Raw genomic sequence first — 57,671 nt, forward strand, 5'->3', positions numbered from 1 at the left:
GATAAAATTTCCCCTACTAATAAACCCTTCATTGAGGACTTTAAGAAATTAAGTAGTAAAAATCAATCTTTATAAGTCGTTACCCTTTAATTATTTGAGAAATTCAATCTTCAGCAATAGGGCGCGAGTGCGGCCAAGCAAGGTCGTGTCATATAACGGGTGGGATTCCCGTCGAGTAAGAACTAGCCATTCGCTCGTAGCGAGTCTTGGAGGACTAAAGGTAACTTTAGTTTTTAAGCGTAGACAGCGAGGGTGGCGGGCCGAAAGCCAAGCGGTTGAAGGGATTGAGCTCCATAATGATTGCAACTTGAGAGGGCTGATGCTTTTCGCGCTGCAGAAAGCTACATTTTATCTTTCGTTAAAGGCAAGAAGGGTAAAACCTCTCTGGAGTCATAGACCTTGGCACGTCATACATTGATATGATACGGCAACTTGGGAGACCCTACCGGTCTTTTCTTATTTAGAAGAGTATGGTGTACAAGTGATAAAAAGCAAGGAAACCAAATGCCGTGTAGGGAGTCGGATAGCAGCGTAGTACCAATGAAATTGGGTAATGCCGATGGAGGAAAGGCTGCTACCTAGTTATCACCCTTACTAGAGACACATTTACTGCACACAGAGGTAGGTATCTTAAATGGAAACAAAACTACTAAGGATAGCAGAATTAGCAAAGTCTGATCCTAAAATGAAATTTACATCTCTTGCACATCTATTAAAGAAGCAAGCACTAGCTCAATGTCATCATGAATTACCCAATAGGAAAGCAACAGGGGTTAATGGGACAACTAAAGAGCAGTACGGTGAAAATCTAGAAGAAAATATAGAGGAGTTAGTAAGTAGGCTTAAAAGCAAAAGCTATCGACCTGTTCCAGTAAGGAGAATGTATATTCCGAAGCTCAATTCAAACAAGAAAAGACCATTAGGAATTCCGGAACACGAAGACAAGATTGTTCAAAAAGGCATTACAAAGATACTAAACACCATCTATGAAAATGATTTTCTAGACTGTTCCTTTGGGTTTCGTCCAAACCGCAGTTGCCATGATGCCTTGAAAATACTGAACCTCTATATTGAAAAGAGGGCAGTAAATTACGTAGTAGATGTCGATATTCGCGGATTCTTCGACAATGTTGACCACAAATGGATGATGGAGTTCCTAAAACTGCGAATTGCCGACCCTAGCCTATTAAGAATAATAGGCAGGTTTCTTAAAGGTGGATATATGGAGGAAGGCAAGAAATACAAAACAGACAACGGCACGCCGCAAGGCGGCGTAATATCTCCGGTATTAGCCAACGTGTATCTCCATTATGTCCTAGACTTATGGTTTGAGAAAAGGGTCAAGAAACACTGTAAAGGGCAGGCATATCTAGTAAGATATGCAGATGATTTTGTGTGCTGTTTTCAATATCAGAGCGAAGCTCAGAAATTCTTCCAATCATTAAAAGTTAGATTAAAGAAATTTAACTTGGAAATTGCCGAGGATAAAACCAAAATTATTCCCTTCGGGCGGCTTGCGGAGAAATATGCAAAACAAAAGGGAAATAGGAAACCAGCAACCTTTGATTTCCTAGGCTTTACACACTATTGTGGGAAAAGTAAACAAGGGAAATTTCGGATGAAACGGAAAACGAGCAGAAAGAAAGTCCAAGCTAAATTAAAAGAATCTAAGGAATGGCTAAAGAAGAATAGAAATAAGAAAATCCATATAATAATGGACAGATTTCGACGCTCGCTTATTGGTTATTACAACTATTATTGCATCACTGATAATACCACAAATGTTGGCAACTTTAAGTGCAAAATCGAGGAACTACTGTTTAAATGGCTCAACAGAAGAAGTCAAAGGAAATCCTTTAAATGGGACAAATTCAGACTATTTCTTGACAAACATCCACTACCTTCACCAAGAATTAAAGTGAATATATATGAATTAAGAAAAGAGATTAGCTATATTCTGTGAATGATGATTAGGAGGAGCCGTGTGCATGAGTAGTGCAAGCACGGTTCTGGGAGGGTTTGGAGCACAATTTACCGCAAGGTAGAAAGGCTCCATTCTACTCGACTCCATGAACAGGATTAGCGCTCATTTTTATTGGGACTGGATGAAGAATAGCTTATTGTAGGAACTTATAGATTATGAAATAATTGGTATTAAGGTGAATGTCTGTAATGGATTGCTCGTAAATAAAAATGGGGTGAAAAGTTGGGAGATAATGAAGAAGTCTGGAGACCTCTTTCTATTACTGAAATTCATAGTATCTTCAGCATAATTCCTATCCAATGGTGGATTGCTGGTGGGTGGGCTTTAGATATTTATTTACAAAAAGTCACAAGGGCTCATGAGGATATTGACATAGTTATCCTAAGACCAGATCACTTAATTTTACAAAGACATCTGGGTAGAGATTGGGAAATGTTTATAGCATTTAAAGGGCATTTAATACCCTGGAACAAGAATCAATTGCTAGACTCTCATTATGATAATATCTGGGTTAAGAAAAAAGATGAATCAACATGGGCTTTCCAAGTAATGTTATTGGATATAGAGGAGAAGAATTGGATCTACAAACGAAACAACACAATAAGAAAGTCACTTGAAGATATTGGGTTAGTATCTTTATCTGGAATACCATTTTTAAAACCAGAAATACAACTTCTTTATAAAGGTGGAAGTTCTGTCATTAGAGAAAAAGACTTTATTGATTTAGGGAATATATTACCTAAATTAAATGTTAGCAACCGTGATTGGTTAAAAAAATCCTTGAAAATACAGTACCCTCATGGACATAAATGGATTGAACTAATAGATTCTTATGCCAAAGTTTAAAATTAGGTAAGGTGAATATGCTTGAATAAAATTATTGATAAACTAAAAGAAATAGATACCGGAGAAATAGGTGTCATATTATTTTCCAGCAAAGAACAAAGGTATGAGACCTCTTTAAATAGTGAACTTACAGTCCCCCTTGCATCTGCAGCAAAAGTGGCAATAGCATATTGTGTAGCAAAATGGGTAGAGGAAAATACATATAATTGGGAAGACCTAATTAATGAGATTTCATTTAATCCAGAAGAAGATAGCAAGGAACTTTATCCTCATCTACAAAATAGAAAATCGCTTCCTTTAAGGGAGGCTGTAGAAGTAATGATTGCTTGTCACGATAGTTATGTTGCTAGAAGTATTGTTAATTATTGTGGTGGCTGGAAAAAGTTGAACCATTCAATCCAATCTTATTATCCAACAATAAGTATTACTGAAAACCCAAGAGATATTAAAAACAAGGGTCAGCTAAACCAAATCCTTGAAATAATGATACATATTTTTCAAGGCTACAAAACTCAACCTCTCCTTTGGACACCAATAATTAATGGTTTAGTTAGACAAAAAGGAGATATGACGCATATTCCAACACACCATCTAAATCATATGACAGGTGGATTAGACAACGTTGTGATTGATATTGGCATAATCGGTGACTTCAATGAAAATCCTTTTATTTTTGCAGTAGGTGCTACTAGTTTACCTAATAGATTTACCAATCAGGCTGCTGATAATAAAATTATGGAAGCTATGAATTTGCTTTATGAGGAATATTTAAAGCAATAAAGTGCTGTACTTAATTATAGAGAGAAAGCTTTTTACATGTTCAAGAATCAGACAGGATTATGGATTGAAAATAAGGTGAAAAGGTGTTGGTTGAACTGGAATCTTTTCAAATGGTTAGTTCAATATTAAAGAACAGTAGACTTGTTCGGGTATATCTTCCCAAGAGTTATTCAAAATTAGAAAGCAAGCGATATCCAGTTTTATATATGCACGATGGTCAAAATGTGTTTCAAGATAGGGATGCAATTGGCGGTATTTCGTTAGGGCTAGAAGAATATGTAGAAAAGAATGATATAGATGTAATTATAGTAGCTATTGACCAAGTCGTTGAAGAACGTAAAAATGAGTATTGTCCATGGGTAAGTGGAGAGTTTGTAAGAGAATTAACGGGTAATAGTGATTCTTATGGCGGAAAAGGAGAGCAATATATCGAGTTTATAGTCCAAGAATTGAAACCTACCATTGATAGTAATTACCGCACTATTAGAGATAATAGCCTGATGGCAGGAATATCACTTGGTGGATTAATCACGATTTACGCTGCCTGTAAATATCCTCATTTATTCCGTACTATAATTTGTTTATCTTCTTCCTTTTGGTCTAATCAGGAGGAAATAGAAAAACTTATTGATGATAGTGATCTTACACTCATTGAGTCCATTTATTTAGACTGCGGAACAAATGAGGCTGGTGAAGGGACCAAATTAAGTGATGAATTTATTAAGTCTAATCAAATCATCTATAGGAAATTAAAAGATAAAATCCTAAATACAAGTTTTGTGGTTGTTCCAGATGCTGAACATTCTTATAGATTTTTCAAAAGAAGAAAGCGAGAATTGTTTCTCTCTTTACAAAAAAAGTGATAAATAAGGAGCTTTATATATATGAGTGTTAAACCAATGATAATTTCAATAGCAGCTGTTTCAGGCGGAGGAAAAACTACAATAACCAAAAAATTGAGTTTAGTCCTAGAAGATGCAAAAGAGTTGTTTTTTGATGATTATGACTTTGAAAACGCACCAGATGACATTGTTCAATGGGTGGATCAGGGAGCTGATTATAACCTTTGGAATTTAGACCCATTGATTTCAGATATTGAGAGGATGAAATCCTCTAGCGAAGTACCTACATACATATTACTAGACTATCCGTTTTCATATATGAACGAAAAGATGAAAAAATACATTGACCTATCAATCTATATAGATACTCCTTTAGACGTTGCGATGGCCAGAAGAATACTTAGAGATCACACAAAAAGCAACATTATCGATGTTCATAATGATGTAAAATTTTATTTGCAATATGGAAGAGTGGCTTATCTAGAAATGGAAAATAGTATTAAATCGAATTCAGATATAGTGATTGACGGAACTCTACCTTCAGATAAAATCGTTGAACTGATAATCAAAGAAATGAGAAATAGGGGTTTATAGTATCTTCAACAATCGGGCGCAATTGATCAATAAGAACAGTCGCTTCTTGTGCTAACGAAGCAGGAATGTGTAATAAAGGGGGATATTAAATGGAACTAAAAATTGAGTATTATGTTCTGGCTTTGCTTGTAATTTCGTTTGGGTTTTTCTCTATTGTTGCTGGTTTCTTGGATGGGACAAGTGAGGCATATAGAGACTTTTTACTAACTATTGCAGTAGTTCACTTTGTCATGTCAAAATTGATAACAATAAAACAGAATAAAGGGCAACAAGAAAAATAATTTTTTTATTAACGGGTGCTTATCTGCAACAAGATAAGCATCTTTTTATGGGAATATATCTTGAGTAAATGTCTGATATTTGAAATAATTGGTATTAAGCAATAGGGTAGCATTCCTGTGAAGCAGATTTTAAATGAAGATAAATATATGGGGGGGTGGCTATGTGGATAGGAATAGTTTTAGCTTTTATAGGCGGAGCTTTAACGTTATGGTTGGAGGGATTTGGGGGATTATTTATTACAAATATTAAGCTGGGGTTTTTAACAGGAATCTTTCTTAATTTCTATCTGAACTATGTGGACGAAAACTTACTATAGCTATTCAGCTAACTGGGGGGGCGATTGCAGCATAGCAGATCGCCCCTAACTTAAGATTAGGGCAGGATTGTGGAATAAGGATATGCGTACAAATTGAATATTCAAAGGGGCGAGTGCAATAGATAAACGAAGGGAAGCTACACCGAAATATTTTATACTGATGTCTGTAATTTTAGGTCTACTCGTTATTATTCAAAGTGTACCAGTTATTTACGCCCCTCATACATTTGTGAGAGTTGTAAACTTAATTGTTATCATCTTTCTATCTGCAATTGTGGGGGCTTTTATTAGAGAAGTGTTTGTTTTAAAAAAGAAATAAAATCAACGGGACAAAAGATATAGACCAATAATTAGGGTTACTGGGTTTTCTGTTATATAGGGCGATTGCAGCATAGTGGATTGCTCCTTACTTAAGAATTGGGCAGGATAATGGAACAAGATTTTAGTATAGAAATGTGGGTGAATGAATGGACAAAGTTGAAGAGAAATTAAAAGAAACTGATAAGAAAAGACGAATTTTCACATTATTGATAGTGGTTTTTATTATTGGGGCAATAACCATCCCTTTTATTAAATTACCCGTTAATGCTGCTGGTTTGTTAGTTCCGTTTAAGGTTGAGTCTGCAACGTACGTTCCAATAGATGTAGAAAAACAATATTCTAAAATTAGTGGTTTTAATAGAGTGAAAACTATATATGAAAATCAAGAAGAGTCAATTACAGTGTGGGCTACAAGCGAAATTGGCTGGAATAATGTATCAAATTGGGATGAACAAATAACACTTTATGACGGTACAACTGCATATTACAATGTTATTGATGATAACGTTCATATGATTAGCTGGAGAAAAGATGAGGTGGAATATGCGATTGATTATAAAGGAGCCAAAGAAATATCGAAAGAAAAATTGATTAAAATGGTTCAATCTATAGAGTAATCAAAGCACGACTTCTTCAATTATCTAGGGCGATTGCAGCATAGGTGATCGCTCTTTCCGTACTTAAGAATAGGGCAGGATTGTTTAACAACATATAAAATTTAGATAAAGGAGTTGAGCAAGTGATTGGTTATTTTATAGTCTTATGGTTGATTTTTGGCTTTATATTTGTTTTTGCTTTTGCCAACAAAACATCAGCTACTAAAAGAACACTGTTCGGCAATTATTTATTTTTTACTTCATTAGTGGGATTTCTAATTTCATTTATACTTAATATCTTAATATATTTTGAATTTATCAAAGAGGGACTTTTCACAGGAAATAATACCGCTAATAGTTGTACAGCTTTTATTGTAGTTGCTTTGATTGCCAAATATCTTATAGTACGGAAAAATAATAATCCACAAGAAATATATTAATAAGTCAGAGGCAATTAAGCACTATGATATTGAGTTAATTAGGTGCTAGTACCACAAGTAAAATATACATTATAAGGTGATTTATTATTATGGAAGTCTTTTTTTGTCATACAAATCAACACTAAACACTAATTGAGCCAATTTTATGATATGACAACTGAAAAAACTATTAATGTTTCTTGATAAAACAAGATTTCATTTAAAATAGATGGGCCTTCTTTTATTCGGCAATCTGGAGCTTTAATGTAATAAGAGTAAATTAAATTACAAAAAAACCAGAATCATTTGATCTGGTTTTTTCTTTTGATCTGTTTAATTCACAAGTTAGCCTACTTGTAACTCTACAGAAGAAAAGCATCTAAGATAAGTACGAAGAAAATCATTTGATAGTTTAAAGGGAAGATTTTCCACTTTTTATTTCCACCATTCTGTTTTCCAGTAACCAAGCAAGGTATGGTTTATCCAAGTGGCTATATCATTAAAAATTCTTTGTAGTGTTAGTGCTATTGCTTCGTTGTGTTCAGACACCCTACTTAATAAATTTAAATACCTATCTCGTAATGAAGGGTGATATTGACTAGCCTCCTCAGGGTGTTTATCATATAAGGCTAGCATTAATATTACTATTAATGGAGCGAATAATGTGTTGTCGTTCCTTTTTTTCATTCCTCTGATTAATAGATTAAATCCAAAATCATCTGCAGCAAATTCATCTAAATACCTTTGATTGTAAGTAACATCAGTAGGTATAAATTTTGATACAAGGTTTCTGCCATTTGACTCTGTATGCTTTAAAAAATGATGGCCAATTTCATGACCTAATATAAAAGACATGCCTGCTACAAATAAATCTGTTGCTATATTTAATCTAGGAGATTTAATATCCACCTCTAGATCATCATGTACATCTTCTAAAATAGCTTTTTTTAGTAGCGCTTCTTTGTCCATTAATAACAATAACTTCTCACACATTTCTGGAAGTAGATTAAACCTTGCTCTTTCATCACTAAGTTGCATACCATATAAATGGTAAGAAACAAAATGAGAAAATAAATCTAGTTGAATATCAATATCAAAATGAGTTTTTATCAAGTAGCCTTCAAATTCATCATCCATGTTAATAGCTTCTGCATCTAATCCAGGATTGCCAAGTACACCAACATAAATCTTTTTTAGCTCATTGACTAGGTCATCTTCTGCATCAGTTATAAAATTTAGGATTAGACTATTAATAAAAAAATCATTACTGTACCACATTTCTCTCCCCAAGTATGAATTCGTTACATTTCCAAAGTCTTCTTGTTCTTTAAGTATTTTTTGGGCGATTTTAAAGTGATGAGAGTTTTCGTCCTTAGCTATTGATTCTAACAAGTGTTTATCCCAGTCTTCCGTTCCGCCTAATCTATCTAAAAATCTCTTTTTTACTGATTTTTTATATATCATTCTATTCACCTCTAATGATAATGATATGTATTATACTATTATATTAAACTAAATATATGAAAAAACCACGCATTACTAACTGACTGTAATGTATTTCACTTCTTTGTACTTCTATAGAATCATAGTTCTCCCGTAATGTAATCATTCTAGTTTCCCATAAACAAAAAAATGTTAAATTGTGGTTTCATTAAAAAGGGAAATAAAGGTATAATTATTGTGGACAAAAGTCGTAAAAGGGGGAAATATGATTGAATTTATTAGATTTTATACCACAGATACCTATAGATCAAAAATATTGGTTTGTCAGAACTAATTCTGGTGATTACTACGATGACTTTGTAAATGAAGGGTTCATAGGAATTGGATGGAATAAAATTACTAATGAATATTTTAAAGATAATAGACCTTTGGGTGTTGTTGTTAAAGAAAGGTACCCAGATACTATTAAATATAATCATGTAGCAAATCAAATTGATACTTTCTCAAGAGGAATAAAAAAAGGTGATATTGTTTTAATTCCTTCAACGAAATCAACTTTTATTCATTTTGGAATTGTGCAAGATAATGAGGCATATGAAGAGGAAGAAATTCCTGTTGAACTAGAAGATATAGATAACCACCCAGAATTAGAGTTTAATTTTGAAGGGGTTTGCCCATATAGGAAAAGGAGAAGAGTAAAGTGGATTGATGTAAAGAAAAGAGATAAGCTTGACCCTCAACTATATAGACTTATATATTCTCAACAAACAATAACTGACGCAAAACCATACTCAGTTTTTATAGAAAGAGCATTATATGACTTTTTTATCAAAGGTGACAAATGCCATATGGTTTTACATGTTGAAAAAAAGGGAGATATAAAAGGGAATCATCTTGTTCCGTTTATGGCAGATGTTTTAAATATTGCTAATTCAAATCTAGAAGAGAAAGAAGAAGGAGTAGATTTGAAGGTTCGCGTTCAATCTGAGGGAACGATAGAATTAATAGGGCTTATCCCAGTAATTATTATTGCATCAGTTACAATCGTAGGAATCTTAGGAGGCAGAGCCAAAGTTCTGGGTATGGAGATAGATACACCTGGTATTATTGGTAGAGTTCTCGAATGGAAAGAGAAAAATCAAGAAATAAAACCGAAAAATCAACAGGTTCAAGAAGCTCAACAGGTAAGTCAAATACCCGAACAACAACAAGCACGTTTAAAGTCTAACGCGGAGGAACTAGATATAAAATTACCGGAAAATTTAGAGAAATCTCTAAAAGAATATTTAGTTCAATTAACTCAAGATAATAATGACCAAAGTTCCTCAAAGAAAAAAGTCGTTAGTGAAAATATACAAAAAGATGAGGAATATTAAAAGGATTTTTTTAGGACAAATAATTTAAGTACCCATACTAATGTCCTGAATGGGTCATGGAGTTTTTATGGTACTGGGTTTTTACTGTGAATGAAAGGGACGCTTAGCAATTTGTTAGTGTAGGTGAGTGTATTGAGAAAACCAATTGATTTAAATTCACTAGTTAGTAGTTACAAAGATTTACCGGTGGAGATTTTTGAAGGTATCTTGAATTTTTTTGATTTTACTATGAGATATGAAGAAATTGATCAGATTTCTAATTTTATTTCTAATATTTATGTAGAAGATAGGTACTTTGGATATTTTTATGTAGGTTATAAAATACCTCAAATAGATAAGGAGTTTGATTTGCTTCGATTTGGTGAAAATTACATTTTAAATGTGGAAATAAAATCGATTTTAAAAGAAGAAGATGCTCGAGAACAGTTAGTCCAAAATAAATATTATTTATCTTCCTTAGGTAGGAAGTTAAAATTATTCACATATATTTCAGAAGATAATAGTTTTTATCAATTAGATGATGATGAAACTTTTAACCCAGTAGATTTTGCTGTTTTTGAAAAACTTTTAGTCAGTCAAAAAATAGAGCACCATCCAAATTTAGATACTTTATTTGACCCATCTGATTATTTAGTTTCCCCTTTCAATGATAGTGAGAGATTCAGAAAAGGGTCCTATTTTTTAACAAAACAACAGCAACAATTTAAGAATGAAATATTAAAGGGCTCCTCAAGGTTTATAATTCTAGAAGGGTTACCGGGTACAGGAAAAACATTATTACTATATGATTTAGCAAAAGAATTAAGCGAAACTCAAGAAATAGTTATAATTCATACGGGAGAATTAAATGTTGGCCATTTAATACTACATCAAGAATACAACTGGAGCATTATACCTATCAAAGAGGTTAAAGAGATAGAACAACTTAATCCTAAATTTATTTTTGTTGATGAAACTCAAAGAATGTATCCTTGGCAGCTAAAATATTTAATCGAATATATACAAAAAAATGATATATCCGGTATATTTTCTATTGATCCAAAACAGATACTTTCGCTTCGTGAACGTAACTACAATAATTTGGATAGACTCAAGTCTTTGGAGAACCGGGAGTTATTTAAGCTAAGTAAAAAAATTAGGACAAATAAAGAGCTTGGTGCTTTTATTAAAGGTTTGTTTAACTTGGAAAATATGAAGTATTGTAATAACACCGAAAATATCTCCATTCATTACTTTGGTGATATTAACCAAGCGAGAGGGTTTGCAGAAGGGTTGGAACGAGAGGGATGGCAGATTATTGACTATACAGGTCAGAATTTCAATGGTCAAGCTATCCAGAGGATGAAGTTAAACAGAGGATTGAATGCGCATAATGTTTTGGGACAAGAGTTTGATAAAGTACTTGTTTTAGTTGGTTCTACTTTTTATTACAATGATCAAAATAGTATTGCTGTAAGAAATGCAAACTATTATGATCCGGAGCGAATGTTCTATCAATCTGTTACTCGCGCGAGAAAACAAATCATGTTGCTGGTTGTAAATAATCCAGAGTTTATGAGTAAACTCATTAATGCAGTTAATAAAAAGCGTTCTTCTTAGGAATAGTTACTCAGAGCATTTTTCGACTTAAGGGTTTTAATGAGAAATCGTAAAGCAGTTATCAATATTTTCACATTAAAAAGACTCGTCATATGACGAGACTTTTTAATTCTAATTGTTTTATATGTTAAAAAGTGACTCATTCAGACTCGAATTTTTTGTTTATGCACTCGAATTCTAATCTTTGAGAAAATTAAACATCCTCTTCTGCATATCTATTTTCCACCTTAAAAAATAACTTAAGGGAAATAAAAGAAAACAACAATGCAATAATCTCTCTTGCATAAAAGCTGCCAAATGTAACTGTAGGAATAATATTCATAAGTGTGAGGTTAAATACAACGAAAAGGAAAGATATAATCAAGATGTACATATTAAAATGTGTTAACTTACCAATTGTCTTTTTCATGCGCTCACACTCCCTTTCTTAATTTATATTCGCTTTTCATTTGAAAGTTTCCTGCACAAAAATAATAACATTGTAAGTCAACGAGAAAAAGTGTGTTTAGAAAGTCTTTGTCAGATTAGTTAGGTTGAAGTAATTTTCCTTGATTCTTTGTTTATTTACGTTCCCTTTCAAAAAGTGTATTAATATATATGAAAGAATCAAGAAGTACACTATCTTACAAATTCAGGTTGTGTGTGGAAACTGTTTGTAAAACAAACTTTGAATAGAGAATGCAGTGAAAGGCTGTTATGGCTGTCTCATAGATTTTATAAATTAATCAAGTTTGAATTGGAAGGTTAAGAGTGGATAAGAAAGTTAATAATATCTTCACAATTCAGGTTAGATATATGTTGTTTGCACAGTACTTAATTTAACAATAATTTAACGCAATCCTATAAAAAGCCGTGAATTGTAGGTAAAGATGTTACAAAAAAAATATCAAAAATACGCTTTTATCGCGGTTTCATGAATAAATATTATAGATGTTACAGTTTAGTACATTATGGGCGGAATGATGTAATTCCGTTTTACTAAAAAGTAGCTACCTACAGAAATATTAATAAAGGACTACTTCCTAATTGAAGGGAGGTAGTCCTTTTTCTTTTTTCTATAAAAATTTGATAGTAATAGGTTCAATCATTTATAACCGAAAATGTTTGTTAGACTAAATGTTACAATTATTTTCCAGATCAAGAAGGTGAATGCAAAAATATGTAGAAATTAGTCATAATGATTAATTTGGTGTAAAAGCTTGGATGATTTTTAGATGAATTATTAATTGGGAACCAGGACTTTGCTTAACTTCTCAAAATAAATTATATATAGGAGTGGTTATATGATCAAAAAAATAAATATTTACGATTATGGAGTTTATAGAGATTTTATCTGGGATAATGCAATAGGAAATACAGATGATACCACCTTTGGGCATAGGAATATAATATATGGTAGGAACTATTCAGGTAAAACAACATTTTCAAGGTTATTTAGAAGCCTCGAAAATGGAGTACTTCATGAAGACTTTAATAATGGAAAGTTTTTGATTACTTTAGATGATGGTACAGAGATATCAGAACAAGAAATTGAAAAAAGCTCAAATAAAATTAGGGTCTTTAACTCTGATTTTAAGAAAGAAAATTTAAGTTTTTTGTACACTGATGAAGGTGAAATTCTCCCTTTTACAATACTAGGCGAACAAAATATTGAAATTGAAAAGAAAATTGATTTTGCACGAAGAAAAAATGATGACATAAAATTTGAACTATATGGAAAAAACAACGATGGCTTAGTTAATCGATTCATTACAGAAACGAAAAGAATTTCATCAATGGAGAAGGAAGTACAACAAAAAATAAGAGAAGCAGCAAGTAATATTAGAAACAATTCTTTATTTTTTGTTGCTACTGAGAAAAAGAAGCAATATGATAGTAGAGATTTTATTTTGGAAATACCGAAAGCTAAAGTATTAGATAATCTAACTGAAGAAAAACTTCGGAACATAATTAAAGAAGAAATTAAGCCGGTTTTAAATGAATTAAAGGATTTTGAATATAACGCCTCAAATCTGATAGTCGAAGCAAACGCACTATTAACACGAGAAATTAAACCTAGCAAAGTTATTGAAAGGTTAGCAAAAAATAGTTTACTACAACAATGGGTCAGAGAAGGAATTGCCTTCCATGAAAAGGAGCATAAAGAAGACTGTGCTTTTTGTGGGAATCCAATAGATAAACAATTATGGGAAGATTTTGATAGTCATTTCACTAGAGAAGTAGATGATTTTTCCTTAAAAATTGATAACTTAATCACAAAAATAGAAATTACAAAAGAGTGGATAATAAATTATCAATTACCGATAAAGAAATCAGAATTTTATTCCGTTTTTCAAGAAGAATTCATTTTTTGGGCTGAAGAATATGAATATCTTAAAAATGAAAGTATAATGCAACTAAATAAGACAATCGACATATTAAATGAGAGAAAACTTAGCTTATTTATCCCTATCAATACGACACTAAGAGTTACTGAATTAGAACAGCAAATTTCAACTAATATTTATAATATGAATAAATTAATTGAGAACCACAATGATTTTACAAACGGTTTTATGAATGAACAAGAGAAAGCAAGACGTCAGTTAAGACTCAACGAAATACAAAAGGTAATAAAGATTATTAACTATGAAAAAGCAAAAAAGAATATAGATGAAGAAAATAATAAGCTTCTGCGAATAGGTGCACAAAAAGATGCTCTAATTTTAGAGGCAAACGAAACAATGATAAAGATCGAAGAATTAGAAGCGATGATAAAAGATGAGCAAAATTCAGTCAAAGAGATTAATAACTATTTAAAAACGTTTCTTGGCCATCCAGAATTATATTTAAATTTAATAAATAGTAGCGGACCAGAAAAAAAATCGAAATTTGTGATAATGCGAAAAGAAGAAATGGCAAGAAATTTAAGCGAAGGTGAGCAAAGTTTAATTGCATTTTGTTATTTCTTGGCAACTCTTAAAGATATTTCAGATGTAAAAGATTATACTATTTTTATTGATGATCCTATTTGCAGTTTAGATAGCAACCATATTTTTTATGTTTACAGTTTAATTGATTCTGAAATAGCTAGTAAAAAATATAAGCAGGTTTTCATTTCAACGCACAATTTAGACTTTCTAAAATACCTACAGAAAATCACTAATCCCGAAAAAAATAAGCAAAGATTAAAACTCTATAAAAATAAGTACTGGTTAATAGAAAAATGTTTTAATGAAGAACACGAAGTTATAAGTACGGTCAAAAAAATGCCTAAGTATTTGGAAAAATACTCAACAGAATTTATTTACCTTTTTCATGAGATATATAGGGTAGCAAATGAAGAGCAGAACGATGAGAATTATCATGTATTTTACAATTTCCCTAACAATGCTCGAAAATTTATAGAAACGTATATGTTTTTCAAATACCCTGATATCCAGATGGGGAATGATAGAAGAATACTGTCTTTCTTTGGTGGAAAAGTGGAAGTTCGTTCATTTATTAACAGGATAAACAATGAATATTCACATGGTGAAGAACAGCCCGATAGATTGTTTAAACCGGTTAATATCCCAGAATTTAAAGAAAATGCAAAAATAATTTTAGAGGCCATTTCTATACGAGATAGTGAACAGTATGATGCATTCCTTAATAGTATAGGTGCTCTGTCACGAGTTACCGAACAAAGTATAGGAGGGGTATCTACAAACTAGCTTTGGTCGCTTTATGCTTTTATGTACAGGTTTGGAAAGCAGGAGGCATAATCTCTTGCCCTTTTATAAGAAGTACATATATATTTGCCTTCAAATAAAAAACAAGAAGGGATAGGGAATTAGTTTGAATGATACTTTTAGAAAACAAACAGTAAGTGATTTACCATACTCTGAACGTCAATTTTTGGTGATTAATAATAAAGTTGAGAAGTCGAATAGTTTCTCAAATCTATTTGATGAACTTGTTAATGGAATGGATGCACCCTATATACTAAAATATGTTATTCCTGTTCTGGGTTTGAATTTATTTAGGTTACCTGTAATTTTAGCATTTGGAGTGGGACTGGGTGTGAGAGAATTAAAAAAACTGAAAAATATAGAAAATTTGTTAGTTATTAATCCGGAAGAGGCAAAGACATTGGACTTTCCACCGGGTCATCCTAAAAAGGGTGTATTTTATATAGCGCATCCATCCAGTAGACCCCAAACGCTATTACACAACGGCTCAATATCATAGATTGGCATTTGAACACAAGTTTGGAGAGGCTATTTCTTTATTAATGTCTTTGGGTGCAAAGAGGTTACAGGTTGAACATAAAAAAGGATGGGATCAGAAATTTTCTTCAAACATATCTCTCGAAGTTCCTATAAAGAATGTTGATATTCAAGAAGAAACAAAGCAACAAAAGAAAAAAATAATAGGCTTCTATTTGAAGCAACACTAGACGGTGACAAAGAATCTTCATTACCTAATAACCTAATTTGGTATCATCACGAACCAACCTGGCAACAAATTTCAAATGGAAGATTAAATTATGGATTGAAAGAGTTTTCTTTGGTTGTTTCTTATGAAGATGAGTTTGGAGTGAATGCAGGATTAAAGAAAAAAATAAGTGACTGCAAATTTGAACTGGGTGGTTCTTTTGTATCGCATGAAGACACTGTTTGGAAAGTTAGAGGGGAGTTTTAGTTGAATGCTCAAAGAATTGTTTCGCAAATTAAAGCTTTATTATAGCTCTTTCTCCTCCACACCAGTCATCCCCTAGACATAGACAAAACTATGCAAGTAGTGGTCTTTACAGTAATTTATTTTCCTTTGATATTGGTATTATATTGAAGAAGATGGAGATGAGAACATGAATGAATTAAAAAAGTTGTCGTATGATGCAAGGGTGTATAAAGATTTAATAAAAGATTATACAAGTGACCCATATATTACACAAACAATAGACAACCTAATCAAATGTATTGATAAAAATGATTTACAAGGAGTTATATTATTTCTAGAAAGGTTAAAAAATTGGTATGACGTTAATATGATAAGAATACGTGCAAATGATTATGTTTTAAATTTAGATAGTCATATTTTAGCTTTTAACCAGATAAGAGAATACTACTCTTCTATAAGTGAAATTGAAGTCCAGGATGAAAAAAATAAGAAAGTAGATTATGCCTCCGTAAGTGAAAGTCAATCAGAGAAAAGCACTAATGGATATAAAATATTTATAAGCCATTCAAGTAAAGATGAACCTATCTGTACAGCGTTTGTACATTTATTAGAAGTATTGGGTGTTCCTGAAACAAATATATTATATTCCAGTTCAGAAAGATTTGGAATTCCTGCAGATATGAATATTTTTGACTATCTAAGAAGTAGTATAGTAGAAAACTTTATTGTTTATTATATGCTATCTGACAATTATTATGAAAGTGTATATTGTTTAAATGAAATGGGAGCTGTCTGGGTTAATCAAAATGACTTCTCAATTTATTTATTACCTAATATGTCGAAGTCTATAGTTGGAGTTATAGACTCTAATAAAAAAGGATATCGTCTAGATAATGCAATTAATTTAAATCAATTAAGAGAAAAGATTTCAAGAGATTTTAACAATAATATATCAAATAATAAATGGGACGAAGAAAAAGAGAAGTTTTTAAAAATTGTTTATGAATTTGCATGAAGCGCTAGGGCCGTCCTTTGTGTTAAGAACAAAAGCAGCGGGACGATTCTGTGCTTTCTTTAAACTCTAAGGAAGTAGGAGAACCGTCCCCTTGCTTCTTCGGTCTCATTTAGATCGAAGACCCCCTCTTTCCTAAATCATTAGGCAGGCTCACTGGGGAAGTAATCTAGCATACATGAAAACAAATGAAGAAAAAAAGGAGCGTCTAATATTGAATCTCCATATAATAAAAGACCGCGACTTCATCCCCCTCCCGCAATCAAAAATTTTACGGTAGCGAATACACTTAAACGTAGAAAAGACATAACTAGATGGAGCATTAGTTATGCCTATACTCGCGCTAGTTTTCAATTAATCTTTGTAAGATCCGTGTACCTGCTTCTAATTATTTGTCTAGTGCTGCTTTAATTGATTCATATGAAAAACTCAATGCCCAAGTCGCACCCACACCATATAAATTAGTTGGAGTTGTATATGTGCTTTTTATTTTTACAGCTACGATTTTTTTATTAAGTTCTACGGCTTTAGCAATTTCCCATGTTACCCAGTCACTGTTATGAGTGTTTTCCCCAACTAGACAAAGGAAAACTGAGCTATCACTAATCTTTCTTTTTATTACACTCTTTATGTACGTGGCATTTGTTGAATTGATTGAAATTCCTACTGATGTATCATCAAACTTAATATCGAAATGACCACTATCATTTTTTGACCATGCAACCAATAAATTTTTATAGATCGTATCTTCATTGGCAGAATGATAGCTTACAAATACTGTTTTAGACATGTCTTATCCCCCATTGTTTTTACTGTTTAAGTTTGCCCAATTAACGTTTTCTTTTGAAATAATACTTTCTACTCTTTCAACAAAATACTTAAAAGGATCTTCAATTCCGTTATAAACACCGGTTTTTGTTAAAAACATATACTTTTCATGTTTCAATGTTTCGCAAATACTCCTATATTCTATCCAATTTTCATGATATTTTGAGAGGCTTAACCAGCCTTCAATACCAGCGATAATAACTCCAAGTGTGCCCACAATGGTAGCCCATACTTTAGCCTCTGCTATAAAGCCAACGAACAGTGGAATAGAAGCAGAAATAATAATTACTAAACGTTTCATCCATTTGTAGTATCTCTGTGCCTGTCCGCTTTTTTTATCGTACCAGGAAATTTGGTCTTCTAACCTTTCTATCAAATACTCTTGTTCGGTCAACTAACCACCCCTATCAAATGATGTTCGGTTAAATGATTAAAAGAAAAGCCAAAGGTTCTTCGGGTATTATTTATTGTGGTGAAATATTCCACATAGCTTTCGTGCCTGAAATCCATTCGGTGTAAAAGAGCTCATATGGACTGTCTCCCGAAACTCCAAAAAATACTGTCCCAGAAGAATTTTTCCCAGGTTGCAATGTTGCATCAAAATTATCTAACGGATAAACTTCCATCAAGGTTCCATTAGCATCATATAACTCTAATTCATACGCATTAAAATAAATCTCTTCTTGTGTGGAGTTCTGTAGCGTAATTTCTAAGGCTAATACTTCTTCAGGGTTCTCATCCGCATATTCATTACGCTCTTCAGTTAAGGAAACCCCATTAATTGTAATGACATATCCGGCCACATCCACTTTATCACCAACTGCAAAGGTACCCAATTCTTCTCCGCCAGCTGTTTCTCCTGATTCATCAAATTCTAGTTCTTCGTTATTTTCCATCACAACATATCCAGAAAGATCAACTACTTTGATAATCGGCTCCTCATTTCTGAAAAAAGCAGAATGTTTATAAAACTGCCTAATAATAGCATCAGTAAAAGGTGCAGTCATTGAGTTCTCCAATGTATCTCCGTCAGAGTTATTTAGAGTTATAACTATGTTAATATCGTCTTCCATCTTAGCTTCACTATATATTATTTCACCTGACTCATCTGGAGTAGTCATTTCTTCTAGCAATTGTTCAAATTGCTTTTTTGAAAGGTTAATATTCTCCCAGTCTGACTCACTCATATTCTCCCAATCTATGTCTTCAAGATTGGCTACTGATTCTTCACTATTTCCAGCGGAAGCGCTCTCTTTTGGAGCGTCAACCTTTTTAGATGATTCCTCAGATCCACATGCTGCTAAAATACCCACAAATATAACCATACCTAAAATCATTGTTATATTCTTTAACAATTAAAACTCTCCCTTTTATTAATATTATGTAAAAATAGGCTTTAAACCCAGTGTTGCCTCGAAAAAATACCATCACGATTACAATGATAGTAATTATGTATTTCTACATGATTGCATGTCTCCAAGTTTCTTGAATTTTTTAAGTTTCTCGATCACCTCTTTGTAATCTAGGATTTTTTTCCATTCTTTTGAGAACCCCTTGGCACTTCGCATGGAGTATTTTTAAATATCGCGCACCAATTTTCTTGAACAACTTACCTCCATTTCCATAATATCACTTTTATGGATTGGAAAAAACAATGTTTCTAAAAAAGAAATAAAAAGACTTTTCCTCGCTTAAAATGAAATGTATTAGAATATGAAGCAAAAAGGAAGTGGGGTTAGTTTGGTTATTTCCTCATCGATTGCAGAGGGAAGGGGATTGTCAAATTACCAAAAACATTAACATTGATAACCTAGATAGGGACGCCTAAAAAATGTATTTGGGTTTACTTTAATGAGCCGTCGGAGGAGAAAATAAGGCATTTGGACAATACGTTTCACTTCCATCCATTGGCGATAGAGGATTGCATACATAGATTGAAACGCCCGAAGCTTAATCATTATGCGGATGATAGATGGTGTTTATGATATGAACAGATCTCCTGGAACTGGTACTATGCAGAAGGCTTAAGTGAAATATTTATATGTTTGTAATGAACTATTAGGATTTGGCTATCTATGGGTCTGATAATATTTTGAAATAGCATGGATAGTATGTTACCAAAGTGCATTGGGGCCATTTAAGCGCTCAGCAGGAAGCAGGAGAAACGTCCCTCTACTTCCTGCACTGAATGGGGCGTGACAGACGGGCTTTCTTTTGGAATTAGGAACTTGAAGTAAGAAGTTAATCCCCGCTACTTTTTCCAAGCAAAATCAAATATAATTACTTGGAAAAGTACATTGAAGTAGGGTGATAAAATGATACATACATATTCAGGAGAAACCATCCATTTTGAGATAAAATACAAAAATCGCAAATCCATTGCAATTCGTATGGACGTCTATGGAAATGTGGAAGTCCAGGCTCCTAAAGGTACAGAGGATGAAAAAGTGATTCGATTGCTGGAGGAAAGGTGGGAACTGATTCAAGAAAAATCGAAGGAAATGAAGGACAGACTGCGTGGGCAGCAGGAGAAGGAATACAGCCAGGAGGAGAAGGTTCTTTATTTAGGAAACACCTATCCTGTAAAAGTTTATCAAGATATTACTATTGAACAAGATTATGTCGTGTTTGATGAAAAACATATAAATGTATATGTGAAACAGGTGGAGGACGGAAAGATAAAACAGGCTTTAAAGAGATTTTATTACCAGCAATGCAAAGCTATCGTGGAGAAGAGTGTAAAATCCTATCAAAGTAACTTTAAAGTAAAACCACGGTCGATCCGTATATCTGATAGTAAGACTACATGGGGAACGTGTGATTCCCAATTACAGTTAACTTTCAATTGGAAGTTGGCGATGGCTCCAATGAAAGTAATTGATTATGTAGTAGTACACGAAATGTGCCATATGATTCATCTCAATCACGACCGATCCTTCTGGCGACTTGTAGGAAAAATATCGCCTGATTATAAAGAGCAGGAAAGTTGGTTGGCGCAGTCAAGTTGGAAGATGAATATTTAGGCAGGAGAGGCTTCTTTTTTATATCTTCGCTGTCGTGAAGATACCCATTTTTCATTGTTTGATCGTCCGTATGACCAAGTCGGAAAGGAAGAGGACGCCCCCTATATGTGAAACTGCGACAACAGTTCCACGGGAGACGTCCCACACTTTCTTCATAATTTGATTCATCAGTTTTGATATCTGTTAGAGGTTGGATATTAAGGTCATAATCGACTGTGACCTCCATCTGCTCCCATCTGTTTGACCATTCTTCCTTATTAAGGGGTTTTGAGAAAGGTCTCAAGGTATACGTTCTTAATTGAAAAGGATCAACCTTATTCTCTTGAAGCTTTTTTAAAAAATTGGTAGTCTGTTCTTCTAAATACAATTCAATTTCCGTCTCGAATGTTGAAAGTCCATCCTGGGTGAGCACGTTTTGTTCCCGGGCTATTTCGTCAAGTCGTCCGTTCAACTGAACGGTGAGCTTCAGTTCAGAATATGTCTTATCCATATACCAATTGACATTGGCTGTCACATGGCCTAGAACAAAAGATAAGTCACGGATAGGAAAATACTTTAAAAAGTGATCGTTGCCGATAAGCTGGTAGATTTGCTCTTCCATGTTGTTGGTGGTTTCGATCAATTTGTCATTTTTAAAAATACCAGTACCTTGATATTGGAAATTACCACTACTAGCTTCAAATACAGGTGCTACAGGAGAATTAGCTGGTGAATGAAGCATTTTCATGAATTGATGCAAATTCACAACGGTCAATTTCCCCTGACCTTCGTAATGTTTGAACATCCGATAGAGATAATAGTCCAGGTCTTTTTGTGCTGCAAGTTGACTGTTGATGTACTCATCAAAATCCCCTTTGACAATGGCTACATACAAACGTTTAGAAATATCAGGATCTGTCAAAATCGTATCAATCAATGGACTGATCCCTTCTTTTGCAATTTCATCACTGATCAACAGCATCCGGAGTTGTCCAACTTTCAATTCCCTATAATACTTTAGATTGAAACCCTTCATGCCTTCTTTTAACATGTCGACTTGAACAGTCAAAAGGCGTTTCTTTTCTTTTACAAGGGGAGGTATCAACGTGCTCATTCTGTAGTTCTCCCCTTCTCCTTTCTGAATCGACCAAAAAGTCACAGGCGCGATTTCTTCAATCAGATTTTTTTCTGGAATAGGTGAACAACTTGATAAAAAGATTATATTAACAAAAATGACAAAATGTATTTTGATATGTTTATGTTTCATACTAGTCACGGACCTTTCGCTTTAAAGAGAGGAAAAGAAATAATGGTACGAATAAATAAGTGAGTGCTCCTGCCCATATCGCTAGTTCTAACAAAATATTTTGATTAGTTGCCTTTTTCCACAACATTTCATTAAGTATCATTAAACAAAGGATAATTGTAGAACAACATAATGCAAAACCTAATCGAGTCGTTTGAACTTTTGATTTCTTTAGAGTGATGCGAATGGCACCATAAAAAAGTAAGAGGAATATTGATATGGCGAATACAAAGTGAAATAAGTATACAGAGATAAAAATTATATCAATTCGCTCAAATACCGGAAAATTAAGGTAGCGTATCATTTCCACGACCGGCAATTTGTTTTCTCCAAGATAATGGGATCCGAAAAAAAACAAAGATGCAATGAATATAAACAGATATTCAAAAACGGTAAATGTATTTCCGATTGTCATGTATTTGAGGATTTTTTCTCTCGTATTGAACCAAGGTGCAAGTAAAACCAAATATTCTGGCCCAGATAAGGCGGACCATATAAACAACACACTTTTCCATGATTTCATCGTCCATTCATATGGTATTAACGGAAATAGATCATGTATAGTAGCAAAAGGCTGAAAAGGGAATTTCAATAATAACAAAAGCATTGGAGCTGTAAACAAAAAAGCGATGACGATAAAACGGATCGTACTGTTCATCCCTAGTGAAGCAACATACCAGCAAATAAGCAAAATGAAAAGGATCATCCAATTCGTATTCACTGCAGGGAAGATAAAATGTTGTACTACTTCTACATATCCAAGTGTGATTACTGTTACTTTTAATAAAATGAAACCGATTCCGATGAAAGAAAGTAACCGTACCATACGCTCACCGAAAAGGTCTACAAAACCTTCGTAGCCTTTGGATGCATACTTGGAAGTAAACCATTTCGATAACATGAATATACTGACCTGTGATAGTCCGCCTACGATGATAATCATCCAAATCATATAGGGGTATATGAGAAAAACTGGCATGATGATTGCAAAATATAGCATCTGTATCCTGTTGACCATCAAAGTCATATAAACACCGTCATATGATGAGGTTTTCTCGAACAATGAAAGTTCAGTCAATGGGATTATCTCCTTCGGCTATAACGCCATTTCTGTAAAGGATGAAGAGCCTCTGGCCTTGTTTTCATCCATTGCAATGGTCCGCGAATAAATAGATCAAGCCAATCTTTTCCATAAAAAGGTGTAACAGGCACTAAATATGGCTGCTTCAAGGAAGTAAGTGCGTTCATATGGACAAAAAGTAAAAGGATTCCCATAAAAATGCCCATTACTCCAAGATAAGAAGCAAGGATCAATAGTATGAACTGTATCAAAGTGTTGGCTTTGGACATCAAATAATTCGGCACTAGAAACGAAGCGATAGCAGAAATACCAACCAAAACGATCAGAACTTGACTAGCGAACCCTGCTTCTACAGCTGCCTGTCCAACGACAATCCCACCGATGACGCCTAATGTTTGACCAGATTTTGTAGGCATTCTTAGACTTGCTTCTTTAATGATTTCAATTGTTACCAACATAATGAGCGATTCCCAAAACGGGCTTAGTGGCAATTGACTTCTCGTATCCACAAGGACGAATAAAATTTGCAAGGGAATCATCTGATAATGATGTGTCGTTAACGCAACATATAGTGGAATCATCAGTAAGGAGAACATGAAACTTAAATATCTTATGATCCGCAAGAAGCTTGCAACAATCCAACGATTAATATAATCCTCAGGTGATTGGAATAAATGGAAAAAGGTGATTGGAGCATTCAGAGCAAACGGTGTATTATCGACCAGTATGACAAGTTTACCAACGCCAAGTGCGAAGGCACACACATCAGGACGGTCAGTTTGTTGAAATTGTGGAAAGACAGTATGTGTGTGATCTTCCATAAAAGCTGCTAGTTGGGAGGAGTCAAGGATTTGGTCAAAATTGACATTTTTGATTTTTTCCCTGGCAATCGTTATGAATTTAGTATTGGTTATACCTTCGATATACATTAAGACAACATTTGTTTCAGTTAGTGATCCAACCGTGAATTTTTCTGTTTTCAAGGTTGTTATTGGCAGCCTTCTGCGAATCAATGCTATATTCTGTTCTATGTTTTCAGTGAAACTGTCCTTGGCTCCATAAAGGATTGTTTCTGTTTCAGAGGTTTCTATCGCTCTTCCTGACGAATCTTTAAGATTGACTGAACACCATTGATTTTCATCGGTGTCAAAAATAAGGATGGATCCCAGCATCAATTGTTTTTCGGCCTCTTCCACCGTTAAAGTTCCTGGAATGTTGGTGGCGGAAATACATTCCAATTGATTTTCATTGCTACAGTTCCGTAAAGGTTGAATGACAGATTCATTCAACCTTTCGTTATCAATCAATGTTCTTATGTATACCAGTATAATGGTCGAAACATTAGGTGTTTGATGTTCTATTATTTCAGCGTCTTCCATATTGCCTAAGCGTTCACGGATAACCTCTAGTGTGATTGGTGTATGTTGGGCTTGCTCTGTGCTAATTCTCACGCTTGTACTCGTCCCCTTCCAAAACATGAACATCAATCTCCAGATAAGATAATAATGTATTTGCACCATTGATATTGTGTTCAAAATCAGCCAATTTATACCATCAGAAAAGTTTATAATAAATATAATATATTGTTATTGGTTAACCTATTTCTGTAAAAGTAAGGAGGGTTTAGAAAATGGATCAGGTTAATCACCAAGAGAAAATTAATGCCTCAGAATATGGCATCATCTGGTCACAATATGTAAATGATAGTATGTCACGTTGTGTTTTTCGTTATTTCTTAAATGATGCTAAGGATGAACATACTCGTGCTTTACTTCAATTTGCCTTAGAATTATCAGAAACCCATATAGAAAGAACAAAACAATTTTTAATACAAGAAAACTATCCCATTCCAATAGGGTTCACAGATGATGATGTAACGGTAACCGCTCCTAGTTTATTTACGGATACATTTAAGGTTATTTATCTGCAAATTATGGCGATACACGGCTTGACTAGATATGCTGGTGCAACAAGTGTTTGTATTCGAGAAGATGTCAGAAAATATCTTATTGAATGTACTTCTCAAACGTTGGAATTATATGATAGGGTCACTAGCGTCGCTTTATCAGAGGGAATTCTTAGTAAGCCTCCTACATTAAATAACAAACAAAAGATTGATTTTATTAAGAAACAAAACTATTTAACTGGATGGTTCGGAAAGCGAAGACCGATAAATGCTATCGAAATCAGTGGTGCACATCTAAATATGCAAAAAAACATGGTCAAAATGGTATTAGAATTAGGATTCGGTCAAGTATGCCAATCTAAAGAAGTGCGAGAGTATTTTGAACGTGCTCGAAAACTTTGTAAAAGGCACTTTCATATACTGGGTGTAATGTTAGAAGAGGAGAATCTCCATAAACCAAGGATATTTGAATCAGAAGTAACCGATTCAACCGTACCTCCCTTTTCTGATAAGCTTATGCTTTTCCATATAGCCACACTACTATCTGCTGCACTTGGTTATTATGGGGAGGCTTTATCAATGTGTCAAAGAAGAGATTTATCCGCTGATTACGCTCGAATGAATATGGAAATTGCTTTAATCGCTGAAGATGGTATGAATCTATTAATTGAAAACGGTTGGATGGAACAACCCCCTACTGCCACTGACCATGAAAACCTGACGAAGAATTAGAACAAGGTGTTCATACTTTCCTTGTATCATGGATACATATAAGAGTTTTTTGTACGAACTAAAAAAGCAGACCCAAACGGATCTGCTTTTGTTTATGATGGATTTGTTGACCATAATCCAGCTGTTTTTACAAATACTCTTGGATTAAATTTCAAACTAGCCACGACTAATTCTGCAAGGTCTTCTGGGTGCATCACGTTTTCTTCATTGCCTTTAACAAGATTTGTATCAATCGCTAAATCTGTAACGACCGTACTTGGTGTTAAAGCAGTGACACGAACATTATGTTTTCTTACTTCTAGCATAAGTGATTCTGTTAGTCCTAAAACAGCGAATTTAGAAGCACTGTATGCACTTGTAACAGGAGCACCTTTTTGGCCGGCTGATGAAGAGATATTGATGATATCTCCTGATTTTCTTTCGATCATTCCTGGTAATACTGCTCTTGTTACATTATACACACCCATTAAATTGACTTGGATGATTTTTTCCCATTCATCTGGTGTTAGATCAAGGAACCCTCCAAATTTAGCAACACCAGCATTGTTGATTAGGATATCAATTGGGCCTAAGTCTGATTTGATATGTTCTACAGCATGGGTAACGGATTCAAGATCGGTTACATCTGCTGTTGCTGCAGACACCTTCACATCAAATTGTTGTAGTTCTGCAGCTACCTTTTCTAAATTAGACATATTTAAGCCGATTAGGCCTAAATGAACGCCCTCTTTTGCTAAGGCGATAGCAGTAGCACGTCCAATGCCTCTTCCTGCGCCTGTAACAATTGCTGTTTTTCCATTCAAAGAAATCATTTTATCACTCCTAAAATTATTATAAATAGTAGTTCATTTTAGCAGAAAGACCGCAAACTTGCTTATAAACAGCTTGCGGTCTTTCCTATTTAGAACTCGAGGATTAATATATTTATTCTAAGTTGGCGTGTTTACCGTACATTTTATTGGTATCCAAGCCTTTTTTCTCCATGAACCGAAGAATCACAGCGTCGTAAAATAGTAAAAGTGTTTGCTCAAATAAAGAGCCCATTGGTTGAATCGTCTTAAAATTACTCTCCGACTGATCTTTAGGTGATCCAGGCATCTTAATAGTGATATCCGCTAATTGTCCAATAGTGGACTCAGGGAAAATCGTTACAGCTGCAATAGTCCCACCGATGCTTTTTGCTTTCTCAGCCATGGAAACTAAACCTTTTGTTTCTCCTGAACCTGATCCAATGATTAAGATGTCATCTTTTTCAAAGGTAGGGGTTACTGTTTCGCCAATCACATAGGCATCTATCCCCATGTGCATCATTCTCATGGCAAATGATTTGGCCATAAATCCAGATCTACCTGCGCCAGCAACAAAGATTTTTTTGGATTCAAGAATCCCATTAACTAATTTTTCAGCTTCATCATTGGAAATTAAATCTCCCGAGCGAATTAACTCTTTTATGATTTTAGCTAGGTATTGAGTTGTATTCATGATCTGAATTACCCTTGATTAATCATTTGTTGCATTTTTGCAGCAGCAGCTTTTTTATCAGCTTGTCCAGTAATCCCGCCACCTACAATGACAAGGTCTGGTTGTACTTTGATAACTTCTGGAAGTGTGTCTAACTTAATACCACCTGCGATTGCAGTTTTAGCATTTTTCACAACACTTTTGATGGTTTGTAAATCTTCAAAAGAGTTCTTTCCAACTGCTTGAAGATCGTAGCCAGTATGAACACAAATATAATCAACGCCCATAGCGTCCACTTCTTTTGCACGTCCAGCAAGGTCTTTAACAGCAATCATATCAACAAGGATTTTTTTACCTTGTTTTTTCGCTTCTTCAACAGCACCTTTAATGGACATATCTTCAGCAGTTCCAAGAATTGTCACGATATCTGCACCAGCTTCAGAAGCTTTCATTACTTCATAACCAGCTGCATCCATGATTTTTAGGTCTGCTAATACCTTTAAGTTAGGGAATGCTTCTTTTACTGCTTTTACTGCATGAAGTCCTTCATTGATTACAACCGGTGTACCGATTTCGACGATATCAATGTGATCCTCCACTTCTTTAACTAACTCAATTGCTTCCGGAATATTTACTAAATCTAATGCTAATTGTAATTCCATCTATATTCACTCCTATAATTTTTTTTATTGTTGTACAGTGATAGCTTTTCCACCATGGCCTATCACTGAACAATTGCAAGTATACAACGTATGTTTCACTATTAAAAGTACGCACTTTTATTTTACATAGTGCTAAAAAGTATACCGTGATACAAATCGCTGTTTGTGACACCTTCCGTTTAAATAGCCCGCTTATTATGCCCAAAGCTTCAACACATAAAAAATACTGTTCTCAAAAAATTAATATCATATATGTTTGTGGCCAGGGAGAGGATGCTCACACTGGCTTTTAATTTTTTTTGCACATAAATAGAAGAGTTAATTTCCTATGGTATACATTTTGTTAGTAAGTTATTTTTTTATCACTATTTAAATAAAAAGTGCGTACTTCCATTTGAAAAATGTAGGTATTATACTTACATCTTGTTGCAACAATGTTTCACGAAATACTGAAATTTATTTCTGATTTTGGAGGTATGTAAAATGGAGGCAATGACATTTGTCTTATTTGGGGCGACAGGGGACTTAGCAAAAAGAAAAATCTTCCCTGCTCTATATAATTTATTTTTGGATAAAAAATTACCTCTGCCCATCTCCATTATTGGGGTGGGCAGAGGAGAATTATCAGATACTGATTTCCAAAAACATGTGAAAGATTCTTTAAAAGCATTTTCTAGACGATCACTTCATGACGATTCAAACCTTGAAGTGTTTATCCGTGCCTTTCGTTATAGCCATGTAGATGCTATCAAGGCTGAAGGATATAAAGGATTACTTGAGCTCATTAAACAACGTGAGGAAGAATTGAATATTCCAGAAAATCGTATGTTCTACCTATCTGTTGCTCCAGAGCTTTTTAATGTGATTGCTTCCAACATTAAAGAGAGTGGTCTAGGTTCTACTAAAGGTTGGAAACGTCTTATTATCGAAAAACCGTTTGGGCATGACCTAAAATCAGCTCAAGTATTAAACGATAAACTAAGCAAAGCTTTTGATGAAGAAGAAATTTTTCGCATCGACCACTATCTTGGAAAGCCGATGGTACAAAACCTGGAAGCGTTAGGATTTGCAAATCCAGTGCTTCAAGCATTATGGAACAACCAATACATTGCAAATGTGCAAATAACTGCAACCGAAACAGTTGGGGTTGAAGAAAGAGCTGATTATTATGATAAAGCTGGGGCTATTCGCGACATGTTTCAAAATCATATGCTACAAATGTTGATGATGACAGCAATGCAGCTGCCAAAACAAATTAGTGCAGAAGAGATCCGCAATGAAAAGAGAAAAATAATAGAATCACTTCGTCCGTTAAAGAAAGAGAATGTAATGAATCATGTGATTCGAGGTCAATATGGTCCTGGTGAAATCCAAGGTAAACCAGTTGTTGGCTATACGGGAGAACCTGAAGTTGCTCCTTCTTCATTAAATGACACATTTGTAGCTGCCCGTCTATATGTGGATGATGATTTTTGGAGAGGGGTTCCTTTCTATATCCGTACAGGAAAAAGAATGACAGAGAAATCCACCCGAATTGTGATTGAATTCAAAAATACTTTAAAGGATTTGTATAGGGGTCAAGAAGAAGAAACTGCGCCAAATCTATTAGTGATTGAAATCAATCCAAACGAAAGTGTTTCATTACAATTAAATAGTAAAAACCCATTAAACAATGGAAAAATCGAACCAGTCAGTGTTGATTTTTCTTCTAAGCAAGAAGATGTTCCTGAAGCGTATGAGCGTTTAATTTACGATGCAATGCGTGGCGACTCAACATTCTTTGCGCATTGGAAAGAAGTGGAGTTGTCTTGGAAATGGGTACAGCCTATCTTAGAGGCTTTTGAGGAAAATACAATTCCCCTTCAATTATATCCATCCGGGTCAACGGGACCAGATGCTTCCCGTCGATTATTGGCAGAGGAAGGATATAAATGGTGGTAGTAATAAAAGATGAACAATATTAAGGAGGAAATGAATATGAAAATTGGATTAATTGGTTTAGGAAAAATGGGATTAAACTTAGGTCAAAATTTAATTGATAACAAGCATGAAGTAGTAGCTTTCGATGTAAATAGAAGTTCCGTTGAAGAAATGAAGAAATACGGTGCTCAAGGTACATCTGATTTAAAAGAACTTGTTGCATCATTAGCAAAACCAAGAGTTGTATGGATTATGGTTCCGCATGCTGTAGTGGATTCAGTAATTGCTGAAATGACACCATTATTAAGCGCTGGAGATATCGTAATTGAAGCTGGGAATTCTCACTATAAGGAATCCATCCGCAGATATAACCAGCTAAAGGAGGTAGGAGTTCACTTCATGGATGCCGGTACTTCTGGTGGAATGGAAGGTGCTCGTAATGGAGCATGTTATATGATTGGTGGAGACCCTGAAGCCTGGAGCGTCGTGGAACCTATTTTCAAGGATACAGCTGTCGAAAATGGATTTATCTATGCTGGTAAAGCAGGGAGCGGCCATTTCTTAAAAATGATTCACAATGGAATTGAATACGGAATGATGGCAGCGATTGGTGAAGGATTCGAGGTGCTAGAAAAAAGCGAATTCGATTTTGACTACGAAAAAGTAGCTAGAGTGTGGAATAACGGCTCCGTTATTCGTTCATGGCTCATGGAGTTGACTGAACGTGCATTTTCAAAAGATGCAAAGCTAGATGAAATTAAAGGGATTATGCACTCTTCTGGTGAAGGGAAATGGACAGTTGAAACAGCTCTAGATTTACAAGCAGCCACTCCTGTTATCGCAATGTCGCTTTTGATGCGTTACCGTTCATTAGACAACGATACCTTTACAGGTAAAGTGGTAGCTGCATTAAGAAACGAATTTGGTGGACATGGTGTTGAAAAAAACTAAAAGAATTACATCTGTTATTTGTGAGATGGTAATGAAACAATAAATATGATGGTAGGAAAGGATGTGTAGTTCATGAATGTATTGGATGCAAAAATGATAAATACTCAGTATGGAATAGAAACTTATCTAGATCTATTGGAAAATGTTGAAGTGAAAGACGTTCAATATGTTACAGAGACAGCTTCTTTTTACGAAATCACTATAGGTGTAGAGTATTTTCGGTTGAGGAATGAAAATTATTATAATAGTGAAAAGAGATATTTTAAGATACGGATGAATTCTGATTTAAATGCTATTACTATAATAGAAACAAAAAGAGAAAGTTTATTTGCTGTGAAAAATGAATTTGAAAGATCTGCAACAAAAGAACTGATTGGAGAGTGGCTAATAAAAAGCAGTGCTTTCAGAAAAGTTCTTAGTGATTTGATAGATGATAAGAAAATGGAAAACGTTAAAACGGAGGAAAATATAATAGGAACAATAGGAACAATTAGGTTCCTGGAGAAACTACTTGAAATCACAACAGAAGATATTTTAAGTGCTCGTGTTGAAAGCTCTCACTAGTTTCCGTAACGCATCTTCCTATTGAACATCAGAATAGAGAATAATATGTTCACTGCTAATGTAATTAGTATGGAAGGATATAACAAGTACAGACTTATATTTTATTTAGTGAAAAAAGTATACTATGGGCTATAATAAATATGGAGGTGATGATAAATGTCGCGAATGCAGGAAAAGATGTTTAATTGTGAAAAAGAATTAACACTTTCCGTTATCGGTGGTAAATGGAAGATGCTTATACTATGGCATCTAGGGAAAGAGGGAACGAAGCGATTTGGTGAATTGAAAGCTCTAATGCCAGGGATTACGCAGAGAATGCTAGTTAATCAATTGCGAGAACTGGAAGAAGACTTGATTGTAAAACGCGTAGTCTATCCCGTGGTTCCTCCAAAAGTAGAATACTCCCTTACTGAACAAGGAAGAAGCTTGATGCCGATTCTCGATGCTATGTATAACTGGGGAAAAGATTATATGGAAACTGTTGGGTTGAATCCTTTAGTAAGATAAAAGTCTTTTAGGTGGAATCTTACTGGTGATTTATGGTTGACTCCGGTCGAGGTAGTCAACCTCTTTTTTAATTACTGCTAAAAATTAGTATAAATGTAATTAATCATTTCATTGACTTTTTAAACTGTATTAATTAATATTACAGTACAGGTGCCAAGAGGAAGTGAAATCCAGTGAATAGTGAATTTACGATAGCCGTTCATAGCTTAGTTCTTTTAGCGCATTTGCCTGATCATATGGCAAGTAGTCAAAAGATTGCAGACAATGTTTCCACAAATCCAGCAAGAATTCGTAAAATAATGAGTTGTTTGCGTAACCATGGATTTGTACGAACAAAGGAAGGAATAGGAGGAGGCTACATTCTTCAAAGAGATCCTGATGAAATTACATTGGGGCAAATCTATCGCTCAGTGTCAGGTGCAACGATTAAACCAAATTGGTGCTCTGGAGATCCTGAAGAGGAATGTGTGGTTGCTTCTAATATTCAACTTGTGATGGATGAGGTCTTTGAGGAAACCGATCAATATTTTTCAGCGTACCTCGATCGTATTTCCATTGCATCCATCTTAAAGAAAATAAAACAATATTAATAAGTTGTTTTATTTTTGATTTAAATGTAATCTTTTTTGTTACAGATGGGAAATGCTATTTTAGTTAGATGTTTTAGGTTTCTTTTTGTGTAAACTGTAACTATTTTAAGTTCAGTTAATTTCGATAAATCTTATGAGGTTTCATTCAATAAAATAAAGAAAGGTATGATAAATGTATGGTTATGTCAAATGCAAAACATAGACACGTTTGCGACAGATGCCTAACGATAACTAAAGAAATTGGTCATTGTCCTAAATGTGGCCATTCCGAATTACGACCATTCATGTTTTTTTTACAGAGTGGGGGCAAATATCATGTCGCAAATCAAAAATCAGTGAAGCAAGAAACTGCATAATTAACAGGCAAGTTCACTTATTAAACATAGGAAGACTGATAGGTTAGTTATAAAAGGGGAGAGTTTAAAAAGTATGAATAAATTTGAAAAGCACAAAGGTTATTCACGTACATTTCAAGAAAACAAACTTTCACTCGGGTTATTCTTTCCTTTAGAAGCATATAAGGGAAGTATGCCGGTCATGGATTTAAAGCATCAGATAGATCTTGCTCGAATAGCTGAGCAGGCTAATTTCGCTTCTTTATTTGTTAGAGATGTTCCGTTGAATGACCCGTCCTTTGGTGATGTTGGTCAAATATATGATCCTTGGGTATTTCTAGGTTACTTAGCAGCTCAAACAAAAGAGATTGCATTAGGGACAGGGAGCATTGTGACGACACTACGTCATCCACTTGATCTAGCGAAAGCCGCTGCATCTGTAGATCAAATATCCAATCAAAGGCTTCTTTTGGGTATTGCAACTGGAGACCGACCTATTGAATTTTCTGCATATAAAGTTAACCAAGAAGAACGAACCGAATTATTTCAAGAGTCATTTTTTGTTATGAAAGAGGCATGGAAACAGTCATTCCCACTGATCAACTCACAAAGAGTTTGGTTAGAACAAGGTGACCTCTTGCCAAAACCAGTTTTATCAGATATTCCAGTTTTCGTGACAGGTCGTTCAGGACAGTCACTGGAGTGGATAGCAAAAAACAGTGATGGTTGGATTAGTTACCCACGAAACATTGATGTACAAGCTAAACTCATTGATGATTGGCGTTCTTTAACGTATGATTTTCAGCCATTTTCTCAATCACTTTATATTGATTTAGCAAAAGATCCGGATGAAGGTCCTACTCCTATTCACCTTGGGTTTAGGAGTGGATACAAATTTTTAATTGAATTTCTGAATCGCTTACAAGAAATTGGAGTTAATCATGTTATTTTGAATTTAAAATATGGTCAACGTCCGGCAGAGGATGTAATTAATGAATTAGGAGAAAAGGTAGCACCTCAGTTTCCTGCATTTAAGTAACATTTAATTGAATAAGAGATTGAAAGGTGGTGAGAGGTATGAAGAAAAGACCAGAAGATACAAGAGTAGTAGTCGGTATGTCTGGAGGTGTTGATTCATCGGTTACAGCTTTGCTGCTTAAAGAGCAAGGATATGATGTAGTTGGCATTTTTATGAAAAATTGGGATGATACTGATGAAAGTGGTTTCTGTACAGCAACTGAAGACTACGAAGATGTGATTAAGGTTTGTAATCAAATTGGGATCCCGTATTATGCTGTTAATTTTGAAAAACAATATTGGGATAAAGTCTTCACATACTTTCTAGAGGAGTACAAATCAGGTCGGACACCTAATCCTGACGTCATGTGCAATAAAGAGATCAAATTTAAGGCCTTTTTAAATCATGCGATGTCCATTGGGGCTGACTATATCGCAACAGGTCACTATGCACGAGTCGAAGAAAAAGATGGACAATTCCGATTGTTGAGAGGTGCTGATTATAATAAAGACCAATCATACTTCCTTAATGCTCTTTCTCAAAAGCAATTATCGAAAACTATGTTTCCGCTTGGGCATTTATCCAAAAAGGAAGTGCGTGAGATTGCGATAGAGGCAGGTCTTGCAACAGCAAAGAAAAAAGATAGTACGGGTATTTGCTTTATCGGTGAACGAAATTTTAAGGAATTTTTAAGTGGTTTTTTGCCAGCTCAACCTGGTGAAATGCAAACCTCAGATGGAGAATTTAAAGGTCACCATGATGGTCTTATGTATTATACTATTGGTCAACGTCAAGGTCTTGGCATTGGCGGATCGGGGGAGCCTTGGTTTGTCATTGGTAAAGACTTAAAGCGTAATATTCTGATTGTCGGTCAAGGGTTTCATAACGAAGGACTTTATTCAGAAGGTTTAGAGGCTATTGGTATGAATTGGTTTAAAACAGATCTAACTTTTAAGCAAGAATTTAGTTGTACCGCCAAAATGAGATACCGTCAAGAGGATCAAGAGGTAACAGTGTATCCGCAAGAAGATGGAACAGCAAAGATTTATTTTCACAAAAGACAAAGGGCTATTACCCCCGGACAAGCGGTTGTTCTGTATGATGGTGATATATGTATTGGTGGGGGAACAATAGACCGTGTTATTAAAAAATGGGAGAATGCCTAAATCCGTTTTTAACTTAGGTGACACATACGTGAAAGTTCAATCATTGCTACACTATTAAAAAAAGTATATCGGGGGAATAATATATGAAAATGTTAGTAACAGGAGCGACAGGAAAATTAGGTTCTAAAATTGTAGAGACTTTATTAAAAAAGGTACCAGTAAACCAATTAGCTGTTAGTGTTCGTAATCCAGAGAAAGCAGAAGGATTACGGGCTCGAGGAGTAGATGTCCGAAAAGGTGATTTTGATTATCCGGAAACACTTGATGCGGCTTTTGCTGGCGTTGATCGCTTGCTAATTATCTCTGCGGATGGGGAAAATGAAACAAGAATACGACAACACGCGAATGCAATAGCTGCGGCTGAGCGAGCTGGAGTGAAATTTATTGCTTATACTAGCATAGCGAATGCAAAGGAAAGCGCAAATCCCCTTGCTCCAACGCATAAAGCAACAGAAGAAGCTATTATGAAAACAGGTATTCCTTATTCTTTTTTAAGAAATAATTGGTATTTGGAAAATGAAATTTCAAGTATTCAAGGAGTTCTAGCAGGTGCTCCTTGGGTGACATCAGCAGGAAATGGTAAGGTAGGATGGGCATTACAACAAGATTATGCAGATGCTGCGGTTGCGGTATTGACTGGTAGTGGGCACGAAAATACTATCTACGAGCTTTCTGGAAAACTATTAACACAGGAAGAGTTTGTATCAGCTCTTGGTAATGTATTGGGTAAAGAAGTACCAGTACAACAAGTTGATGACAAAACTTATGCAAACATTATGAAGGGTGCAGGTGTACCAGATTTTCTTCTTCCTTTTCTTGTGGAAATCCAAACAGGCATTAGAGAAGGTACGCTTGAAGTAGAAAGCAATGACTTCGAAAAACTACTTGGGCGCTCAGCTACACCTATTAGTGACGGACTCAATCAAATTGTTAATGGTATCTCTTAAAGAGAAAAATCGACTTAGTTTAAACCGACCTTTATTATTAGAAAGGTCGGTTTCTATGTTGATGTTAATGCCAATACAATATTTATCCCGTTAATTATAAGTAATTCCTTAGCAAGAAGTGTTTCCTAAAATTGTTAAATTTAACTTGCTAACATTTTGCTAACGCAATCCCATTTGGTTCATGTGCAAATTGCTAACAAAATTGGGTATATAAAAGAGGCTTCTCATTGTAATGGCTAATCTATTTACCATTTTTGTCTTAGTCGATAGGTCTTTCACGATTGGATGCAGCGAATCTCTATTCACATTTTATCGGGATAACCAATTTGATTCAGCTTTTTGCTTTCTACCAGGAAGAACCTTCCATAAAAATTTAGCTACAGGATTTGAAAAATGAAATTTCTTCTCATTATCAATAATAAAATACTTACTTTTACTAGGAACATCTTTTTTTCCTACACTTACAGCAAAAGCACAATGACCATCAAATTCAACCTTTTTAGCATTGTTCATACGAATCCCTCCATTTGTCGTTTTTTTTATTTTTGTAAATATGTTTCTAATGTAACTTCTAAGAAGCTTGTCCAACCGTGTGTATGATGTTGAGCTGACTCTTCGCTTGGTAGTCCAGTATGATGAATAGTAACTTTAGTCCCTTCCTCTGTTTCTAAGAAATCCACAGTTACTTTGGTTATTGGGAAATCAGCTTCATGATTATCCCATTTCCATGTAAAGACTAATTGATCATTTGGCGTAATCTCAAGATATTGTCCTCCTACGACATGTACACTTCCATCAGGAGCATGCATATTAAATTTATAACTTCCATTTACTTCAACATTCATTTCATCAATCGTAGTTTTAAAGCCTTCTGGACCCCACCATTGTTCTAATTGCTCAGGCTTTGTCCATGCATGAAAAACCTTTTCCTTCTTTACTGGATATGTGTTGCTTAATTGTAACGTGAATTCTTGTGCACTATTTTTTGTAATCATTCTTTACTCTCTCCTTTTTCGTTTAATAAAAATTTTTCTAAACTTGTAAATTGCGCTTCCCAGAATGACTTTAGGTCACTTAACCAATTAGAAGCATCTTCAATTGCTTTTGATTGAAGAGAATAATACTTATATCTTCCAACCTTGTTGTAGGAGACGAGACCAGCAGTTTCTAGAACCTTCATGTGCTTTGAAATGGCGGGTAAGGACATATCAAATGGTTCAGCCAACTTTTTCGTCGTTTTTTCTCCTTTTGATAATTCTTGTATGATTGCTCTCCTAGTTGGATCTGATAGTACGTAAAAAATATCATCTAGATTTTTATCATTATAGTTAACCATGTGGTTAACTATAAACTATAATGATGTTAATTGCAAATAAAAAAAAACGCTGCGCCTTTTTATTATGAGGTAAATCGCTTTATTTATAATTAGTTCAGTTTTGAAAAGCAACGGGACGGTTCCCATGTTCTCCAGACAAGATCCAAGCTCACGTAGGCCCCTTTTCAAGTTTGTATAAATTTTTCTAAATTAAGTAAATATATAACAATATATGATATTGTTATAAAATAATAGGAAAATTATTTTGGGGGATATGGAATTGAAAAAGTATTTAGTAGGCTTATCATCCTTATTTTTGATTTTTAGTTTAGTTGCTTGTTCATCTGAAACTTCAAATACCTCACAAGCAGAGGATAAGATTGAGGAAAAGAGTACTGAGGACAAAGCAGAGGCGGAAGCGGCAGCTAAAGCAGAGGCAGAGGCAGAAGCAGCAGCTAAAGCAGAGGCAGAAGCGGCAGCTAAAGCAGAGGCAGAGGCAGAAGCAGCAGCTAAAGCAGAGGCAGAAGCGGCAGCTAAAGCAGAGGCAGAAGCGGCAGCTAAAGCAGAGGCGGAAGCAGCAGCTAAAGCAGAGGCAGAAGCAGCAGCCAAGGCGGCAGAAGAAGCAGCAGCCAAGGCGGCAGAAGAAGCAGCAGCCAAGGCGGCAGCAGAAGCAGAGGCCAAGGCGGCAGCAGAAGCAGAGGCCAAGGCGGCAGCAGAAGCAGAGGCCAAAGCGGCAGAAGAAGCAGAAGCCAAGGCAAAGGCAGAAGCACCTTCAAATGAAGTGGTAGAGGTCTTTGCAAATTGTACTGAACTAAGAACGAAATATCCAAATGGCGTAGCTTCTGATCATCCAGCCTATCAAAAAAAGATGGATAGAGATAAAGATAATTTTGCATGTGAAAGATAGTACCACTTTTATAATCAAAAATCCCTTTTCAAATAGTGAAACGGGATTTTTTTATTTTCTCTTAGATGTCAGAGGAATGGTTTTAGACTTTCTAAACCCACTAATGAAACAAAACCGTCCCTCTACTTTCTGGCAGGCGTAAATAAAGGAGGACAGCTTTAATGCATCCAACAGAAATAATAGAATCAATGATTGTCGGGCTCATAATTGTCTCAATCCTATTTATCTCATTCTTTTTTAAAAGTAGATGGCGAAAAATTGGTTGGTTATTAGCCTTAGCTATATTAATAGCTTATTGTATATTTTTTGTCGTTCGTCCTTTTTGGATCGATGCGCAAATTGATAAGAAGGTGCAATTACTAAGGCCTTACTTAGAAGAGCATTATTCAGATGAAGAATGGACGATTTCCACTGTTCCTCACCGTAAGGACGGCTACAAACACCTAAATCCAAATTATATTAGTGTTGTGTTTGAAAATGAACCAGGGGTTACTTATGAATATTGGGTAGAAAGTAAGGATAATATCTATCAAATTAGTTTTTTAACAAACAAAAGGTTAGAGGAATTAGAGCATGTAGAATGATTCAGCCCCCCACTTTTAAAACCCAACAATTCCGGGTATAAAAACCCTATACGATTGTGAGGGGACAGCCAAATGATAAGAATAGCCGGAATGACAAGGGATCATCAAATCACCAAAAACATTAACATCAATAACCTCGATAGAAACGCCTATAAATGGATTTGGGTTGACTTCAATCAACCGACGGAAGAGGAAATAAAACATTTAGACAGCACTTTTCACTTCCATCCATTGGCGATAGAGGATTGTATACATAGACTACAGCGGCCGAAGCTTGATCATTATGAGGATCATACGTTTTTCGTGACGCACAGTATTCAACAAAGGGAAGATGAGCTTCATAAAGAGGAAGTGAATTTCTTTTTAGGGGAGAATTTTATTGTGAGTTTTCACCATGCACCTTCTAAAGAGGTGGATACGGTGTGGAAGAGCCTGGACAAGCCACCAAAAGACGTGGAAAACTGGGATGAGTATTATGTGTTTTATGAAATCCTAGACGACATTGTGGATGATTATTTTCCGTTGCTATATAAGCTGGAGGATCAGTTGGACAAGATTGAGGAAAACACGCAAGATAAATCGATGAATCAGTTGATGGACGAGCTGTTCGATACGAGGTATTCCTTATTGGATCTAAGACATACGATCAACCCGATGCGGGATCTGCTGTACCGCATGCTAAATACGCATCGTCTGGATGGGGTGATGAAAAGAAAAGAGTACTTCGCGGATATTTATGACCATCTGCTGAAGCTTTCTGACCTAGTTACCTCCAACCGAGAATTGACGGCGGACATTCGGGATAATTACCTTTCCTTGAACTCCCATCAAGCCAACAATGTGATGAAGGTCCTGACCATTATCACCTCCATCTTCGCGCCGTTGACTTTTATCGCGGGGATTTACGGGATGAACTTTCAATATATGCCGGAGTTGACTTGGAGATACGGATACTTTGTTGCGCTTGGAGTCATGGCCGTCATGGGGGTTAGCTTGTTTATTTGGTTTAAGTGGAAGGGATGGTTTAAGTAAGGGCTTTAATGCAAAAGTTGCCTAGAAGTTTTCCTGTTTGAGGCAAGATAACTTCTAGGCATTTTGTTTTACTCGTAATTCATTTCTATTTCTTGACTAATTGCTTCTTTGGCATCTTCTAATGTTTCATTGACATCATCGCCCTCTGAAATAAATGTCAATGCATTAGCCATTGGATCCCAAACTGCTGAAAGTGCAGGTACTGGAGGGAAAGGCTTTGCATGCTCAAGTTGTGTTGCAAAACCAGTTAATAAAGGATCATTTTGAAATTCCTCGCTGCTAAGGATGGAGGATTTTGCTGGCATTTCTCCTGTTTCAGCAAAGTAATAGTTCAATGATTCTTCATTCGTTAAATAAATTGCTAATTCTGTTGCCTCTTTTGGGTATTCCGTGAATTCAGAAAGCATCCAGCCTTTTGTTCCTAAAAACGTGATAGGATGTTCACCATTCTCAAGCTTTGGTAGTGGAGCTGTTCCTAATTTATCCCCTAGTTGCTCTTGTAACTCTTTAAGTGCCCAAGGACCATTAATGATGGCACCTACATCCCCTTGAGTAAATAAACCACCTACTACATCCATTGTTATTCCTTGTGGAAGGTAGCCTTTTTCAAACCAACTTTGAATTAATTGTCCACCTTGTTGAGCTCCTTCGCTTGCGATACCTATATCGCTCGTATCATAGACATCGTTTTCTTGACCAAAAATCTCTGCTCCATACCCCGCCATAAATGGAAAAGAGAAATAAAAATCTATTGCAGGATATAAGAAACCAAACTTATTGTTAGGCATATCGGTTAATGATTCCGCGATTTCTTCTAAATCTGCGATTGTCTCTGGTGCTTCTGGAACAAGATCTTTATTATAGTAAAGTGCAAGGGATTCTACGACAGCAGGAAGTCCATAAACTTCTCCCTCAAAACTTAAAGCTTCTACTGAACCTTCTGAATAAGTATCAAGAATTGCTTGATCCACTTCCATTGGTCGAACTAACCCTTTCACTGCCAAGCTTCCGATACCCGGTTGGAAGAACAAGTCAGGACCTTTTCCAGCCGGACCGTCAAGTGACAATGCTTCTTCTTGTTTATCCATCGCAAATGGAAGGACTTTTACGGCAATACCTGTTTCATCAGTAAATCCTTTTACAATTTCTTCAACCGCTGGAGCTTGATCTGTTGGTGTCCAAACTAATAATTCCTCTGGAACACCTGCTTCACTTGTATCTGAATTACTATTCTGTGCTCTGTCTGGACCACAAGCAACTAAGAACATCAATACTAAAATTGAAGATAGAATAGCCAATTTATTTTTCATTATAACTTTCTCCCCCTTTTTATTGAATACGATAAGCATGTTAATTTTCGAGTTGAATAAATGTTATCACCACCTTCCATGAGGGTTAATCGGTTAAGTGATTAAAAAGTATTCTGATTATAAGCGCTTACAATTTAATCAACTTTAAGTAGATTAGGTTAACCGTTTAACCAAGTATTTAAAATTTAAAGTGCTATATGTTAGTGAATAGCACTTCTAAATTTTTTAGTTACGTTGCTGGGTCGATTCTCTAATGATAAGTTCTACTGGCATTTCAACCGTTTGATGTTCGGTATCTATTGATTCAATAGAATTTAAGAGTAGGTTTCCGGCTGTTTTTCCTTTTTCAATAATGTCTTGCCGGACTGTCGTTAAACTAGGCGTTGTATAGTTACTGATAGTTAAATCATCAAAACCGACAATCGAATAATCACCAGGAACTTGTTTACCTTGTTTTTGTAGAGCTTTAATAATTCCGATAGCCAACACATCGGACACCGTTACAATTCCTGTTAATTTTCGATTATAATTTACAATCTTCTTCCCAATCTTTAATCCATTATCAAATGTAATATCTTTCGTTTCAAAAATTAACTTCTTATCTAAGCCCAGACCAGCTTCTTGTAATGCTTTTTTATATCCCTCAAAACGCTTTGTGTCGACAGGGCTTGATATAAGACTCGTAGCGACAAATCCAATGTCTTTGTGACCCAAATCAATTAAATGTTTAGTAGCTAAATATCCACCATGTTCATCATTTACTTTCACATTATCAAATAGATTTGTGTATTCCTCATAAGTATCAATAAGGACAGTTGGGATGTTAAGCGCTTTCAACTCATTGTATAAGTGTTGGGAAAACATCCCCAAGAATATCAATCCATCTAAATTTCTTTTCTTTACCCAATTTCTACATTCTTCAGGATTTCCAACACCTGCGATCATCGTATCAAACTTACGGTTTCGAGCGACTGACTCCACTCCGCTTACAAACTCATTGTAATATAAGTTGTTTTTAAACACCGAAGCCGGTGAATCTTCCACTAACGGGAGCATTATTCCAATCAGATTGGATTTCTTCTTTGACAAGCTAATGGCGGTAAAATCAGGGTAGTAATTTAAAACTTCAACCGCTTCAAGTACTCGCCGCTTTGTATCATCCGATACTTTTTTTACACCGTTTAATACATAGGATACGGTTGCAGGCGATACTTCCGCATATTTAGCTACATCTTTGATCGTTGTTTTTTTCATCTTTGCCTCCAGGTTAACCGGTTAACTCCTTGTGCTATAAGATTAATACATTTCAATAAATGTTGTCAATATGCTTTATTTTTTGGCAGGCTCTTTCTCTCAATATAGAGCACGATATCTGCTACGATAATGATTTTCCGTATTAACATAATAAAACAGCATACCTAACCCCACCGGATTAAGTATGCTGCCATGTTTGTTCCCCTAAACCTTAGTAAACCTTATCCCCATTAAAAATGGAGTTTTTCACGATCACATAATCTACGTGACGGATGGAGTCTAAAGTCGTTCCTCCAGCGTAAGAAATGGATGATTGAAGGTCTTGTTCCATTTCCGTTAATGTATCTTGTAAGGCACCTTTATGCTCAACGAACATTTTTTTGCCTTCTACGTTTTTCTTTTCGCCTTTTTGGAATTCGGAAGCGGATCCGAAGTACTCTTTCACTAGCTTTCCGTTTACTTCGCTCGTTTCTCCTGGTGATTCTTCATGGCCGGCAAAAAGGGAGCCGATCATGACCATCGTTGCACCGAAACGTACGGATTTCGCGATATCTCCGTGTGTACGGATTCCGCCATCAGCGATGATTGGTTTGCTTGCTGCCTTTGCACATAAACGAAGTGCAGCCAACTGCCAGCCACCAGTTCCAAATCCTGTTTTTATTTTTGTGATACATACTTTACCAGGGCCGATTCCCACTTTTGTTGCATCTGCACCGGCATGCTCCAGTTCACGAACAGCTTCAGGTGTACCAACGTTTCCTGCAATGACGAAGCTCTCTGGCAAGTGTTTTTTGATATGCTGAATCATGTTGATAACAGCATTGGAATGCCCATGGGCAATGTCGATCGTGATGTATTCAGGAGTAAGATTTGCTGCTGCAAGCTCTTCAACGAAGGAATATTCTTCTTCTTTCACCCCAACACTGATGGAAGCGTAAAGACCTTTTGCATGCATGTTCTCTATGAATGCATGACGCTTTTGTGGCTCAAAGCGGTGCATGATGTAAAAGTAGTTATTTTCAGCAAGATAAAGGGCAATCTTTTCATCAATGATTGTTTGCATATTGGCTGGCACTACAGGAAGTTTAAATTGACGGCCACCAAGTGTTACCGTTGTATCACATTCAGAACGGCTGTTAACCACACATTTATTTGGGACTAACTGAATATCTTCATAATCAAATACATTTTCCATGAGACACACTCCTAAAAGAATAATTTTCATAGTAATGTTCGGTTTTTACACAACAAAAAATCCAGACTAAAAATGGGCAGAGCAATCCTACCCATTCGTAGTTAGGATTTTACGGCTCCTAGTAGAAACTCTTAGACCATATCTCTAAGAATATACGAATGAAAATAACTATATTAATTAAACACAATTTTGATTATAAACGAACTTTATGTTTATGTAAATGATAAATGTTCGTATTTTAAGGGTGAATTTAAGCTATTTACGCTATTATTACTCAGTATATAGCTTTTCTAGCTTTTTATCCTCGTCAGTTAAAATAAATCGATATGGAAAGATCTTGTAGAGGATGCATAATAATGAGAATTATTATCAATAATAAAGATAGAAAAGCGACAATCACCGTCATGATTGCCGCTTTGTCATAAAGTTAGTGGCCGGCTGGTTCAAATGTTTTGCAATCTGTTTCTTCGCTGTTTGAAGCGTTACGTTCTTTGTTGTTTACTACATAAATTTGAGCAGCGCCACATTTGTTTTGGGCATTAATGTTGTGAACGCAACTGCTTACTTCACATAATACATCCTGTGCCATATAAACACCTCCTTAACTTTTAGGATAAACAAGCTCTGTTCATTCTATGCAGATAGAAGAGTTCATACACTTTCATCGTAATTAGTGATGTGAGAAAAAATTTTCCTTATATAACTATTTTTAAACAAATGTTTGCATAAGTCATTTTCAACTATTGTCCCTATACGGTTAGATTTGAATCGATAAACATCGACTATTTCCGCATGCTATATAAGAATAGTTCAATTTTTATAACGATAGAAAAGGCTTTATATGCCATGATCAGCATATAAAGCCTTTTACTTGTTGTTTATGACTATGAAATACCGTTTAAGAGCCTTTTCTAATCGACTGGATAGCTTGTTTAAGTGTCGATTTAAACGTATTGTCTTTGAAGGTATATTGTAATAGGTTTACTTTTTTTGCAAGGTCTGGTCGAATCCCGGTATAGGTAATGCGGACTCCAACCAGTTTAAGAGAATTGGAGATAAGCATTAAATTTTCGACGCTTCTCGAATCGATGCGAGCGAGGCCGGATAAATCGATGATGATGTGCTCTAATTCTCCTTTGGCCGCTTCAGTCAAAGTGTGTTCGATGACCCTAGATGTACGTTCAGAATCAACCTCGCCGATAAGCGGAAGGACAGCCATATCATCAAATATTGGGACTAGGGGCACGGAGAGCATTTGAACTTGTAAGTTTTTCTTTTGTAAATCCAGTACGTTTCCAAGCAACTTGGCCATTGCTTTAAACAAATCCTTGTGATTCTCTGTAAAATGGAAGGGACGCAAATCCATTCCGCACAAGGTACCGTAATTCTCCCCATCCTTATAGTAAATGGGAACACCGATAAGCGATCCGTCCCCAAGACTTTTGGTAACTTCCATATCTTTGGTTAGGTCAGATAAGATCAAATCTTCAATGATAAGTGGTTCCCGACCACTTTTTATAATAAACTGTCAATAGGAATCACGGTATAACGTTTCAAACCCTGAGGGAAGCACAACATCATTACGATTGAAGGCATGTATAATGTTGACATCTATTTTATCATTCTTTGCAATGAAAAAAGTGTTCACATCTACAAATTTACTAATCAACGCCAAAATTTCATCTGCCGCTTCTTCCATTGTTTCATAAACCAAGCCATGTCCATGCGTCATCGGTATCACCTGCCTTCCTTAATACTCCCATCCTAACTTAGATATAGGAAAAAAGATACAAAATTACGACAATGTTTTTACTTGAAAGAGAAGAAGTCGTGCGGAAGAAGGGGTTTCTTGTAAAATATTGAATCATGATAAAAAACCTTTCCCCATGACTCACCCCATTGGCAAATGAACATAAAATTCAGAGAAAATGGAGTATGTAACCTTGCTGATTTCCACAAATTTTACAACACCTTCATATCCACTTAACATTCCATCGGTAAAATTTTAAATGTTCAAAAAAGTTTGGTGGAGGTTAGTGATGAGGAAAGAGAAGCGAAAGTTTGGTAGGAAGCTGCTGTCGTCATTGATGATTGTTACTATTGTGGGAACGAGTTTTCAGCCAGTTGTGCCACGTGGCTTGGTGTATGCGGAAGAAGAAGTTACAGAAACGGAGTCTCCACCTGTAGAAGACCATGAGGTAACAAACCAGGAAGAAAATAGCGAGCCGGTTGAAAATACAGAACCGCCTGCTGAGGAAACGATAGAACCGCAACCGCCAGAAGTGGAAGTGGTGGAAGAAGAAGAGGTAACGGAAGAACCTGTAAATGAAGAACCACAAGTGGAAGAGCCAGTAGAAGAAGAACCACAACCAGAATTTGCCCCACCATCTGAAGAGGAAGAAATGGGTGAATCAACGGAACAACCAGAAGAACCTACTGAAGTGCAACAACCAGAAGAAGAAACCATCACAGAAGAGCCGGATTACAACCTGCTCCCACATTTACTCATCACAGAAATTTCTCCAAACTCAGCTGGTACTGATCACTATGAGTACTTTGAGCTTTACAATAATACAGACCAGGCGATATCTACAGCGAATCTAAATTTTATCTATACATACACGGATACAGGAAGTGAAAGATCATTTGCCGTTCCGGAAACAACCATTGAATCACAGGAAACACTTGTGTTCTGGTTTAACAACGGAGACCGTAGTATAGCTGATTTTAACGAGAACTTTGGGTTGGCGTTAACGGAAGATCAGGTAGTTTCTTTTAAAGATGTCTTCCCAGGGTTTTCGAATGGTGGTAACCGAGCGTTGGTGATCCACGATAAGCAAGGGAAGGAATTGGTTTCTGCCAGTTATCTTGGAACTGAAAATGATAACGATGGAGCGGGAATTGAGTATAAGTTTCCTGCGAGCGGAACGGAAATGGACAAGCATGCGGTTCTAGCATTGCCGACACCTGGATCCATTGAAGCGGTTCAAGTTCCTGAGCAGCCGGTGACTGTGGAGGAAGAGGAAGCGCCTGCTCCTGACGAAATCGCGCCAGTTATTGAGCATACCTCTATTACAGAAGCAGAAAGGTTCACTGCCATCCCCGTGCAAGCCAAGATAACGGATGATGTTGGTGTCACTGCTGCAACATTATTTTATAAAAAAGAATCAGAGGTAAATTATACGAGTATAAGCATGCAACAACAAGAGACGACGTCTGCCTACACTGTCGAAATTCCAGCTTCCAAGGTGGATGCACCAATCACCTACTATATCGAAGCAACAGATGGAACTAACACAGTAGCGACGGAGCCGTCGACGATTGAGGTTGAGGTACCAGCAGAAACATACAGTGAAGTACCGGTCCTTATTACCGAACTGTCCCCGAACTCCAAAGGGGGAGGAACGGATTACTACGAGTTTTTTGAGGTGTATAACAATACAAATCAACCGATGAATCTTGCAAACTATTCTTTTGTCTATAAATATACGGACACGGGAAGTGAGCTGCCATTCCAGGTGCCTGCTGTGATCTTGGAGCCGCAGGAGGAAATCGTATTTTGGTATAACAACGGAAACAGGACGCTTGCTGATTTTAATGAAAACTTTGGGCTCTCGCTCACAGAAAGTCAGGTTGTGGAGTTCAAGGATGTCTTCCCTGGTTTTGCAAACGGCGGCAATCGTGCTCTCGTGATCAAGGATGCAGACGGAGCAGAGGTTGTGTCCGCAAGCTATCTTGGCAGTGACAATGACAACAACGGAGCAGGCATTGATTATCTATTCCCGACTAGCGGAACGGCGATGCTGAAGCTGGAAGGATTGGCTGCGCCGACACCTGGTACGGCAAAAGAAAGCCAGGTGCCGACCAAGCCGGTGGAGCTGGAGGAAATTCCGGAAGATACAGTTGCGCCTGTGGTGGAACATACGCCTGTCACAAGTGGTACTGCGTACTCGCCGATTCGCATCGAAGCAACGATTACAGATGACATGGCAAAACCTTTTGCGACTTTATTTTATAAAAAGCAAGGGGACGAGACATTTACTTCGTTGTCCATGAACCCAACGTCTGAAGGGTCTTCTGTCTATACGGCGGAAATACTTGGGGCGGATGTTGCCGGGGATATCGTTTATTATGTGGAAGCTTCCGATGGTTGGAATGTTTCCAAGACGGAAGAGTTCACGATTGAAGTAGAACAAATTGAAGTGGATTATCAATCTCTGCCGCCATTTTTGGTGACGGAAGTGGTTCCGGATTCGACGAATGTTGGGTCGGCGGACGGCTATGAGTTCATTGAAATCTATAACAATACGAATCAGGATCTGAGTTTTAAAGATTACAAGCTTTATTATCGTTACGGAGCGGAGAGTGCGACAGATGTGGTGTGGCCTTCGATTCCCGATGATGTGGTGATTCCATCAAAGGAAACGCTTGTGTTCTGGATCATCAATGCACAAAATCGTGAGCAGACCGTGGCGGATTTCAACGCCAATTATGGTTCCAATTTGGTGGAGGATCAGAATATCGTTCGTATTTACAGTGACGGCATGGCCAATGGTGCGATGCGTGGACTTGTGGTGGCAACGAACTCGAAAAAGGAGCTTGCGGTCGCTTACTACAATGATGTTCCGAATGTGAAGGACACGGCCGCCAATATGGGTGTCTTCTATCAATACCCGTTAGATGGCTCGACGCAAATGATCAAGACAAGTGCAGCCGTGAAAGCGGCAACGCCTGGTATGGTGGATGCTTCACAGGTGCCTGCGGAAACGGTGCAAATCGAAGCAGATACGGTGGCGCCGACTTATGAAAATTTAACGAAGGTCACCGAGGTTGATCAGACGGAAAATATTGAACTCGTTTTGGATGCGCAGGATGACAAGGAAGTGAAGACGGTCCGTTTATTTTACCGAACGAACGACCAGACCGACTTCAAACAGGCCATCCTGACAAAAGATTATAATGATTTGCTTTACCACTATACTGTTTACTCGCCTGAAATTATCGCGAAAGAGTATGTGGAATATTATTTCGAGATTTCAGATGGCATGAATGAAGTGACAACAGAGGCTTATAAGGTGAATGTCACGACGGAATTGGATTTCTCCAGTCTTCGTTTGAATGTAAAAGAAGCCGAGATACTTGCTGGGGAGAAGATTTTGAAGGGGACTTCCAGCACCGATGCTCCGGAAGATGTGAAGCTTATGATAGACGGTGAGGAAGTGGAAGGAGAAACATTCCAAGCGGTCGAGCATACCTCCTATTTTGCTTTTGAGGTGAGTGGCATCAATACCTTCTTCCAGAACGGGGTAACCATGGGGGATGAGGTCCTGCATATTTTTGATGATTGGATCAATGAATGGCAGACGATCACGGTTCCAATCAATCCAGACAAACTGGAGCTTGGCGACAATACGATTACGATTCGTGCGGGTAACAAGGCATCTCCATTTGACCTGGAGTCCGAGGACAATCGTGACGACTATAACTTAAGAAATGTTCGCCTCGTTTTAGCAGATGGAACCATTCTGCGTGATGCGGTGAAAAATGACCCGGCGCAAGTGTTTGACATGGGCGATGACGGAACAGATCGCATTTTTGAAGATTTCACTTTTACGGTGGCAGGGGAACAGGCTCCGTCCAAATCTTATAAGTGGGACACAGCTTCTGTATCGGATGGGGAGCATGTGATTTCTGCGATTGATGCAGATGAGGAGATCTCAACAAAGGTGATGGTGGATAACACCGCGCCAAGCATCACGACTTCCCTAGAAGAAGGCAAGGAATACAAGGGTGCTTTTACGATTGATGTGACAGCAACCGATGAGATTGCCGGTGTAAAAGAAACAAGGGTGCTCCTTGATGACACGGAAATCGCGACACCTTACGAAACGGCATCTTCTAAGCTTTCGGCCGGCGAACATACGTTGAAAGTCGTGGCGATCGATGAGGTAGGAAACGAAGCGGTAAAAGTGGTGCACTTTACGGTAGTGAATGAAAATCCTTTGAAACCGGAATTGGTATCTCCTTCAGATGATGCAGAAACACCAGTGGACGGCGACCCGACCTTGAAGGTAAAGGTATCCGATCCGACTGACGATAACTTGGATGTTACTTTTTATGGTGGCTATAAGTACGACGTCACTCAAGGTGATCGCATGAAGGGCTTTAAAAACGCCAATGAAGTGGAACCGCCGCAAACGATGGTTCCAGAGGGCGAGGAAGCTTTTACGGAAGAGGATATTTCCCTTGTTTCTAAAGAGGACGGAGAATATCTGATCACGGATTCTTCCACAGAATTCCCGTATCACCGCTTTGATGTGACAGTGGACGATTCTGTTCAGGAAGGGGATACGGTAGAGCTTGTTTGGAAAGGGAACTCCCTTGAAGGTAGGAAGGTGACCATGTATGCCTGGAACCACACGTCCAACAAGTGGGAGATTATTGATTATAAGATTGCTGGAACGGAAGACTTTGGGCTGCAAGGGGAAGTCGCAGTCGCTGATTTTGTAAAAGAGGGCAACATCAACGTACTGGTGCAGGATGAAATTCCAGCCTCACCTGAAGAGTACGATTACACATTTGTCTGGATGACCGATACGCAATATTATTCGGAAAGCTTCCCGTACATCTATGAAAGGCAAACCGAATGGATAGCGGAAATGGAAGAGGAAATGAAAATTGAGTATGTGTTCCACACGGGAGATCTCGTGAATACGGCTGACCAGGAGGTCCAATGGAATTATGCGGATCAATATATGGGTGTATTGGACGAGCGTGAAATTCCATATGGCGTGCTTGCAGGAAACCATGACGTGGATCACAAAACAAATGACTACACCGAGTATTATAAATACTTTGGCGCAGACCGTTTTGAGGACAAACCTTACTACGGCGGGACCTATAAAAATAACCGCGGACATTATGACCTTATTTCCTCGAACGGAAATGACTATATCATGGTGTATCTCGGCTGGGGTGTGGAAGACGAAGGAATCGCCTGGGTGAATGAGGTGCTTGCTGCCCATCCAGACCGCATCGCAATCTTGAGTTTCCACGAATATTTGCAGGCAACGGGAGTGCGTCATCCGCTTGGTGACAAGCTGTATGAAGAAGTCGTACTGCCAAATGAGAATGTTGTTGCTGTGTTGAGCGGCCATTATCATGAGGCGCAAACACTAATTGATGAAGTGGACGATGATGGAGATGGCGTAGCAGACCGTAAAGTCTATCAAATGCTTGCCGACTATCAGGCAGGACCAGAAGGCGGACAAGGCTTCATGCGACTGCTGCATTTTGATACGGACAATAACCGGATTGTCGTGAACACGTATTCACCGTACTTGGATCAGTACAACTATTATGATACCGAAACCTATCCAGGCAAGGACGAGTTTGTGCTGGACCTTGACCTTCAGCCAAAAGAAAAGCGAGTGGCAACTGACTACTTTGCAGTGAACGTTTATACGGAAGTGGAAATTGGCAAGCAAGAGGCTGTTTCTAGCGGAAGTGTGGCGGAGATGGTTTGGGAAGGTCTTGAGGAAAATGAGCGATACTGGTGGTATGTTGTGGTGCAGGATGAGCACACGGGGATGACTACTTCGGATATTTGGACGTTTACCAAAGGTAAGGTGGAAGATGGGCCGGTTGAGCCGGATCCTTCCGAGCCGGGAGAACCTGGGGAACCGGGTAATCCGGGGACGCCAGGTGGTAATCCTGGAGGGCCGAGTAATCCGGGTGCGCCTGGGCCTGTGAATCCAAACCCTGGGCAACCAGGAAAACCTGCAGATCCGGTTAAAGTCAATAATCCTGGAATGCCAGGTAGTGGTGATGGGAAGAAAAATGACCAAGGGAAGAAACAGAGTGGAGAGAAGCTTCCGAACACGGCTACGAATCTATATGACTTTTATGTCATCGGGTTAATATTGCTGGTGATGGGAGTAGGGTGTTTGGTGATGGTGAGGAAGAGAAAAAGAGTGTTATAGGGTAATAGGTGGACACATGGAATCTTTAGGGTTTCATGTGTCTTTTTTTGAAAAATCAGTATAAACTTAGAAGAAGAGACATCTGATTTTGTTTTATTTTGAATAGTAATTTTTAAACAAACGTTTGATCAAATGGAATTTTTTTATTGTAAGAAAGGGCTTAAAATCGGTTCGGGAAATATCGACTATTTTCGAAAGGTATATTCAAATAATAACAAAAGGGGAGTGTTACATATGAATTTAGTAGAGAAAGCCATTGTTTTCGCAGCTGAAGCGCATAAGCATCAAACAAGAAAAGGGACAGAGATACCTTATATCACACATCCTTTTGCGGTTGGGATGATGTTGCAAGGGGTGGGCTGTTCTGAGGAAGTGATTGCTGCGGGAATTATACACGACACACTTGAAGATACGGAAGCCACGTATGATAGCTTGGTGAAAGAGTTTGGTGGTCGTGTAGCAAATTTAGTTGTGGCAGCTTCTGAAAATGACAAAAGTCTTTCATGGGAAGAAAGAAAACAGCACACCATTAATGGGTTAAAAGATGCATCCATGGAAGAGTTGCAAGTGATCGTTGCGGATAAGTTGCACAATTTACGCTCCATTCGAGCGGATCTTGAAGAGAATGGGGATATGGTTTGGGAACGGTTTAATCGTGGGAAAGAGAAGCAACATTGGTACTATGCAAACATTGTGAAGGCATTGGCTCCTAGGAAAGATGGGTTTAGGTTGATTGGTGAATTAGAGCAGGAAGTTAGAAAGGTTTTTGGTTTTGTAGAGTTGTAGAAGGTGAGGTGCGCTTAAGGGATTTTTTTTGTGGGGATGAAGACGTCTCTACTGTGAAAAAAGAGGCGGTGATGTCTTCATCGGGGTAATGAGGACGTCTCTACGGTGAAAAAGGAGGCAGTGGGGTCTTCATCGGGGTAATGAGGAGATTAAGTCTATATAATTGTGTAAAAAGAAAGGCCATTATCAATGTCCGTGTTACAATGTGTTCGACGAAAAACAATCACACACGGAGGCAATGATAATGACCAACATTAATATTACTATAAATTTGGAACAACTTAAAGCCGAGGTAGAAAAAAGCTCTTTAGGATCCCCGGTAAAAGCATCTTTAGCCCTTGTATTGAATTCGCTTATGGAGAAAGAAAGGGACGAATATATTAATGCTCTCTCTCACGAGAGAACGGATGACCGCAGAGGATATCGGAATGGCTACTATGAACGAGAATTAATTACCGGCACTGGCTCACTCACATTAAAGGTTCCCCGAACTCGTGATGGTGAATTTTCAACTTCTGTATTCCAAAAGTATGAGCGATGCGAACAAGCTCTAATTCTTTCTATGATTGAGATGGTTGTAAATGGAGTCTCAACTCGTAAAGTTACCAAGATTGTAGAAGAACTGTGTGGAAAAGGTGTATCTAAATCACTAGTATCTAACCTCACTAAATCATTGGATCCAATAGTTAATGAGTGGAGAAACCGCCCACTAAACACCCTTTATTATCCATACATATATGTTGATGCCATGTATATTAAAGTTCGTGAGAACGATAGGGTTGTTTCAAAAGGAGTACTTATAGCTTGCGGTGTAAACGAAGAAGGACATAGAGAGATTATTGGGTTAAGGGTTACCCATGGGGAATCAGAAGAAAGTTGGTCTAATTTCTTTGATCACCTAAAATCAAGAGGGATACAATCACCTAAGATGGTGATTTCTGATGCACATGCAGGGTTAGTGGCTGCTATAAAAGAATCCTTTTTAGGAACCTCTTGGCAAAGGTGTTGTGTTCATTTTCTTAGGAATATAATGGACTCCTTTCCTAAGAAAAACTCTTCAGAAGCAAAAACAGAACTCAAGGAAATCTTTAGAACATCCAACATTAAATTGAGCCGAGAACTGAAGCGCGACTTTATTGAGAAGTATTACGAAGTAAAAGGGTTTACTAAGGTAATTGAAACGTTGGATGCTGGCTTTGAAGATGCAATGCAGTTTCATTCTCAAAAAGCTGAGCTTCACAAACACTTACGTACAACCAATATGCTAGAAAGAGTAAATAGGGAAATAAGGAGAAGAGAAAGGGTAATTCAAATTTTCCCGAACGATCAATCTGCAATACGTATAATTGGATCTGTACTGATGAAAATGGAGGAAGAATGGAGTAAGTCAAAGTATATACACCATATCTAAGTAAAATAGTTTTTTAATTCCCTAAACGGAATTATGTGAACTGTCACATTAATGTTTGTTAATAAAAAAGCGCTTACAGTGACTGGGCCATAAAAAGGGAAAATTTTACCCCCTAGGGGGTAAAGAATACACCCTAAACCTTTAAGAAGAACAAGACCTGAAAACATAACCCCATAACACATTTAGCATTAGATCTCATTGTAACTATTTTTACACATTAATATGGACTTGACTTAATGAGGACGTCTCTACAGCAAAAAAGGAGGCAGTAGGGTCTTCATCCATTGCCCCTTCTCTTCTAGTATTAAAAAGTAGAAAAAAGTCTATATCTTCCCCTTAATCCCTGCTAATATATTTAAGGAAGGAGATGGAAAATATGAAAATATTAAGAAGAATGCTGCTGGTTGTAAGTTTATTCGCTCTAGGAAGTGTGTTGACTGCTTGTAGCGAAATTGTGGGTTCGATAAAAGAGCAGGTTGATGCACAGGATGAACTGATTGCCTATATTGATGATAGCAATCCAGTTATTGAAGCTGCTGTAGATGCGGAGATTGCGGCAGATGAATTTGTGTTTATGGAAGAGGATCTTGAGAGTGCGTATACATATTTAGTCGAGACAACTATTCCTACCCTTGAAAAAGTGGTAGAAGATACAGAGGCAATTGTCATTACAATGGAGGATTTGCAACCATCGCACGATAAGTTGATTGAAGCGCATAAAAAATTGTTGGAAGCCTATTCCACTTATGCAGATGGGTATTATGACGGCGACGAAAGCTTGTTGGAAAAGGGAGACCTTCTCTACGAAGAATATGGTGAAATTTATGATGAGCACGAAACTTTGTTCACGGAATTAGCGAAAGAATATAATTTGGAAGTGGAAATAGAGGAAGTAGAATAGAACAACAACTAGGTTAAGAAACATACAAACAAGGCACATGGAATTTTTCGTGTGTCTTTTATTATGGATGATTTATTGAGTGTTACTCAGAAAACATAAAAAAACAGGCCCTATTAATAGGACCTGTTTGTATAAACGATATAAGATTAAGAAGCTTTTTGAACGTTAGAAGCTTGAGCTCCGCGAGCACCTTGCTCAACGTCAAATGTTACTTTTTGACCTTCGTCTAAAGATTTGAAGCCTTCGCTTTGGATTGCGGAGAAATGTACGAATACGTCGTCTCCGTTTTCGCGTTCGATAAATCCAAAACCTTTTTCTGCATTAAACCATTTTACTGTACCTTGTTCCATTTTTGTTGCCTCCTAGTGCGTTGCCACACATTGTATTACTATCCTTGGCCAAAGTAGGATCAAGTTGAAAAATTGATATTCATACTATCCTTTACACCGAACAAAAATAATTAACTTAATCATAACAGGAAGCGGCAGAGATTGCAAATTATTGTTATTTAACTAAAGATGGAATGGAAGGATCTCATTCTAATTTTTCCTTTTTATTGGTAATTTCACTTAATTTCAACTACTATTTCTATTTTTTTAGGTAAAGTAGTTGACGCTAAAAATAAATTTATGATATTATAAAATATTTTGTTAAAAATGATTTGTGTGTTAAGGTTAAGAGAGATACAAAATATGGAGGTGGATTATTTGTTTAAAATTGGCGATAACGTTGTTTATCCAATGCACGGAGTAGGTATAATTAAAGACATAGAAGAAAAGGAAATCTCAGGGGAAAAACAACAATATTATGTGATAAGCATGTTAATCAGTAATATGCAAATCATGATTCCTACGGGTAAAATATTGAGTTCAAGTATACGCCCCGTTACTGACATCATTGCATTGAAACACATCATGCACATTTTTCAGCATGGAGAATCAGATAGATTACTGCCGTGGAAACAAAGATTTAAATTGAACACGGAAAAAATTAAAACGGGCAAAATATTAGAAGGTGCTGAAGTTGTGCGTGATCTGTTGCGTATGAAGAAAGAGAAAGCACTTAATTCAAGCGAAAAAAGAATGCTGAACAACGCAAATGAATTTTTGATTAGTGAACTAAGATTAATCAAAGGGATCACGGAAAATCAAATTAAAAGCTTTTGTTAAGGTAAACTAAAAGCTTTTGTTAAGGTAAACTAAAAGATATTGCTGACATCTCCCGAAAATATTCTGAGTATTTCGGGAATATGATTAGTATTTTAAGTTAAATATTTCAAAGACATTCTACTTCGTAAACTCACTTTTGAAGCATTATCCTCTTTTGTTATTTCTACAACCGATCCATTTTTATACGAAATCATTGCTATCTGGGATCAAAGTAATGTTCATTATGCAGTAAAACTTAATGTTGAATAACTCTTTAAACGGAATAATAATTTTTAAACAAACGTTCGATTAAGCTGATTTTTTTTATTGTAATGGCGGTCTTGAAATTGCATCGAGTAATATCGACTATTTTTGCATAGTATAGTAGAAAAATGTTTAATGGGCCAGCTAGGGAGAAGTAGATCGAAGGACCGCCCTGCTCCCCAAAAACCTCGATGGATTGGATGAAAAGTTATAAACAAGGTGGTGCAAATGTGCATCACCTTTAAATTTGTATCCCGTTGCCATGCCGCCGGAATAATTTTAGTTCTTGTGTGAAGGACGTTTTTGACGCGAAGGAAGAGATAAAATATGATAAAAGAAAAGGCTTTTGGTTAGGGTGTTGAAAGATGAGAGTGTTGATAGTGGAGGACGATAGGACGATTGCTGTTGGTTTGGAGTATTCTCTTCGGCAGGAGGGGTATGAGACTATTCTTTGTCCTGATGTTCGATCAGCAGAGTCGGCGATCGGTGAGAAGCTTAATGAGATAGATTTATGTTTATTTGATTTGTCTTTACCTGATGGAAGCGGTTATGACCTTTGTGAACAGGTTAAGAAGCGTGAGGACAAACCGGTAATTTTTCTTACGGCCTTTGATGATGAGGTCAATGTGGTGATGGGGCTTGATATGGGAGCGGATGATTATATTACGAAGCCATTCAGAGTCCGTGAGCTGCTTTCCCGGATTAAATCGGTCTTACGGCGCTACCATAAGCAGCCTGAGCAGGTCAAAAGCTACATAGATATCGAGAATATCCGTATCAACACTTTGGAAGGAAAAGTATTCAAAAATGGGGAAGAGGTTCTGCTGACCGCATTGGAATACCGACTGTTGATGATCTTTGCAAACCATATCGGGCAAGTGCTGACGAGAGCTCAGCTGCTTGACCGAATATGGGATGTGGCAGGGGATTTTGTCAATGACAATACGCTCACTGTGTATATCAAACGTTTGCGGGAAAAGCTGGAGGACAACCCTCAAAGCCCAGTGATCATCCGGACCGTCCGCGGTATGGGCTATAAGGCAGGTCAATGAGATGTGGCGTAACAGAGAAGTTCAACTATATGTAAGCATCATGATCTTGATCGGCGCTGTATTAAGCGGGGCAACGGCTTTCTTGTCCACCTCTGCAGCAATACTTGTTTTGGTTACTTCCGTGCTGCTTATTACATGCAGTTTGGTCTTCACCAAGTGGAGGTACCGGGAAATCGAAAAACTATCTGGGTACTTACGCCGTATCAGCAATGGAGATTATGAATTGGATGTCCGTGACAACTATGAGGGTGAACTGAGTATTTTAAAAAGTGATATCTATAAAGTCACTCTGATGCTTTCAGAGCAGCGTTCCTATTTGGAACAGGATAAAGTCAAATTAACGAATGCGATATCAGATATCTCGCATCAATTGAAAACTCCGCTTACCTCCATGATGGTCATGGCGGATTTGCTCAGCGATAATAAACTCCATGAAACAAAGCGTGCTGAATTCACCCAGAACATTCGTGTGCAATTAGAAAGAATCGAGTGGCTTGTGT

At 36.7% G+C, this 57,671-nt stretch carries 59 protein-coding genes and 1 riboswitch (2 of these 60 running past the window's edge); of the genes, 38 read left to right on the forward strand and 21 right to left on the reverse strand.

Annotated features, from left to right (window positions below):
- The 11 genes from B4U37_RS01875 to B4U37_RS01920 all read left to right on the forward strand — a co-directional run.
- A protein-coding gene (locus B4U37_RS01875) for an NUDIX hydrolase (RefSeq protein ID WP_088016834.1) crosses the window boundary here: on the forward strand, positions 1 to 75 show its final stretch. 402 nt of this gene lie to the left of the window's left edge; only the last 75 of its 477 coding nucleotides appear in the window; its start codon lies off the left edge, out of view; its stop codon occupies positions 73 to 75.
- A 610-nt stretch (positions 76 to 685) separates the two neighbouring features.
- Positions 686 to 1,963: a group II intron reverse transcriptase/maturase gene (gene ltrA, locus B4U37_RS01880; RefSeq protein WP_483883388.1), complete on the forward strand. Its 1,278-nt coding sequence runs from the start codon at positions 686 to 688 to the stop codon at positions 1,961 to 1,963.
- Between the two features lie 243 nt (positions 1,964 to 2,206).
- Positions 2,207 to 2,830 (forward strand): nucleotidyltransferase domain-containing protein, encoded by a 624-nt coding sequence (locus B4U37_RS01885; RefSeq protein WP_088016836.1) that lies wholly within the window; start codon positions 2,207 to 2,209, stop codon positions 2,828 to 2,830.
- Positions 2,831 to 2,851: 21 nt separating this feature from the next.
- On the forward strand, positions 2,852 to 3,610 hold the full coding sequence (locus B4U37_RS01890) for a serine hydrolase (RefSeq protein ID WP_088016837.1): 759 nt from the start codon (positions 2,852 to 2,854) through the stop codon (positions 3,608 to 3,610).
- Between the two features lie 86 nt (positions 3,611 to 3,696).
- Entirely contained in the window at positions 3,697 to 4,473 is a 777-nt protein-coding gene (locus B4U37_RS01895) for an alpha/beta hydrolase (protein WP_245840029.1), read from the forward strand.
- A gap of 21 nt (positions 4,474 to 4,494) precedes the next feature.
- The gene (locus B4U37_RS01900; RefSeq protein WP_088016838.1) at positions 4,495 to 5,046 is read left to right on the forward strand and encodes a nucleoside/nucleotide kinase family protein; all 552 of its coding nucleotides are present in this window, start codon (positions 4,495 to 4,497) and stop codon (positions 5,044 to 5,046) included.
- Between the two features lie 89 nt (positions 5,047 to 5,135).
- Positions 5,136 to 5,327 carry a hypothetical protein gene (locus B4U37_RS01905; protein ID WP_010194053.1) on the forward strand — a complete coding sequence of 64 codons (192 nt, stop codon included), beginning with the start codon at positions 5,136 to 5,138 and terminating at the stop codon, positions 5,325 to 5,327.
- Between the two features lie 161 nt (positions 5,328 to 5,488).
- Positions 5,489 to 5,644 carry a hypothetical protein gene (locus B4U37_RS22150; protein WP_010194054.1) on the forward strand — a complete coding sequence of 52 codons (156 nt, stop codon included), beginning with the start codon at positions 5,489 to 5,491 and terminating at the stop codon, positions 5,642 to 5,644.
- A 160-nt stretch (positions 5,645 to 5,804) separates the two neighbouring features.
- Complete coding sequence (locus B4U37_RS01910) at positions 5,805 to 5,963, forward strand: hypothetical protein (RefSeq protein WP_245840030.1); 159 nt, start codon at positions 5,805 to 5,807, stop codon at positions 5,961 to 5,963.
- Positions 5,964 to 6,111: 148 nt separating this feature from the next.
- The gene (locus B4U37_RS01915) at positions 6,112 to 6,582 is read left to right on the forward strand and encodes a hypothetical protein (protein ID WP_088016839.1); all 471 of its coding nucleotides are present in this window, start codon (positions 6,112 to 6,114) and stop codon (positions 6,580 to 6,582) included.
- Between the two features lie 122 nt (positions 6,583 to 6,704).
- Positions 6,705 to 7,001: a hypothetical protein gene (locus B4U37_RS01920; protein WP_088016840.1), complete on the forward strand. Its 297-nt coding sequence runs from the start codon at positions 6,705 to 6,707 to the stop codon at positions 6,999 to 7,001.
- A 414-nt stretch (positions 7,002 to 7,415) separates the two neighbouring features.
- On the opposite strand, the gene B4U37_RS01925 is transcribed toward B4U37_RS01920, so the two are convergent.
- On the reverse strand, positions 7,416 to 8,444 hold the full coding sequence (locus B4U37_RS01925; RefSeq protein ID WP_245840031.1) for a phage exclusion protein Lit family protein: 1,029 nt from the start codon (positions 8,442 to 8,444) through the stop codon (positions 7,416 to 7,418).
- A gap of 248 nt (positions 8,445 to 8,692) precedes the next feature.
- Here B4U37_RS01925 and B4U37_RS01930 point away from each other — a divergent pair, with 248 nt between their 5' ends.
- Positions 8,693 to 9,799 (forward strand): hypothetical protein, encoded by a 1,107-nt coding sequence (locus B4U37_RS01930; RefSeq protein WP_088016841.1) that lies wholly within the window; start codon positions 8,693 to 8,695, stop codon positions 9,797 to 9,799.
- A 123-nt stretch (positions 9,800 to 9,922) separates the two neighbouring features.
- The gene (locus B4U37_RS01935) at positions 9,923 to 11,398 is read left to right on the forward strand and encodes a DNA/RNA helicase domain-containing protein (protein ID WP_245840032.1); all 1,476 of its coding nucleotides are present in this window, start codon (positions 9,923 to 9,925) and stop codon (positions 11,396 to 11,398) included.
- Between the two features lie 193 nt (positions 11,399 to 11,591).
- Here B4U37_RS01935 and B4U37_RS01940 read toward each other — a convergent pair whose 3' ends face one another.
- Positions 11,592 to 11,807: a hypothetical protein gene (locus B4U37_RS01940; RefSeq protein ID WP_088016843.1), complete on the reverse strand. Its 216-nt coding sequence runs from the start codon at positions 11,805 to 11,807 to the stop codon at positions 11,592 to 11,594.
- Positions 11,808 to 12,681: 874 nt separating this feature from the next.
- Here B4U37_RS01940 and B4U37_RS01945 point away from each other — a divergent pair.
- The 4 genes from B4U37_RS01945 (at position 12,682) to B4U37_RS22155 (ending at position 17,057) form a co-directional block, all read left to right on the forward strand.
- Positions 12,682 to 15,093, forward strand: coding sequence for an AAA family ATPase (locus tag B4U37_RS01945; protein ID WP_088016844.1), 2,412 nt, complete (start codon positions 12,682 to 12,684; stop codon positions 15,091 to 15,093).
- 124 nt (positions 15,094 to 15,217) lie between these two features.
- The gene (locus B4U37_RS01950) at positions 15,218 to 15,610 is read left to right on the forward strand and encodes a hypothetical protein (protein ID WP_088016845.1); all 393 of its coding nucleotides are present in this window, start codon (positions 15,218 to 15,220) and stop codon (positions 15,608 to 15,610) included.
- A 303-nt stretch (positions 15,611 to 15,913) separates the two neighbouring features.
- Positions 15,914 to 16,063, forward strand: coding sequence for a hypothetical protein (locus B4U37_RS21750; protein ID WP_157663682.1), 150 nt, complete (start codon positions 15,914 to 15,916; stop codon positions 16,061 to 16,063).
- 166 nt (positions 16,064 to 16,229) lie between these two features.
- A complete protein-coding gene (locus B4U37_RS22155; RefSeq protein ID WP_198317067.1) occupies positions 16,230 to 17,057 on the forward strand; it encodes a toll/interleukin-1 receptor domain-containing protein in 828 nt (275 codons plus the stop codon).
- A gap of 385 nt (positions 17,058 to 17,442) precedes the next feature.
- Here the strand turns inward: B4U37_RS22155 and B4U37_RS01960 are convergent, their stop codons facing one another.
- The 3 genes from B4U37_RS01960 to B4U37_RS01970 form a co-directional block, all read right to left on the reverse strand.
- Positions 17,443 to 17,844 (reverse strand): TIR domain-containing protein, encoded by a 402-nt coding sequence (locus B4U37_RS01960; RefSeq protein ID WP_088016846.1) that lies wholly within the window; start codon positions 17,842 to 17,844, stop codon positions 17,443 to 17,445.
- 3 nt (positions 17,845 to 17,847) lie between these two features.
- On the reverse strand, positions 17,848 to 18,276 hold the full coding sequence (locus tag B4U37_RS01965) for a DUF4231 domain-containing protein (RefSeq protein ID WP_088016847.1): 429 nt from the start codon (positions 18,274 to 18,276) through the stop codon (positions 17,848 to 17,850).
- A 70-nt stretch (positions 18,277 to 18,346) separates the two neighbouring features.
- Entirely contained in the window at positions 18,347 to 19,237 is an 891-nt protein-coding gene (locus B4U37_RS01970; protein ID WP_088016848.1) for a DUF4352 domain-containing protein, read from the reverse strand.
- Positions 19,238 to 19,762: 525 nt separating this feature from the next.
- On the opposite strand from B4U37_RS01970, the gene B4U37_RS21755 reads away from it, so the two are divergent.
- Positions 19,763 to 19,867 (forward strand): hypothetical protein, encoded by a 105-nt coding sequence (locus B4U37_RS21755; protein WP_342746489.1) that lies wholly within the window; start codon positions 19,763 to 19,765, stop codon positions 19,865 to 19,867.
- 330 nt (positions 19,868 to 20,197) lie between these two features.
- Positions 20,198 to 20,905, forward strand: coding sequence for a M48 family metallopeptidase (locus tag B4U37_RS01975; RefSeq protein WP_088016849.1), 708 nt, complete (start codon positions 20,198 to 20,200; stop codon positions 20,903 to 20,905).
- On the opposite strand, the gene B4U37_RS01980 is transcribed toward B4U37_RS01975, so the two are convergent.
- From B4U37_RS01980 to B4U37_RS01990, 3 genes are read right to left on the reverse strand one after another with little or no spacing between them, the layout of a single operon-like run.
- A complete protein-coding gene (locus tag B4U37_RS01980) occupies positions 20,802 to 22,151 on the reverse strand; it encodes a Ger(x)C family spore germination protein (protein WP_010191736.1) in 1,350 nt (449 codons plus the stop codon). The genes B4U37_RS01975 and B4U37_RS01980 overlap by 104 nt on opposite strands.
- Before the next feature lies 1 nt (position 22,152).
- Positions 22,153 to 23,268, reverse strand: coding sequence for a GerAB/ArcD/ProY family transporter (locus B4U37_RS01985; RefSeq protein ID WP_010191735.1), 1,116 nt, complete (start codon positions 23,266 to 23,268; stop codon positions 22,153 to 22,155).
- A gap of 5 nt (positions 23,269 to 23,273) precedes the next feature.
- Positions 23,274 to 24,749: a spore germination protein gene (locus B4U37_RS01990; RefSeq protein ID WP_010191734.1), complete on the reverse strand. Its 1,476-nt coding sequence runs from the start codon at positions 24,747 to 24,749 to the stop codon at positions 23,274 to 23,276.
- Between the two features lie 152 nt (positions 24,750 to 24,901).
- On the opposite strand from B4U37_RS01990, the gene B4U37_RS01995 reads away from it, so the two are divergent.
- Positions 24,902 to 25,909 (forward strand): DUF3231 family protein, encoded by a 1,008-nt coding sequence (locus tag B4U37_RS01995; RefSeq protein WP_010191733.1) that lies wholly within the window; start codon positions 24,902 to 24,904, stop codon positions 25,907 to 25,909.
- A gap of 92 nt (positions 25,910 to 26,001) precedes the next feature.
- Here B4U37_RS01995 and B4U37_RS02000 read toward each other — a convergent pair whose 3' ends face one another.
- From B4U37_RS02000 to hxlA, 3 genes are all read right to left on the reverse strand, one after another.
- On the reverse strand, positions 26,002 to 26,721 hold the full coding sequence (locus B4U37_RS02000) for a 3-ketoacyl-ACP reductase (RefSeq protein ID WP_088016850.1): 720 nt from the start codon (positions 26,719 to 26,721) through the stop codon (positions 26,002 to 26,004).
- Between the two features lie 112 nt (positions 26,722 to 26,833).
- A complete protein-coding gene (gene hxlB / locus B4U37_RS02005) occupies positions 26,834 to 27,391 on the reverse strand; it encodes a 6-phospho-3-hexuloisomerase (RefSeq protein WP_010191730.1) in 558 nt (185 codons plus the stop codon).
- Between the two features lie 8 nt (positions 27,392 to 27,399).
- Positions 27,400 to 28,032: a 3-hexulose-6-phosphate synthase gene (hxlA, locus tag B4U37_RS02010; protein WP_010191728.1), complete on the reverse strand. Its 633-nt coding sequence runs from the start codon at positions 28,030 to 28,032 to the stop codon at positions 27,400 to 27,402.
- A gap of 483 nt (positions 28,033 to 28,515) precedes the next feature.
- Between hxlA and zwf the strand changes: the two genes are divergently transcribed.
- From zwf to B4U37_RS02050, 8 genes are all read left to right on the forward strand, one after another.
- Complete coding sequence (gene zwf, locus B4U37_RS02015) at positions 28,516 to 29,973, forward strand: glucose-6-phosphate dehydrogenase (RefSeq protein WP_088016851.1); 1,458 nt, start codon at positions 28,516 to 28,518, stop codon at positions 29,971 to 29,973.
- 36 nt (positions 29,974 to 30,009) lie between these two features.
- On the forward strand, positions 30,010 to 30,903 hold the full coding sequence (gene gnd / locus B4U37_RS02020) for a phosphogluconate dehydrogenase (NAD(+)-dependent, decarboxylating) (protein ID WP_088016852.1): 894 nt from the start codon (positions 30,010 to 30,012) through the stop codon (positions 30,901 to 30,903).
- Positions 30,904 to 30,975: 72 nt separating this feature from the next.
- A complete protein-coding gene (locus tag B4U37_RS02025; RefSeq protein WP_010191724.1) occupies positions 30,976 to 31,467 on the forward strand; it encodes a hypothetical protein in 492 nt (163 codons plus the stop codon).
- Between the two features lie 156 nt (positions 31,468 to 31,623).
- Complete coding sequence (gene hxlR / locus B4U37_RS02030; protein ID WP_010191723.1) at positions 31,624 to 31,974, forward strand: transcriptional activator HxlR; 351 nt, start codon at positions 31,624 to 31,626, stop codon at positions 31,972 to 31,974.
- A 173-nt stretch (positions 31,975 to 32,147) separates the two neighbouring features.
- A complete protein-coding gene (locus tag B4U37_RS02035; RefSeq protein ID WP_010191722.1) occupies positions 32,148 to 32,564 on the forward strand; it encodes an Rrf2 family transcriptional regulator in 417 nt (138 codons plus the stop codon).
- A 429-nt stretch (positions 32,565 to 32,993) separates the two neighbouring features.
- Positions 32,994 to 33,938, forward strand: coding sequence for an LLM class oxidoreductase (locus tag B4U37_RS02040; protein WP_088016853.1), 945 nt, complete (start codon positions 32,994 to 32,996; stop codon positions 33,936 to 33,938).
- A gap of 38 nt (positions 33,939 to 33,976) precedes the next feature.
- On the forward strand, positions 33,977 to 35,083 hold the full coding sequence (mnmA, locus tag B4U37_RS02045) for a tRNA 2-thiouridine(34) synthase MnmA (protein WP_088016854.1): 1,107 nt from the start codon (positions 33,977 to 33,979) through the stop codon (positions 35,081 to 35,083).
- 83 nt (positions 35,084 to 35,166) lie between these two features.
- Positions 35,167 to 36,030: an SDR family oxidoreductase gene (locus B4U37_RS02050; RefSeq protein ID WP_088016855.1), complete on the forward strand. Its 864-nt coding sequence runs from the start codon at positions 35,167 to 35,169 to the stop codon at positions 36,028 to 36,030.
- Between the two features lie 309 nt (positions 36,031 to 36,339).
- On the opposite strand, the gene B4U37_RS02055 is transcribed toward B4U37_RS02050, so the two are convergent.
- The 3 genes from B4U37_RS02055 to B4U37_RS02065 are packed head-to-tail and all read right to left on the reverse strand — an operon-like array spanning position 36,340 to position 37,366.
- Positions 36,340 to 36,543 carry a hypothetical protein gene (locus tag B4U37_RS02055; RefSeq protein WP_010191715.1) on the reverse strand — a complete coding sequence of 68 codons (204 nt, stop codon included), beginning with the start codon at positions 36,541 to 36,543 and terminating at the stop codon, positions 36,340 to 36,342.
- A 26-nt stretch (positions 36,544 to 36,569) separates the two neighbouring features.
- Complete coding sequence (locus B4U37_RS02060) at positions 36,570 to 37,025, reverse strand: SRPBCC family protein (protein ID WP_010191712.1); 456 nt, start codon at positions 37,023 to 37,025, stop codon at positions 36,570 to 36,572.
- On the reverse strand, positions 37,022 to 37,366 hold the full coding sequence (locus tag B4U37_RS02065; protein WP_088016856.1) for an ArsR/SmtB family transcription factor: 345 nt from the start codon (positions 37,364 to 37,366) through the stop codon (positions 37,022 to 37,024). The genes B4U37_RS02060 and B4U37_RS02065 overlap by 4 nt, the downstream gene beginning before the upstream one ends.
- Positions 37,367 to 37,625: 259 nt before the next feature.
- On the opposite strand from B4U37_RS02065, the gene B4U37_RS22520 reads away from it, so the two are divergent.
- The 3 genes from B4U37_RS22520 to corA all read left to right on the forward strand — a co-directional run bounded on the left by B4U37_RS22520 (position 37,626) and on the right by corA (position 39,868).
- Complete coding sequence (locus tag B4U37_RS22520) at positions 37,626 to 38,252, forward strand: excalibur calcium-binding domain-containing protein (protein WP_088016857.1); 627 nt, start codon at positions 37,626 to 37,628, stop codon at positions 38,250 to 38,252.
- Between the two features lie 161 nt (positions 38,253 to 38,413).
- Positions 38,414 to 38,836 (forward strand): hypothetical protein, encoded by a 423-nt coding sequence (locus tag B4U37_RS02075; protein WP_088016858.1) that lies wholly within the window; start codon positions 38,414 to 38,416, stop codon positions 38,834 to 38,836.
- Between the two features lie 72 nt (positions 38,837 to 38,908).
- Positions 38,909 to 39,868 carry a magnesium/cobalt transporter CorA gene (gene corA / locus B4U37_RS02080; RefSeq protein WP_088016859.1) on the forward strand — a complete coding sequence of 320 codons (960 nt, stop codon included), beginning with the start codon at positions 38,909 to 38,911 and terminating at the stop codon, positions 39,866 to 39,868.
- Between the two features lie 68 nt (positions 39,869 to 39,936).
- Here corA and B4U37_RS02085 read toward each other — a convergent pair whose 3' ends face one another.
- From B4U37_RS02085 to B4U37_RS02110, 6 genes are all read right to left on the reverse strand, one after another.
- Positions 39,937 to 41,178 carry a sugar ABC transporter substrate-binding protein gene (locus B4U37_RS02085; RefSeq protein WP_245840033.1) on the reverse strand — a complete coding sequence of 414 codons (1,242 nt, stop codon included), beginning with the start codon at positions 41,176 to 41,178 and terminating at the stop codon, positions 39,937 to 39,939.
- A 225-nt stretch (positions 41,179 to 41,403) separates the two neighbouring features.
- Positions 41,404 to 42,432, reverse strand: coding sequence for a LacI family DNA-binding transcriptional regulator (locus tag B4U37_RS02090; protein ID WP_088016860.1), 1,029 nt, complete (start codon positions 42,430 to 42,432; stop codon positions 41,404 to 41,406).
- Between the two features lie 211 nt (positions 42,433 to 42,643).
- Entirely contained in the window at positions 42,644 to 43,627 is a 984-nt protein-coding gene (gene guaC / locus B4U37_RS02095) for a GMP reductase (protein WP_088016861.1), read from the reverse strand.
- Positions 43,628 to 43,705: 78 nt separating this feature from the next.
- Positions 43,706 to 43,805: riboswitch (purine riboswitch) on the reverse strand.
- A gap of 249 nt (positions 43,806 to 44,054) precedes the next feature.
- Positions 44,055 to 44,216, reverse strand: coding sequence for a DUF1540 domain-containing protein (locus tag B4U37_RS02100; RefSeq protein ID WP_010191705.1), 162 nt, complete (start codon positions 44,214 to 44,216; stop codon positions 44,055 to 44,057).
- Positions 44,217 to 44,525: 309 nt separating this feature from the next.
- Positions 44,526 to 45,083, reverse strand: a complete 558-nt coding sequence (locus B4U37_RS02105; protein WP_245840034.1) for an STAS domain-containing protein — start codon at positions 45,081 to 45,083, stop codon at positions 44,526 to 44,528.
- A gap of 72 nt (positions 45,084 to 45,155) precedes the next feature.
- Positions 45,156 to 45,359 carry a hypothetical protein gene (locus B4U37_RS02110; RefSeq protein WP_010191703.1) on the reverse strand — a complete coding sequence of 68 codons (204 nt, stop codon included), beginning with the start codon at positions 45,357 to 45,359 and terminating at the stop codon, positions 45,156 to 45,158.
- A gap of 355 nt (positions 45,360 to 45,714) precedes the next feature.
- Between B4U37_RS02110 and B4U37_RS02115 the strand changes: the two genes are divergently transcribed.
- From B4U37_RS02115 to B4U37_RS02130, 4 genes are all read left to right on the forward strand, one after another.
- Positions 45,715 to 51,609: a lamin tail domain-containing protein gene (locus tag B4U37_RS02115; RefSeq protein ID WP_245840035.1), complete on the forward strand. Its 5,895-nt coding sequence runs from the start codon at positions 45,715 to 45,717 to the stop codon at positions 51,607 to 51,609.
- Between the two features lie 234 nt (positions 51,610 to 51,843).
- Positions 51,844 to 52,395 (forward strand): HD domain-containing protein, encoded by a 552-nt coding sequence (locus tag B4U37_RS02120; protein WP_010191701.1) that lies wholly within the window; start codon positions 51,844 to 51,846, stop codon positions 52,393 to 52,395.
- A gap of 244 nt (positions 52,396 to 52,639) precedes the next feature.
- Entirely contained in the window at positions 52,640 to 53,806 is a 1,167-nt protein-coding gene (locus B4U37_RS02125; RefSeq protein ID WP_088016864.1) for an IS256 family transposase, read from the forward strand.
- Positions 53,807 to 54,182: 376 nt separating this feature from the next.
- A complete protein-coding gene (locus B4U37_RS02130) occupies positions 54,183 to 54,707 on the forward strand; it encodes a hypothetical protein (RefSeq protein WP_010191699.1) in 525 nt (174 codons plus the stop codon).
- Between the two features lie 146 nt (positions 54,708 to 54,853).
- On the opposite strand, the gene cspC is transcribed toward B4U37_RS02130, so the two are convergent.
- Entirely contained in the window at positions 54,854 to 55,057 is a 204-nt protein-coding gene (cspC, locus tag B4U37_RS02135; protein WP_010191697.1) for a cold shock protein CspC, read from the reverse strand.
- 342 nt (positions 55,058 to 55,399) lie between these two features.
- On the opposite strand from cspC, the gene B4U37_RS02140 reads away from it, so the two are divergent.
- The 3 genes from B4U37_RS02140 to B4U37_RS02150 form a co-directional block, all read left to right on the forward strand.
- On the forward strand, positions 55,400 to 55,876 hold the full coding sequence (locus tag B4U37_RS02140; RefSeq protein WP_088016865.1) for a CarD family transcriptional regulator: 477 nt from the start codon (positions 55,400 to 55,402) through the stop codon (positions 55,874 to 55,876).
- 608 nt (positions 55,877 to 56,484) lie between these two features.
- The gene (locus tag B4U37_RS02145; protein ID WP_010191694.1) at positions 56,485 to 57,171 is read left to right on the forward strand and encodes a response regulator transcription factor; all 687 of its coding nucleotides are present in this window, start codon (positions 56,485 to 56,487) and stop codon (positions 57,169 to 57,171) included.
- Position 57,172: 1 nt separating this feature from the next.
- Positions 57,173 to 57,671, forward strand: the start of a protein-coding gene (locus B4U37_RS02150; protein ID WP_088016866.1) for a HAMP domain-containing sensor histidine kinase. The gene runs 506 nt beyond the window's last position; 499 of the gene's 1,005 nt are visible here — the first part of the coding sequence; it begins with the start codon at positions 57,173 to 57,175; the stop codon falls past the right edge of the window.

It is taken from the genome of Sutcliffiella horikoshii (assembly GCF_002157855.1).
Classification (GTDB): domain Bacteria; phylum Bacillota; class Bacilli; order Bacillales; family Bacillaceae_I; genus Sutcliffiella_A; species Sutcliffiella_A horikoshii_C.

Excerpts from the sequence above, each read along its gene's own strand:
- ltrA (WP_483883388.1), top strand. The coding sequence starts at position 686 with ATGAAATTTACATCTCTTGCACATCTATTAAAGAAGCAAGCACTAGCT.
- B4U37_RS01900 (WP_088016838.1), top strand. The coding sequence starts at position 4,495 with ATGAGTGTTAAACCAATGATAATTTCAATAGCAGCTGTTTCAGGCGGA.
- B4U37_RS01905 (WP_010194053.1), top strand. The coding sequence starts at position 5,136 with ATGGAACTAAAAATTGAGTATTATGTTCTGGCTTTGCTTGTAATTTCG.
- B4U37_RS22150 (WP_010194054.1), top strand. The coding sequence starts at position 5,489 with ATGTGGATAGGAATAGTTTTAGCTTTTATAGGCGGAGCTTTAACGTTA.
- B4U37_RS01910 (WP_245840030.1), top strand. The coding sequence starts at position 5,805 with ATGTCTGTAATTTTAGGTCTACTCGTTATTATTCAAAGTGTACCAGTT.
- B4U37_RS01915 (WP_088016839.1), top strand. The coding sequence starts at position 6,112 with ATGGACAAAGTTGAAGAGAAATTAAAAGAAACTGATAAGAAAAGACGA.
- B4U37_RS01925 (WP_245840031.1), bottom strand. The coding sequence starts at position 8,444 with ATGATATATAAAAAATCAGTAAAAAAGAGATTTTTAGATAGATTAGGC.
- B4U37_RS01940 (WP_088016843.1), bottom strand. The coding sequence starts at position 11,807 with ATGAAAAAGACAATTGGTAAGTTAACACATTTTAATATGTACATCTTG.
- B4U37_RS01945 (WP_088016844.1), top strand. The coding sequence starts at position 12,682 with ATGATCAAAAAAATAAATATTTACGATTATGGAGTTTATAGAGATTTT.
- B4U37_RS22155 (WP_198317067.1), top strand. The coding sequence starts at position 16,230 with ATGAATGAATTAAAAAAGTTGTCGTATGATGCAAGGGTGTATAAAGAT.
- B4U37_RS01960 (WP_088016846.1), bottom strand. The coding sequence starts at position 17,844 with ATGTCTAAAACAGTATTTGTAAGCTATCATTCTGCCAATGAAGATACG.
- B4U37_RS01975 (WP_088016849.1), top strand. The coding sequence starts at position 20,198 with ATGATACATACATATTCAGGAGAAACCATCCATTTTGAGATAAAATAC.
- B4U37_RS01980 (WP_010191736.1), bottom strand. The coding sequence starts at position 22,151 with ATGAAACATAAACATATCAAAATACATTTTGTCATTTTTGTTAATATA.
- B4U37_RS01990 (WP_010191734.1), bottom strand. The coding sequence starts at position 24,749 with ATGTTTTGGAAGGGGACGAGTACAAGCGTGAGAATTAGCACAGAGCAA.
- B4U37_RS01995 (WP_010191733.1), top strand. The coding sequence starts at position 24,902 with ATGGATCAGGTTAATCACCAAGAGAAAATTAATGCCTCAGAATATGGC.
- B4U37_RS02000 (WP_088016850.1), bottom strand. The coding sequence starts at position 26,721 with ATGATTTCTTTGAATGGAAAAACAGCAATTGTTACAGGCGCAGGAAGA.
- hxlB (WP_010191730.1), bottom strand. The coding sequence starts at position 27,391 with ATGAATACAACTCAATACCTAGCTAAAATCATAAAAGAGTTAATTCGC.
- hxlA (WP_010191728.1), bottom strand. The coding sequence starts at position 28,032 with ATGGAATTACAATTAGCATTAGATTTAGTAAATATTCCGGAAGCAATT.
- zwf (WP_088016851.1), top strand. The coding sequence starts at position 28,516 with ATGGAGGCAATGACATTTGTCTTATTTGGGGCGACAGGGGACTTAGCA.
- gnd (WP_088016852.1), top strand. The coding sequence starts at position 30,010 with ATGAAAATTGGATTAATTGGTTTAGGAAAAATGGGATTAAACTTAGGT.
- B4U37_RS02025 (WP_010191724.1), top strand. The coding sequence starts at position 30,976 with ATGAATGTATTGGATGCAAAAATGATAAATACTCAGTATGGAATAGAA.
- hxlR (WP_010191723.1), top strand. The coding sequence starts at position 31,624 with ATGTCGCGAATGCAGGAAAAGATGTTTAATTGTGAAAAAGAATTAACA.
- B4U37_RS02040 (WP_088016853.1), top strand. The coding sequence starts at position 32,994 with ATGAATAAATTTGAAAAGCACAAAGGTTATTCACGTACATTTCAAGAA.
- mnmA (WP_088016854.1), top strand. The coding sequence starts at position 33,977 with ATGAAGAAAAGACCAGAAGATACAAGAGTAGTAGTCGGTATGTCTGGA.
- B4U37_RS02050 (WP_088016855.1), top strand. The coding sequence starts at position 35,167 with ATGAAAATGTTAGTAACAGGAGCGACAGGAAAATTAGGTTCTAAAATT.
- B4U37_RS02055 (WP_010191715.1), bottom strand. The coding sequence starts at position 36,543 with ATGAACAATGCTAAAAAGGTTGAATTTGATGGTCATTGTGCTTTTGCT.
- B4U37_RS02060 (WP_010191712.1), bottom strand. The coding sequence starts at position 37,025 with ATGATTACAAAAAATAGTGCACAAGAATTCACGTTACAATTAAGCAAC.
- B4U37_RS02065 (WP_088016856.1), bottom strand. The coding sequence starts at position 37,366 with ATGGTTAACTATAATGATAAAAATCTAGATGATATTTTTTACGTACTA.
- B4U37_RS02075 (WP_088016858.1), top strand. The coding sequence starts at position 38,414 with ATGCATCCAACAGAAATAATAGAATCAATGATTGTCGGGCTCATAATT.
- corA (WP_088016859.1), top strand. The coding sequence starts at position 38,909 with ATGATAAGAATAGCCGGAATGACAAGGGATCATCAAATCACCAAAAAC.
- B4U37_RS02085 (WP_245840033.1), bottom strand. The coding sequence starts at position 41,178 with ATGAAAAATAAATTGGCTATTCTATCTTCAATTTTAGTATTGATGTTC.
- B4U37_RS02090 (WP_088016860.1), bottom strand. The coding sequence starts at position 42,432 with ATGAAAAAAACAACGATCAAAGATGTAGCTAAATATGCGGAAGTATCG.
- guaC (WP_088016861.1), bottom strand. The coding sequence starts at position 43,627 with ATGGAAAATGTATTTGATTATGAAGATATTCAGTTAGTCCCAAATAAA.
- B4U37_RS02100 (WP_010191705.1), bottom strand. The coding sequence starts at position 44,216 with ATGGCACAGGATGTATTATGTGAAGTAAGCAGTTGCGTTCACAACATT.
- B4U37_RS02105 (WP_245840034.1), bottom strand. The coding sequence starts at position 45,083 with ATGGAAGTTACCAAAAGTCTTGGGGACGGATCGCTTATCGGTGTTCCC.
- B4U37_RS02110 (WP_010191703.1), bottom strand. The coding sequence starts at position 45,359 with ATGACGCATGGACATGGCTTGGTTTATGAAACAATGGAAGAAGCGGCA.
- B4U37_RS02115 (WP_245840035.1), top strand. The coding sequence starts at position 45,715 with ATGATTGTTACTATTGTGGGAACGAGTTTTCAGCCAGTTGTGCCACGT.
- B4U37_RS02120 (WP_010191701.1), top strand. The coding sequence starts at position 51,844 with ATGAATTTAGTAGAGAAAGCCATTGTTTTCGCAGCTGAAGCGCATAAG.
- B4U37_RS02125 (WP_088016864.1), top strand. The coding sequence starts at position 52,640 with ATGACCAACATTAATATTACTATAAATTTGGAACAACTTAAAGCCGAG.
- B4U37_RS02130 (WP_010191699.1), top strand. The coding sequence starts at position 54,183 with ATGAAAATATTAAGAAGAATGCTGCTGGTTGTAAGTTTATTCGCTCTA.
- cspC (WP_010191697.1), bottom strand. The coding sequence starts at position 55,057 with ATGGAACAAGGTACAGTAAAATGGTTTAATGCAGAAAAAGGTTTTGGA.
- B4U37_RS02140 (WP_088016865.1), top strand. The coding sequence starts at position 55,400 with ATGGAGGTGGATTATTTGTTTAAAATTGGCGATAACGTTGTTTATCCA.
- B4U37_RS02145 (WP_010191694.1), top strand. The coding sequence starts at position 56,485 with ATGAGAGTGTTGATAGTGGAGGACGATAGGACGATTGCTGTTGGTTTG.